At 41.7% G+C, this 57,671-nt stretch carries 46 protein-coding genes (1 of these 46 running past the window's edge); 29 read left to right on the top strand and 17 right to left on the bottom strand.

Going from position 1 to position 57,671, the window contains the following annotated elements; translation table 11 throughout:
* A protein-coding gene (locus tag G3T18_RS08425; protein WP_224410102.1) for an alpha-mannosidase crosses the window boundary here: on the top strand, positions 1–2,238 show its 3' portion. The gene continues 960 nt to the left of window position 1, outside the view; 2,238 of the gene's 3,198 nt are visible here — the last part of the coding sequence; its start codon lies off the left edge, out of view; its stop codon occupies positions 2,236–2,238.
* A gap of 32 nt (positions 2,239–2,270) precedes the next feature.
* Here G3T18_RS08425 and psbN read toward each other — a convergent pair whose 3' ends face one another.
* Positions 2,271–2,402, bottom strand: coding sequence for a photosystem II reaction center protein PsbN (psbN, locus tag G3T18_RS08420; RefSeq protein ID WP_224410101.1), 132 nt, complete (start codon positions 2,400–2,402; stop codon positions 2,271–2,273).
* A gap of 84 nt (positions 2,403–2,486) precedes the next feature.
* On the opposite strand from psbN, the gene psbH reads away from it, so the two are divergent.
* Together psbH and G3T18_RS08410 are read left to right on the top strand one after the other, a co-directional pair.
* The gene (gene psbH / locus G3T18_RS08415; RefSeq protein WP_224410100.1) at positions 2,487–2,690 is read left to right on the top strand and encodes a photosystem II reaction center phosphoprotein PsbH; all 204 of its coding nucleotides are present in this window, start codon (positions 2,487–2,489) and stop codon (positions 2,688–2,690) included.
* Between the two features lie 138 nt (positions 2,691–2,828).
* Positions 2,829–3,116, top strand: coding sequence for a TatA/E family twin arginine-targeting protein translocase (locus G3T18_RS08410; protein ID WP_224410099.1), 288 nt, complete (start codon positions 2,829–2,831; stop codon positions 3,114–3,116).
* A 23-nt stretch (positions 3,117–3,139) separates the two neighbouring features.
* Here the strand turns inward: G3T18_RS08410 and G3T18_RS08405 are convergent, their stop codons facing one another.
* The gene (locus G3T18_RS08405) at positions 3,140–3,832 is read right to left on the bottom strand and encodes a response regulator transcription factor (RefSeq protein ID WP_224410098.1); all 693 of its coding nucleotides are present in this window, start codon (positions 3,830–3,832) and stop codon (positions 3,140–3,142) included.
* Positions 3,833–4,273: 441 nt separating this feature from the next.
* Here G3T18_RS08405 and G3T18_RS08400 point away from each other — a divergent pair, with 441 nt between their 5' ends.
* On the top strand, positions 4,274–4,903 hold the full coding sequence (locus G3T18_RS08400; protein ID WP_224410097.1) for a CPP1-like family protein: 630 nt from the start codon (positions 4,274–4,276) through the stop codon (positions 4,901–4,903).
* On the opposite strand, the gene G3T18_RS08395 is transcribed toward G3T18_RS08400, so the two are convergent.
* On the bottom strand, positions 4,900–5,616 hold the full coding sequence (locus G3T18_RS08395; RefSeq protein WP_224410096.1) for an HAD family hydrolase: 717 nt from the start codon (positions 5,614–5,616) through the stop codon (positions 4,900–4,902). The two genes, G3T18_RS08400 and G3T18_RS08395, sit on opposite strands and share 4 nt — an antisense overlap.
* A gap of 354 nt (positions 5,617–5,970) precedes the next feature.
* Here G3T18_RS08395 and G3T18_RS08390 point away from each other — a divergent pair, with 354 nt between their 5' ends.
* On the top strand, positions 5,971–13,563 hold the full coding sequence (locus G3T18_RS08390) for a tetratricopeptide repeat protein (protein ID WP_224410095.1): 7,593 nt from the start codon (positions 5,971–5,973) through the stop codon (positions 13,561–13,563).
* A gap of 191 nt (positions 13,564–13,754) precedes the next feature.
* Positions 13,755–15,248 (top strand): glycosyltransferase, encoded by a 1,494-nt coding sequence (locus G3T18_RS08385; protein ID WP_224410094.1) that lies wholly within the window; start codon positions 13,755–13,757, stop codon positions 15,246–15,248.
* Positions 15,249–15,263: 15 nt separating this feature from the next.
* Here the strand turns inward: G3T18_RS08385 and G3T18_RS08380 are convergent, their stop codons facing one another.
* Positions 15,264–15,881, bottom strand: coding sequence for a class I SAM-dependent methyltransferase (locus G3T18_RS08380; RefSeq protein ID WP_224410093.1), 618 nt, complete (start codon positions 15,879–15,881; stop codon positions 15,264–15,266).
* 185 nt (positions 15,882–16,066) lie between these two features.
* Positions 16,067–16,561 carry a crossover junction endodeoxyribonuclease RuvC gene (gene ruvC, locus G3T18_RS08375; protein ID WP_224410092.1) on the bottom strand — a complete coding sequence of 165 codons (495 nt, stop codon included), beginning with the start codon at positions 16,559–16,561 and terminating at the stop codon, positions 16,067–16,069.
* A 234-nt stretch (positions 16,562–16,795) separates the two neighbouring features.
* Here ruvC and G3T18_RS08370 point away from each other — a divergent pair, with 234 nt between their 5' ends.
* The 8 genes from G3T18_RS08370 (at position 16,796) to G3T18_RS08335 (ending at position 26,284) form a co-directional block, all read left to right on the top strand.
* Entirely contained in the window at positions 16,796–18,187 is a 1,392-nt protein-coding gene (locus tag G3T18_RS08370) for a gluconeogenesis factor YvcK family protein (RefSeq protein WP_224410091.1), read from the top strand.
* A gap of 114 nt (positions 18,188–18,301) precedes the next feature.
* Complete coding sequence (tsaE, locus tag G3T18_RS08365) at positions 18,302–18,772, top strand: tRNA (adenosine(37)-N6)-threonylcarbamoyltransferase complex ATPase subunit type 1 TsaE (protein WP_224410090.1); 471 nt, start codon at positions 18,302–18,304, stop codon at positions 18,770–18,772.
* 457 nt (positions 18,773–19,229) lie between these two features.
* Positions 19,230–21,458 carry a formate C-acetyltransferase gene (gene pflB / locus G3T18_RS08360; RefSeq protein WP_224410089.1) on the top strand — a complete coding sequence of 743 codons (2,229 nt, stop codon included), beginning with the start codon at positions 19,230–19,232 and terminating at the stop codon, positions 21,456–21,458.
* Positions 21,459–21,521: 63 nt separating this feature from the next.
* The gene (gene pflA / locus G3T18_RS08355; protein WP_397333923.1) at positions 21,522–22,298 is read left to right on the top strand and encodes a pyruvate formate-lyase-activating protein; all 777 of its coding nucleotides are present in this window, start codon (positions 21,522–21,524) and stop codon (positions 22,296–22,298) included.
* 124 nt (positions 22,299–22,422) lie between these two features.
* Positions 22,423–25,101, top strand: a complete 2,679-nt coding sequence (gene adhE, locus G3T18_RS08350) for a bifunctional acetaldehyde-CoA/alcohol dehydrogenase (protein ID WP_224410088.1) — start codon at positions 22,423–22,425, stop codon at positions 25,099–25,101.
* A 128-nt stretch (positions 25,102–25,229) separates the two neighbouring features.
* The gene (locus G3T18_RS08345; RefSeq protein ID WP_224410087.1) at positions 25,230–25,646 is read left to right on the top strand and encodes an element excision factor XisH family protein; all 417 of its coding nucleotides are present in this window, start codon (positions 25,230–25,232) and stop codon (positions 25,644–25,646) included.
* Positions 25,634–25,975 carry a XisI protein gene (locus G3T18_RS08340; protein ID WP_224410086.1) on the top strand — a complete coding sequence of 114 codons (342 nt, stop codon included), beginning with the start codon at positions 25,634–25,636 and terminating at the stop codon, positions 25,973–25,975. Before G3T18_RS08345 ends, G3T18_RS08340 begins: the two co-directional genes overlap by 13 nt.
* A gap of 48 nt (positions 25,976–26,023) precedes the next feature.
* The gene (locus G3T18_RS08335) at positions 26,024–26,284 is read left to right on the top strand and encodes a ribbon-helix-helix domain-containing protein (protein ID WP_224410085.1); all 261 of its coding nucleotides are present in this window, start codon (positions 26,024–26,026) and stop codon (positions 26,282–26,284) included.
* A gap of 125 nt (positions 26,285–26,409) precedes the next feature.
* Here the strand turns inward: G3T18_RS08335 and G3T18_RS08330 are convergent, their stop codons facing one another.
* Together G3T18_RS08330 and G3T18_RS08325 are read right to left on the bottom strand one after the other, a co-directional pair.
* The gene (locus tag G3T18_RS08330) at positions 26,410–27,024 is read right to left on the bottom strand and encodes a CP12 domain-containing protein (RefSeq protein ID WP_224410084.1); all 615 of its coding nucleotides are present in this window, start codon (positions 27,022–27,024) and stop codon (positions 26,410–26,412) included.
* A gap of 179 nt (positions 27,025–27,203) precedes the next feature.
* Positions 27,204–29,948 carry a bifunctional acetate--CoA ligase family protein/GNAT family N-acetyltransferase gene (locus G3T18_RS08325; protein WP_224410109.1) on the bottom strand — a complete coding sequence of 915 codons (2,745 nt, stop codon included), beginning with the start codon at positions 29,946–29,948 and terminating at the stop codon, positions 27,204–27,206.
* A gap of 297 nt (positions 29,949–30,245) precedes the next feature.
* Between G3T18_RS08325 and G3T18_RS08320 the strand changes: the two genes are divergently transcribed.
* Positions 30,246–30,620, top strand: coding sequence for an ankyrin repeat domain-containing protein (locus G3T18_RS08320; RefSeq protein WP_224410083.1), 375 nt, complete (start codon positions 30,246–30,248; stop codon positions 30,618–30,620).
* 244 nt (positions 30,621–30,864) lie between these two features.
* On the opposite strand, the gene G3T18_RS08315 is transcribed toward G3T18_RS08320, so the two are convergent.
* Positions 30,865–31,794, bottom strand: coding sequence for an FTR1 family iron permease (locus G3T18_RS08315; RefSeq protein ID WP_224410082.1), 930 nt, complete (start codon positions 31,792–31,794; stop codon positions 30,865–30,867).
* Positions 31,795–31,820: 26 nt separating this feature from the next.
* Positions 31,821–32,261, bottom strand: a complete 441-nt coding sequence (locus G3T18_RS08310) for a ferritin-like domain-containing protein (RefSeq protein WP_224410081.1) — start codon at positions 32,259–32,261, stop codon at positions 31,821–31,823.
* Between the two features lie 197 nt (positions 32,262–32,458).
* Between G3T18_RS08310 and G3T18_RS08305 the strand changes: the two genes are divergently transcribed.
* From G3T18_RS08305 to G3T18_RS08280, 6 genes are all read left to right on the top strand, one after another.
* The gene (locus G3T18_RS08305; RefSeq protein ID WP_224410080.1) at positions 32,459–33,298 is read left to right on the top strand and encodes a DUF4382 domain-containing protein; all 840 of its coding nucleotides are present in this window, start codon (positions 32,459–32,461) and stop codon (positions 33,296–33,298) included.
* Between the two features lie 80 nt (positions 33,299–33,378).
* Positions 33,379–33,855 (top strand): carboxypeptidase-like regulatory domain-containing protein, encoded by a 477-nt coding sequence (locus G3T18_RS08300; protein WP_224410079.1) that lies wholly within the window; start codon positions 33,379–33,381, stop codon positions 33,853–33,855.
* A 120-nt stretch (positions 33,856–33,975) separates the two neighbouring features.
* Positions 33,976–34,617, top strand: a complete 642-nt coding sequence (gene cbiM, locus G3T18_RS08295) for a cobalt transporter CbiM (RefSeq protein ID WP_224410078.1) — start codon at positions 33,976–33,978, stop codon at positions 34,615–34,617.
* 182 nt (positions 34,618–34,799) lie between these two features.
* Entirely contained in the window at positions 34,800–35,570 is a 771-nt protein-coding gene (cbiQ, locus tag G3T18_RS08290) for a cobalt ECF transporter T component CbiQ (RefSeq protein ID WP_224410077.1), read from the top strand.
* Between the two features lie 13 nt (positions 35,571–35,583).
* A complete protein-coding gene (locus G3T18_RS08285; protein WP_224410076.1) occupies positions 35,584–36,360 on the top strand; it encodes an energy-coupling factor ABC transporter ATP-binding protein in 777 nt (258 codons plus the stop codon).
* 55 nt (positions 36,361–36,415) lie between these two features.
* The gene (locus tag G3T18_RS08280) at positions 36,416–36,796 is read left to right on the top strand and encodes a hypothetical protein (RefSeq protein ID WP_224410075.1); all 381 of its coding nucleotides are present in this window, start codon (positions 36,416–36,418) and stop codon (positions 36,794–36,796) included.
* Between the two features lie 16 nt (positions 36,797–36,812).
* Here the strand turns inward: G3T18_RS08280 and G3T18_RS08275 are convergent, their stop codons facing one another.
* A complete protein-coding gene (locus tag G3T18_RS08275; RefSeq protein WP_224410074.1) occupies positions 36,813–37,580 on the bottom strand; it encodes an RNA polymerase sigma factor SigF in 768 nt (255 codons plus the stop codon).
* A gap of 390 nt (positions 37,581–37,970) precedes the next feature.
* On the opposite strand from G3T18_RS08275, the gene G3T18_RS08270 reads away from it, so the two are divergent.
* The 3 genes from G3T18_RS08270 (at position 37,971) to G3T18_RS08260 (ending at position 40,018) form a co-directional block, all read left to right on the top strand.
* Positions 37,971–38,612 carry a Bax inhibitor-1/YccA family protein gene (locus tag G3T18_RS08270; RefSeq protein ID WP_224410073.1) on the top strand — a complete coding sequence of 214 codons (642 nt, stop codon included), beginning with the start codon at positions 37,971–37,973 and terminating at the stop codon, positions 38,610–38,612.
* Between the two features lie 333 nt (positions 38,613–38,945).
* Positions 38,946–39,095: a Bax inhibitor-1 family protein gene (locus tag G3T18_RS08265; protein WP_224410111.1), complete on the top strand. Its 150-nt coding sequence runs from the start codon at positions 38,946–38,948 to the stop codon at positions 39,093–39,095.
* 227 nt (positions 39,096–39,322) lie between these two features.
* Positions 39,323–40,018 carry a hypothetical protein gene (locus G3T18_RS08260; protein WP_224410072.1) on the top strand — a complete coding sequence of 232 codons (696 nt, stop codon included), beginning with the start codon at positions 39,323–39,325 and terminating at the stop codon, positions 40,016–40,018.
* Between the two features lies 1 nt (position 40,019).
* Here G3T18_RS08260 and G3T18_RS08255 read toward each other — a convergent pair whose 3' ends face one another.
* From G3T18_RS08255 to G3T18_RS08225, 7 genes are all read right to left on the bottom strand, one after another.
* Positions 40,020–41,099, bottom strand: coding sequence for a DUF3616 domain-containing protein (locus tag G3T18_RS08255; protein ID WP_224410071.1), 1,080 nt, complete (start codon positions 41,097–41,099; stop codon positions 40,020–40,022).
* 136 nt (positions 41,100–41,235) lie between these two features.
* Positions 41,236–42,987, bottom strand: a complete 1,752-nt coding sequence (locus G3T18_RS08250) for an EAL domain-containing response regulator (protein ID WP_224410070.1) — start codon at positions 42,985–42,987, stop codon at positions 41,236–41,238.
* A gap of 34 nt (positions 42,988–43,021) precedes the next feature.
* Positions 43,022–45,079, bottom strand: coding sequence for an ATP-binding protein (locus tag G3T18_RS08245; RefSeq protein WP_224410069.1), 2,058 nt, complete (start codon positions 45,077–45,079; stop codon positions 43,022–43,024).
* A 99-nt stretch (positions 45,080–45,178) separates the two neighbouring features.
* Positions 45,179–46,789 carry an NAD(P)H-quinone oxidoreductase subunit 4 gene (locus G3T18_RS08240; RefSeq protein ID WP_224410068.1) on the bottom strand — a complete coding sequence of 537 codons (1,611 nt, stop codon included), beginning with the start codon at positions 46,787–46,789 and terminating at the stop codon, positions 45,179–45,181.
* 228 nt (positions 46,790–47,017) lie between these two features.
* The gene (locus G3T18_RS08235; RefSeq protein WP_224410067.1) at positions 47,018–49,099 is read right to left on the bottom strand and encodes an NAD(P)H-quinone oxidoreductase subunit 5; all 2,082 of its coding nucleotides are present in this window, start codon (positions 49,097–49,099) and stop codon (positions 47,018–47,020) included.
* A gap of 350 nt (positions 49,100–49,449) precedes the next feature.
* Positions 49,450–49,791, bottom strand: a complete 342-nt coding sequence (locus G3T18_RS08230; RefSeq protein ID WP_224410066.1) for a thioredoxin family protein — start codon at positions 49,789–49,791, stop codon at positions 49,450–49,452.
* 339 nt (positions 49,792–50,130) lie between these two features.
* Entirely contained in the window at positions 50,131–50,847 is a 717-nt protein-coding gene (locus tag G3T18_RS08225; protein ID WP_224410065.1) for an NnrU family protein, read from the bottom strand.
* Between the two features lie 407 nt (positions 50,848–51,254).
* On the opposite strand from G3T18_RS08225, the gene G3T18_RS08220 reads away from it, so the two are divergent.
* From G3T18_RS08220 to G3T18_RS08200, 5 genes are all read left to right on the top strand, one after another.
* Positions 51,255–52,280, top strand: coding sequence for a LysR family transcriptional regulator (locus tag G3T18_RS08220; protein ID WP_224410064.1), 1,026 nt, complete (start codon positions 51,255–51,257; stop codon positions 52,278–52,280).
* Positions 52,281–52,356: 76 nt separating this feature from the next.
* The gene (locus G3T18_RS08215; RefSeq protein ID WP_224410063.1) at positions 52,357–53,868 is read left to right on the top strand and encodes a serine/threonine-protein kinase; all 1,512 of its coding nucleotides are present in this window, start codon (positions 52,357–52,359) and stop codon (positions 53,866–53,868) included.
* 72 nt (positions 53,869–53,940) lie between these two features.
* Positions 53,941–55,350: an ABC transporter substrate-binding protein gene (locus G3T18_RS08210; RefSeq protein WP_224410062.1), complete on the top strand. Its 1,410-nt coding sequence runs from the start codon at positions 53,941–53,943 to the stop codon at positions 55,348–55,350.
* A 29-nt stretch (positions 55,351–55,379) separates the two neighbouring features.
* Complete coding sequence (locus G3T18_RS08205; RefSeq protein ID WP_224410061.1) at positions 55,380–56,438, top strand: PstS family phosphate ABC transporter substrate-binding protein; 1,059 nt, start codon at positions 55,380–55,382, stop codon at positions 56,436–56,438.
* A gap of 118 nt (positions 56,439–56,556) precedes the next feature.
* A complete protein-coding gene (locus G3T18_RS08200; protein WP_224410060.1) occupies positions 56,557–57,498 on the top strand; it encodes a substrate-binding domain-containing protein in 942 nt (313 codons plus the stop codon).
* The last annotated feature ends 173 nt before the right edge of the window (positions 57,499–57,671 follow it).

The raw sequence follows: 57,671 nt of genomic DNA, 5'->3' as shown, positions 1-57,671 counted from the left end.
ATTCGTCAATTGCTTTATGGACAACTTTATTTTCAAGAAAAGTTTGGCGAATTTACTCAAGTTGCATGGCTACCAGATAGTTTTGGTTTTACTTGGCAGCTACCACAAATTTTAAAGCAAAGTGGAATCGAATATTTTGTGACGGGAAAATTACATTGGAATGATTCGACTAAGTTTCCTCATGGTATTTTTTGGTGGATGTCTCCGGATGAGACAAAAATTTTAACTTTGATGTCTCCTCCTAATGTAACTGGGGTGATGGATACTAACCCCCAGCCTATGACTGATTATGCTATTACTTGGGAACAACAAACGAGTTTGAAGACTGCTTTTTGGCTTCCTGGTGTTGGCGATCGCGGCGGCGGTCCTTCTCGCGATATGCTAGAAGTACAGCAGCGTTTCTCTACTTCTCCTTTTTTACCTCGCTTAGAATTTACTACTGCGAGTGAATATTTGCAGGAGTTACTTGCGATGACAAAAAAAGAGACGCAAAATTTCACGTCTCTTTCAACCACCAACCACCAACTTCCCATTTGGAACGATGAATTATATCTTGAGTTCCATCGGGGTTGTTATACTACCCATGCCGACCAAAAATTATTCAATCGTCGTTGTGAAGATTTATTGTCTCAAGCAGAGTTATTTTCTTCTCTTGCTACCCTAATCGATCGAGAGGGGGTTTATAGGTCGTCATCTTTCCCCATGATAAATAATAACACCAAAACGGCGGTTTGGCAAGAGGTAAAAGAGAAAATTTCCTCAGCTTGGAAACGGGTATTATTCAATCAATTTCACGATATTTTACCGGGAACATCGATTCCGAAGGTTTTTGTGGACGCTAACCAAGGATGGCGGGAAGTAGAAAAAATAGCTACAGAAATCTTAACAGATTCCTTAGACTATATTGCCTCCCAAATTAAGTTACCATCACCACCTCAACCAGAAGCACGACCAATAATTATTTTTAACTCTCTAAACTGGCAGCGAGATCCAGTGGTTTCTCTTAGTTTACCTCTGGGTGAGTGGGCTATTTACGATTTAGCTGGAGAAAAGTTACCTTCTCAGTTGACTACTAACAATCAACTTTTATTTGTTGCGAAAGATATTCCCTCAATTGGTTATCGTGTTTTTTGGTTGTGTCAAGATGAGGGACTGGGGACTGGTGAGGGGGAATTAGGGACTGGGGAAGAATATATCTTGGAAAATGACTATTTGCGAGTAGTCGTTAATCCAGAAACAGGCGATTTAAGTAGTGTTTACGACAAAATTAACTGTCAAGAAGTCCTTCGTGGTGCGGGAAATAAATTACAAGGGTTCCGCGATCGCGGACAATATTGGGATGCGTGGAATATTGACCCGAATTACGAACAGTATCCTTTACCCCCAACCACGCTAAAATCGATTCAATGGCGCGATCGCGGTAAGATCCGACAGCGTTTGCAAGTAATTCGCACTTTAGCATCCTCGGAATTTTGTCAAGATTATCTCTTAGAAGTTAACTCGCCAATACTCAAAATCTCTACAACCGTTAACTGGCGAGAAACTCACGTTTTAGTCAAAGCCGCTTTCCCTCTCAACCTCGAAAGCGACTATGCTAGCTACGAAATACCCTGCGCGACAATTAAACGCCCGACAAAACCGCAAACTCCCGCCGAAAAAGCGAAATGGGAGGTTCCTGCACTCCACTGGGCAGATTTAAGCGACGATAATTATGGCGTTAGTTTACTCAATGACTGTAAATATGGCTATGACAGTAAACCCCATCAATTACGCTTAACCTTGCTGCGAAGTTCAACTTGGCCCGATCCCCACAGCGATCGCGGTATCCATCATTTTACCTATGCTCTCTACCCTCATCAAGGTTCTTGGCTCTCAGCAGAGACAGTCCGTAAAGGCTACGAATTGAATTTACCAGTAAAAGTCTGGTTGGGGGAGCGAGTAAATTCTGGAGAAAATGCTCAAACTAGCTTACCTCCGGCTGGTAAACTATTAGACTTCTCCGCCGAAAACTTAATTTTAATGGCGTTAAAACCCGCAGAAAACGACTCCGAAGCCTTAATTTTGCGCTGCTACGAATGCCACGGAGAAACTGCCCACTTATCTTTAAATGGAGAATTAGAATTGGCGATCGCCTCTCAAGTCGATTTCTTAGAGCGACCTTTAACTTTTATTAACAAGAACAAATTTCCAATTCTCCCTTGGCAAATTGCTACTTTTATGGTAAAGAGAGAAGATTAATTGTTGCGCGCGAGCGCAACAAAAAAGCAAGCTTAATCCTCGTGATCTTCAAAGGGATCGCTCAACTCCGTAGAAGGTGGCCCAAAAGCGGTATAAATAGAAAAGGCTGTCACGCCAACGACCACGACAGCAATGCCTATGCTAAGAACTGTTGCTGGTTCCATAGAATAAATCAAATTATGAGTGCTATTCTATTATAATATTACGAAAAGTTGCAAAAAATAACTTAGATTCATCATTGGTGACTTATGGCACAGCGCACACGGTTGGGAGAGATTCTTAAACCCCTAAACTCCGAATATGGTAAAGTCGTTCCTGGTTGGGGAACTACACCCTTAATGGGAGTTTTTATGTTATTGTTCTTCGTTTTTCTGTTGATCATTCTCCAAATCTATAACTCTTCCTTGCTGCTCAACAGCTTTGATGCAGACTGGAGAAGCCTAGGTTTATAGACTCCCGCATTTAATAACAATCAAAAGAAATTTCCAACTTCCCGGCGCGTCCGGGTTTTTTTGCAATTCTATACTAAAAAAAGTACCCTTGGGAAAAATCGCTTTTTTTAGTAGGAAAAAACTAACTTAGGAAATGTTATGAACTTTTTTGGTATTGGTTTGCCGGAAATGGCAGTAATTTTCGTCATCGCACTATTAATCTTTGGACCAAAGAAACTACCAGAAATCGGACGTAGTTTAGGTAAAGCAATTCGTGGATTTCAAGATGCTTCCCGTGAATTTCAGGACGAATTTCAACGGGAAGCCCAACAACTAGAAGAATCAGTAAAAATGAAAGCGCAACTAGAACAAGCAAAAGAACCTCAAACAGTAGCAACTACCGACGAATCGGAAAATGCTACCCCCAGTACCTCCGAGCAAAGTTAACGATCTTAGGGTTGGTTTTTCTCCTAAGAAGTAGGATTAAATTTATAGCCAACCCGCCTAACTGTTTCAATCCAAGTTGGATTAGAAGGATCTGGTTCAATTTTCTTGCGAATTTGACCAATATGAACATCAACTACTCGTTGATCGCCAACATAATCATATTCCCAGACTTCTTGAATCAGTTCCGAACGAGTCCAAACTTTCCCTGGACTACTAGCTAAAAATAGTAGTAAATCAAATTCCAGAGCAGTTAAAGAAACTAAATTATCGTTAATTTTTACTTCTCGACTTTCTTGGTCAATAGCTAGCTTGCCATAAACCAAAATTGGGCGTTCTGAAGGTGTTACAGTACGCTGACGTCTTAAAATCGCCCCGACGCGATATTCTAGTTCTTGCAGGTCAAAAGGCTTAGTCAGATAATCATCAGCTCCTTTAGAAAAGCCTTGGATTTTATCAGCAGAGTCAGTCCGAGAAGTCAGCATCAGGACAAACACATCAGTACGACTTTGCATTCGTTCGCACAAAGTGTAGCCATTGACATCGGGTAAATTAACATCCAAAACTACTAAATCTGGATGAAATTGATCGAATACTGCTAAAGCAGTTTTCCCGTCAACAGCAGATTCAATTTGATAGTTTTTCTGCGCGAGAAAGCGCACGATCAGATTACGGATTGCTGGGTCATCATCTACGACTAAAATTTTGGCAGGGGCCATAGCAATATTTCTGAGTAGAACTAGATATTACGATCTGGGCGCAGGGTTGCGAAATACACGATCTTGTATTGTGCATTTTAGACAATTATGGACGTAGATTCGGTCAAAATCTTGCCCAGGAGACTTCTTGAGAATTAGATGGCTCTGAAGTCTTAACATAAATTTTGATAATTATCAAGGGACAAGTAATAACTGTTAAACTAATAACTGACTTGATGCCAGAATTATATTTTAAGGATAGGCGATCGCTGTGGAAGTCTTTGGCTACAGAAACGCTAAACTAACAACAAAGGGAGGTATTGATTAAACTAAGGAATGTAACTTAATGTTAAAGGCTGTGAAACCACCAAGCGCACTTAATGACACCAAGTGCAACAGCACTGTTACCAGTTTAAAGTTTCTCAACACCACCAGAAATGGCAACAGCGAAGGAGGTAATCGATGAGCGACGAACAAAATCCTTATCAAAAGCTTGGGGTATCTGAAGATGCTTCCTTTGAGGCGATCCAAGAGGCGAAAAATCGCTTAACTCAACAGCACAGTAACGATACTAAGCTCAAAGAAAGCATCGAGACAGCCTACGATGCGATTATTATGGATCGGCTCAAACAGCGTCAGCAAGGGAAAATTAAGGTTCCAGAGCGAATTCGTTTCCCAGAAAAGGTTGCCCCAGCACCACCAAAATTTACGCCACCGACTCTGAATAATTCTCCTGGGTGGCTGCAACAGTTGTGGGATACGCCCTCACAGTCCGAGATTCTTTGGTCAGCAGCAGTATTTGCGATTTTGGGCGGTTTGACGCTATTCTCTGACTCTAGTAATCAGTCAATGCTATCGTTGACGATCGCTTTGGGTTTTGGGGCTTGTATTTATTTTCTTAACCGCAAGGAGCAAAAGTTTGGTCGTTCGGTATTGCTGAGTTTGGTTGGTTTACTGGTTGGTGTCGGTTTGGGAACTTTGCTGGCTAGTTTCCTGACGCAGCAATTACTCGGTATTGGTTTATCGGCTGAGGTGTTAACGACGCTGCTGAGTTTGTTGTTCTTTTGGCTAATTTCGAGCTTTTTGCGTTAAGGGGAAGGGTCGTAATTTAGCTGCTTAAATAGCGATCTCTCGATTACTTTGTCTACGGCTTCACTGAGGTTGTTGACGATCGAGTTGGGCTGATATTTCTCTAGTTGAGCGCGAGAACGAATACCGCATAACACGCCAATCACTTTGATTCCGTGGGTTTGCGCGGCGATCGCGTCGGCTTCTGTATCTCCTACCATCCACACTTCTTCGGCTGGGGGTAATTCCCCTAAAGCTTTTGCCATCAACAGCGTTTTGTCACTGACATCGGTGGTTTTGGGATAATCGGCGGCTAAGGCGTAGCAGCGATCGCGCCTAAAAAATCTTCTGAGATTATAGCGATCGAAGGCGATTTCGATTTCTCCTAACCGACGCATGGTTAAGACAACTAGGTCGATTCCTAAAGATTGTACTTTTTCTAAGGCAGCTACCGCTCCTGGAGATAATTTATCGTGGATGAGAAAAGGTATATTATGGATGATTTCCCGTCGCATCCGAGCGAATTTTTGCCCTTGCTCTGGATCTAATCCCGACATTTGGGCGATTTGTACTTCTGGCGTACGCGATCGCTTTAATTGCCAAAATTCCTCTTTCGATAGTTTTCTGACTGCTTGTTCGCTTCTTTTTGTCTTCTCTAAGCATAATTGATACACGCAATAATAACGATCCGATACGTCCATAATTGGACCGTCGAAGTCTGTAATTAGTCTTAGCATTCTTCTCTCTCAAGCAAGTTTGAGTGTTAATTTTAATCACAAATATCTAGTAAAATGACATTTTGTGGTAACCACTATTATGATAGCCAAACTGTGTTTAAAAAAGGTAAACTTTACCAGTGAGCAGTTACCAGTGAACAGTTACCAGTGAGCAGTTATCAGTGAGCAGTTATCAGTGAGCAGTTACCAGTGAGCAGTTATCAGTTTGTTCTCTAATTCTTCCTAGTCTTCCAATTTCCCAGTCCCCAATCCCCAGTCCCCAATCCCCAGTCCCCAGTCCCCAGTCCCCAATCCCCAGTCCCCAATCCCCAGTCCCCAATCCCCAATCTCCAGTCCCCAATCCCTATAAGTGATATGCTGTCGATTTCTGAAGCTTTATCTCTCGCTTTTCAACAATACCAAGCAGGTTCGAGAGAACAAGCCAAGCAACTATGTGCGAAAATTTTGGAAAAATCGCCGAATCATGCTGATACCTTACATTTACTCGGAATTTTAAAGTATCAAGCAGGAAATGTTGCTGAAGCGCTGGATTTGTATCAACGGGTATTGAAATTGATGCCCGATAATCCCGACGCGCATAGTAACTTAGGTATGGTACTGCGCCAGCAGGGAAAGGTGGCAGATGCGATCGCCCATTATCGACAAGCAATTCGCCTCCGACCAAAATCCGCAGCATTTCACAATAATTTGAGCGTAGCCTTGAATCAAGTCGGAAATATCTCCGAAGCCCTCGAACATTGGCAAGAGGCGATCCGGCTCAATCCTGACTACACTGAGGCGCTAGTTGCGGCGGGGAACGTATTAATTAAACAGGGAAATTTCTCTACTGGAATTAATTATTGGCGACAAGCAGTTAAACTCAAACCTAACTCGATGAAACTGCATAATGATTTGGGGATGGCTTTAAAAGAGCAAGGTTTATTAACCGAAGCGAGGTATCATCTAGAAGAAGCTGTCGCCCTCAAACCCGACTCGGCAGAAGTTATTACTAATCTCGGTAGCGTTTATAAAGAAGAAAATTTACTTGCAGAAGCTAAACAACAATATCAAAAAGCTCTCAGTCTCAAAGCAAATTTTGCCGAAGCACATTTTAATTTAGGTTTAGTTTACTTGTTACAAGGCGACTTGAAACAAGGTTTTACCGAATATAGTTGGCGTTGGCAAATTCCGGGACAAAATATTAATCCCATTCCGAAACCACTTTGGGATGGTTCATCTTTAGCAGGAAAAACAATTTTACTGCATACCGAGCAAGGTTTTGGCGATGCAATTCAGTTTATTCGCTATGCGTCGATAATTGCTAGTCAAGGTGGTAAAGTTGTTGTTGGTTGTCCGACGGCTTTGGTAAGGTTATTCCAAACAGTTCCCGGTATCGAAAAAGTAGCAACTCAAACTACAGAATTACCGAGTTTTGATTGTCATGCGCCGTTGATGAAATTACCGCAAATTTTGGGAACTACTTTAGAAACGATACCTAATCAAGTTCCTTATTTATTTGTAACTGGAAAAGAGCAAGAAAGTAAGCAAACTTCCTCGAATCTTCCCTACAAAATTGGTATTGTTTGGGCGGCTGGTGTAAGAGGTGCTGATTCCCAAAAACGCTCTTGTGCTTTGCCCAATTTGGTGCAGGGCTTGTTAAATGTGCCAGGAGTTGAGCTTTATAGCCTCCAGAAAGAGCCAAACGAGGCAGATTTGCAATTTTTGCAGTCATCAGGGATTATCGACCTCAGAGCGCAATTAAACGATTTTGCTGATACTGCCGAGGCGATTTCGCAACTGGATTTGGTAATTTCCGTAGACACCGCAGTAGCACATTTAGCGGGTGCGATGGGTAAACCTGTCTGGATTTTACTTCCTTTTGCACCTGATTGGCGTTGGATGTTGGCTCGGGATGATACTCCCTGGTATCCTAGTATGCGACTATTTCGACAGCCAGCACCGGGTGAGTGGGAGGCTGTTTTTCAGCAAGTAACAGAAGCTTTATCAGTTAACAGTCATCAGTTACCGATTCCCAATCCCCAATCCCCAATCCCTAATCCCCAATCACCAATTCCCAATCCCCAATCCCCAATCCCTAATCCCCAATCCCCTTCTGAGACGGAAATTGTACTAGAAATTAAGGGTGGTGATGCAGTTACGACGAATACACCTAGAGTAGCGAAACCAATTAGTAAAGAAAATATTGCTAAGAGTTTACAACAAGCATTAAAACATTATCAAGCGGGTCGTTTTGCCGCAGCCGAACAAATTTGTCGGAAAATAGTGCAAAGTGAGCCACAACAAGCGGATGCTCTCCACTTGTTAGGTATTTTGGCATACGAACAGGGTAATAAGCCAGAAGCGATCGCCAAATATCGTCAGGCGATCGAGATTAAACCAGATAATCCTGACGTATATAATAATCTCGCGATCGCACTGAAAAATCAAGGGGATCTGGATGCGGCGATCGTCTACTATCAACAAGCTATTAGTTTACGCCCTAATTCGGCGGATTTGTATAAAAATCTCGGTTTGGCTTATAAAGAAAAAGGATTGTCAGAGCAAGCTGCGGCTGCTTACCAACAAGCTATTACAATTCAACCCGAGCAAGCTGACCTTTATAATAAATTGGGCATGGTTTATCGGGAGTTGGGTTTAGCTGAAGAAGCAATTGTACAGTATCAACAAGCTTTGAAACTTAAACCTGACTGGGAGGTACTTTACAATAATCTCGGTAACGCGCATCGAGAGAAAGGCGATTTAGCTAGTGCCAAAGTAGCATATCATCAGGCGATCGCCATTAGGTCGAATTACGCACAAGCACAGTTTGGTTTAGCTGGTGCATTATTGATGGAAGGTGATTTTCAGCGCGGTTTTCAAGGCTACGAATGGCGCTGGAAATTAAAGGATAATTCACCAAGGAAATTTCCGCAACCAATTTGGGATGGTTCGTCCCTCGCAGGACGTACAATATTATTACACGCCGAACAAGGTTTGGGCGATACTATTCAGTTTATTCGCTATGTTTCCCGATTGAAAGCTCAAGGTGCGCGGGTAGTTGTGGAAACTCAAAATGCGTTGGTTGAATTGTTTCAAGTCTTAGATGATATTGACGAAGTTGTTGGAAGAGGAAAACCTTTACCTGATTTTGATGTCCATTCGCCTTTATTGAGTTTATCGAGAGTTTTTGGCGATACAATTGATACTATTCCTACTCAAGTTCCTTATCTATTTCCCCCTGCTGATAATCAGCTTCACTTACCTAATTGCTTTTCGGAGAAAAATACAGTTAATGATGTTAATTTGCGCGAGCAAATTCTAGTTGATGATATTAATTTGTCCGGGCAAGATTCAGTTAATGATCTTAATTTAAATGAAGAAATTTCGGTTGATAATATTTACTTTGGTGAGCAAAATTCGGTTGATAATATTAATTTGCGCGAAGAAAATCTAGTTAAAAACATTGACTTACGCGGGCAAAATTCAGTTAATGACATTGATTTAACTGAAGAAACTTCGGTTGATAATATTAACTTTAGCGGGCAAGATCCCCGCACTACAACCCCAATAAAATATTTTAAAGTTGGCTTAGTTTGGGCGGGAAATCCCGAAAATCCTACAGATTATAAACGCTCTAGTAGTTTAGAATATTTTCGGAAACTTTTAGATGTAAATCGCGTTGCTTTTTACAGTTTACAAAAAGAACCAGGCTCGGCACAATTAAAAGAAATTACAGAAGAGAGAATTAGCGATCTTAGTGACGAATTAAATAATTTTGCTGATACCGCGACAGCTATTTCTCAACTAGATTTAGTCATAACTGTTGATACCGCAGTAGCACATTTAGCAGGTGCGCTGGGTAAACCTGTTTGGGTGTTACTGTGTTATGCTGCTGACTGGCGCTGGATGTTAGCAAGAGAAGATTCTCCTTGGTATCCTACCATGCGTTTGTTTCGCCAAAGTCAACCGAATGATTGGCAAGGTGTAATCGATCGCGTGAAACAAGAGTTACAATTGTTAGCAGCAAATCAAGTTGATTCTGCGGATAAGTTGGTAAAACAAGCAATTAAAGCTTATCGACAAGAAAGATTTGTCGAAGCAAAACAAATATGTAGTTTCATTTTACAATCCGCACCGACAAAGGCGAATAAGTTACACATTTTAGCGGTGCTTGCTTATCAACAGCGAGATTTTTACATCGCTACGCAACTCCTAGAAAAAGTAATTGCTTTACAGCCAGAAAATGCGGAAATTTATACACATTTGGCTGTATTCTATCAAGAGCAAGGAAAATTAGCCGAAGCTATAACTAAATTTCAGCAAGCTTTGACACTACAACCCGAAGTTGCTGACACTCATAATAAGTTAGGTGTGGCTCTTAAACAATTAGGAAAAATCCCGGAAGCTGTAACTGCTTATCGCCGCGCTTTGGAATTAAATCCTCATGATGCTACAATCCACAATAATCTTGCCAATTCGCTGAGGATTCTGGGAAAATGGTCGGAAGCAGAGCAACATTGTGAAACTGCGATCGCGCTCGATCCTAATTGTATTGATGCTCGTTTCTGTTTGGCTAATCTAAAATTGATTCAAGGTGACTTGCTTGCGGGTTTCGCTGGCTATGAGTATCGTAAGCGAATTCCACGTTACAATTTCCGCACTTTCTCTCAACCTGTATTAACTAAAGAGACTTTAGAGACAACTTCTCTTCAAGGGCAGACTATTTTAGTTTATGCTGAACAAGGCTTTGGCGATACAATTCAATTTGTCAGATATGTCCTGCTTCTTGTTGCAAAAGGTGCTAAAGTTGTCCTCGAATGTCACCCTCCTTTGCAAAAATTATTTGCTGATTCCTTTAGCACTATAGAGGTAATTAGTCAAGGGGAAAGCTTGTCAGATTTCGACGTGCAAGCATCGATGATGAGTTTACCTCATATTTTCGGGACGACATTGACAACGATACCTAACGAAGTTCCTTATTTGCAGGCGAAATTAGGTAAAAATAAGCTAATTTCCGCTAATAATCAGTTTAAAGTCGGAATTGCCTGGGCGGGAAATCCGGAAAATTGGAGCGATCGCTGGCGCTCGAGTTCGCTTAAGCACTTTTTGGGTTTATTGTCAATACCCGGAATAGAAATTTATAGTCTGCAAAAAGGAAAAGCCGCAGCCGAATTAACTCAATATGATGTCAAAATCCAGGATTTAAGTGGAGAAATCAACAATTTCGCCGACACAGCCGCAATTATCTCCCAATTAGACTTAGTAATTACCGTTGATACCGCAGTCGCTCATTTGGCAGGTGCATTAGGTAAACCAGTTTGGACAATATTATCTCATGCACCCGATTGGCGTTGGTTGTTAGATCGCCAAGATTCTCCTTGGTATCCTACCATGCGTTTGTTCCGACAACCAGAAGCAGGCGACTGGGAAAGTGTCTTTACCCAAATTCAGCAAGAATTACAGCAATTATCAGTTAACAGTGAGCAGTTACCAGTTAACAGTGAGCAGTTACCAATTAACAGTGAGCAGTTACCAGTTAACAGTTACCAGTCATCAGTTACCGATTCCCAATCCCCACTCACCAGTCACCAATTACCCAGATCGGCAAAATTTTATAACAAAAGGGGAGCCAACCTCAAGGAGCAGGGTAAACTAGCAGCAGCCAAAGAGAACTTTGAACAGGCGATCGCGATCGAACCCAATTTCGCGGTAGCATATCATAACCTGGGCAATACCCTCAAAGAAGAAAATCAGCTAGAAGCAGCCCTCAAACAATACGAAAAAGCCATATCTCTCAAACCCAACTACGCCGATGCTCATCTAGACTACGCCTTAACTAAACTAATGTTAGGCGATTTTGCCACAGGTTTTGCAGAATATGAATGGCGTTGGTTAATCGTCGAAAACCAAAAACGAGACTTCACTCAACCCCAGTGGGATGGCTCATCTTTAGCAGGTAAAACAATTTTACTCTACGGCGAACAAGGATTCGGCGATACTATCCAATTTAGTCGTTATATTCCTTTTGTTAAAGAGCGTGGGGCGCGAAGGATTGTCGTTGAATGTTACGATCCTTTAGTGCGGTTAATCGCTACCGTCGGTGGAGTTTCTCACGTCGTCGCAAAAGGTGCAGAATTACCCGATTTTGACGTACAAATTTCTTTAATGAGTTTGCCACATATTTTTGGCACTACCTTAGAAACAGTACCAAACAAAGTACCTTATTTATCTCCCTTGCCAGAAAAAGCTAGAGAGGGAGAGAATAAGACTAATCCTAACTTAAAAGTAGGTATAGTTTGGGCGGGAAACCCTCATAACCGCATTGACAGCAAACGCTCTTGCCAACTACAAGATTTTGAGTCATTGTTAGAGATAGCAGACGTAGAATTTTATAGCCTGCAAAAATGGCAAACCGAAGCAGATCTTGAAAAACTGAGTCAGTTACCCATAGAAGATTTAAGTAACAGTTTAGAAGATTTTGCCGATACCGCAAATGCGATCGCTCCTTTAGACTTAGTAATTACCGTCGATACCGCAGTCGCACATCTCGCAGGTGCATTAGGTAAACCTGTCTGGGTATTACTTCCCTTTGCACCCGACTGGCGTTGGATGTTAAATCGCCAAGATTCTCCTTGGTATCCTACCATGCAACTGTTCCGTCAGCCAAAAGCAGGTGACTGGGAAAGTGTATTTACCCAAGTCAAGCAAGAATTACAACAATTATCAGTTACCAGTAAACAGTCACCAGTTACCAGTCACCAGTCACCAGTCACCAAACCTCAACCCCCAAGTAAACCAAAAGCATTAGGTATAGGCTGGCAACTCAATCCCATGTTAGGCTGGGGCGTATACGGATTGAATCTTACCCTACAACTAATCAAAAATCCTAATTGGGAACCTTTCTTATTAATGCCACCTGCGGCGAATGCTTTAGCTAACCCTCTTCATAGTTTACTACTACGTCCGTTGCTAAATCAGCCGCAGCAATTGCAAAAATTAATCAAAAGTAATCCTGGAAAGAAAATAGCTTGTGACTTTCCCATTTTATCCGCATTGGGTAACGACTTCGCGGCACCACCATCAGCCTTAGTCGGGAAAAAACAAATAGGGGTGATTTTTTTCGAGAATACCAGAATCGAGGCAGAGGCGATCGCCAGAGCAAAATCCTACGATCTTATTGTCGTCGGAAGTAACTGGAACGAGCAAGTCTTGCGAAGTAAAGGTATAACCAACGTTACCACAGTCCAACAAGGAATCGAACCCACCATCTTCCATCCTGCACCAAAAGCGAACTTATTACGCGATCGCTTCGTAATCTTTTCCGGCGGCAAGTTAGAATACCGTAAAGGACAAGATCTCGTAATCGCTGCCTTCAAAAAATTCCACAACCATCACCCAGAAGCACTACTAATGGTAGCATGGCACAACTTCTGGCCCCAGTTTATCAGAGGAATCGAACGCGCAGGTCACGTCAGAGGAATTCCCCAAGTAGATAATAACAAACGCTTGCAAATTATAGACTGGCTCGCCCACAATAACATACCCAAAGATGCAGTCATCGACATTGGACCTACAGCTAATAATCTCATGGGACAAATCGTAAGAGAAGCCGATGTCGCACTTTTTCCCAACCGTTGCGAAGGAGGAACAAATCTGGTAGCAATGGAATGTATGGCTTGCGGTATCCCCACAATATTATCAGCAAACACCGGACACCTCGACCTAATTCAAACAAACAATTGCTATCCCTTACACCAACAAAGTAAAGTAGAGCCAATTCCCCAATTTCCCGGTACAGAAGGATGGGGAGAATCAGACATTGACGAAATAGTCGCCATACTAGAAACAGTCTATCAAAACCGGGAACAAGCCCAACAAAAAGGAACCCAAGCCGCCCAATTCATGCAAAACTGGACATGGGAAAAACAAATCCAGCGCTTACTAACCGTCTTCGACAACACCCTCTAAAAAACCCAAACCATTAACTTTTCACCTCTTCTTAGCGACTTAGCGACTTAGCGCGAAAAAACTATCATGATTAACACCTTATCCAAACAACATTTACTCACCCTTTGCGACAACACCCTATCAAAACCCCAAAACCAATAACTTTGTCACCTCTTCCTTAGCATCTTAGCGACTTTGCGCAAAAAACCACCATGATTAACCAACTTTCGATTATCGTACCAGCATATAACTGCGCCGAAGTAGTCACCAAAACCCTCGACAGCATCATCACCAGCGTCAACTTTTTCCAGCAAAACTACCCTCAATCAGCACAAATCAAATCAGAAATTATCGTCGTCAATGATGCTTCCACAGACAACACTTTAGACATCCTCAACCAGCTAGTCAGCAACAATTATCCACTAAAAATTATTACCCATAATACTAACAAAGGCGCGGGCGCAGCCAGAAATACAGGTGTAAATAACTCTCAAGGCGAAATTTTATTTTTTTGTGACGGAGATGACTTATTTTTACCCCATCATGTTTATATTTGTTTCATGCTGTTGAATCATCAACCGCAACCAGATAAAAACGTATATTTAAAGCTAAAAATTAACGAAAATAATTACACTATTCCTTTACCACAAAAACCAATAGATGCCATTAAAACTGGCGTCAGAATCAAAGACAAAATTCATCCCGGCTGGCGTACACCCATCGAAAATAGTTTAACAATTAACACCTGCGTGCGTCGCAAATGTCACGAATTTATCGGCGGTTTTCCCGAAGATGAAGTTTACAAAAAAATTCGCGGCGGCGAAGATTGCTCTTATTATAAATATTTATTCAAATTCTTTAAAATCGGGACGATTAACTTAGAAACAGTTGAATATGTTCGCTATCCTGGTAATAGCTTTGATAAACAACTAGAAAAATACCAATTTGCCCCAGGAGAGTATCAAGAAAATCTTTCACCGGAAGAGGTTAGCTGGTTTACCGAAGTTGGCAAATTAGAACAAAAAAAGCTAGCACAACTGGTGGAAAAAAGCAAGGGATTAGTTACAATTCAACAAAAATGGCAACAAAATTACCAAGCCGATTGTCAGTCAAAAGGCTATCAGTTTACCCAAGATTGGTTTAGTTTAAATATTCCTTTGTGGGAACAAGTATTTAAGCAATTTGCTCATCAACCAAATTTAAATTTCTTAGAAATAGGTAGTTGGGAAGGGAGGTCTACTTGTTGGCTACTCGATAATATTTTAACCCACGAATCAGCTAAAATTACTTGTATCGATACTTTTGAGGGAAGCGTCGAACATAAAAGTTGGTACGAGCAAGGTTATATTGAATCTTTAGAAGGTAGATTTGACCATAATATTGCTCAAACTAAAGTAGCGGAGAAAGTCAAAAAAATAGTCGGTTATTCCCAAGAAATTCTACGAACTTTGCCGACTAACACTTATAATTTTATCTACATTGATGGTTCACATTTAGCACCAGATGTGCTAGAAGATGCCGCCTTAAGTTGGCGTTTATTGAAAAAAGGAGGTATAATTATTTTTGATGATTATAATGTTACCTTTTCCCCAAATCCCACCGAAAGTGCGAAGTTAGGTATTGATGCGTTTACGGCTGCTTTTCGCGATAAAATTAAGTTAATTCATAAAGGTCATCAAGTAGTAGTCCAAAAAATTGCTAGTTAAGTTTCTCCAAGTAAATTATTTTTGTTGGATCATTGCCCAATAGGTATCAGGACCAGCAGGAACGGTAAAATCAATATCAATAGTATCGGCAATTTTAAAGCCCGCCCGTTTGATTAATTCTAGCCACATTTGTTTGCCTAAAACGCTGTAATGATTGCGATTACTTTGGTGTTGACAACTGGTTTCTGGGGCGGGTACTTCAACATAAAGATAGCCTTGGGGCTTGGTAACTCGATAGATTTCGTTGAGGGTAAAATAAGGAAAAATGCTATGTTCCAAGCAATGTCTACACCAAATTAAATCAAAAGTCTCGTTCTCAAAATCTAAAAAAGATTGATCCATTTCATATACTTCATAACCTTTTTGCTGACAAACAGCAACATCTTCACTATTGAGAGTAATACCAATAGGATGATACCCTTGAGCGGCAAAAATTTCTAAAGCCACACCTTGTCCGCAACCAATATCAAGAATTTTGGCTTGTGGGGGTAGAGAAAATTTCTTGAAGAAGTAATCGATAACTTTTTTGGTAATATTTGTATGGAGTGAAGTTGGCGGTTCGGGATAAGTATCAGATTTAATTTTTTCGAGAAAGTTTTCTAGTTTTTTGATATCAGAGTATCTTAATTTCATGTAGTAAATTTTAGACGAGGTCTTTTTTATTTTACCGAAGTCGGGCTAAAGAATCCTCAAAGGGCAGCCTGCATAACGATCTGTAGCAAATATTTGGGCATTTCGTGTTAGCAAACCGATTAAAGCTTCCTGAGTTGGAATCAAAGAGGCTGAAGAATCACCAAGAAGGTGTCAACTGAGGTTGTTTAAGAATGGAACCAAGCGGTAAGGGCGACAGCGAGAGCATCAGCCGCGTCATCGGGTTTGGGAATAGCATCTAACTCTAGTTCTCTAGCTACTGCTTCTTGAACTTCATACTTATCAGCATTGCCATATCCGGTCAAAGCTTGTTTAATTTGGGCAGGTGTAAATTCCACATAGGGGAGATTTGCTTGAGCCAAAACTAACATAACAACTCCTCGTGCTTGAGCGACGGCGATCGTCGAACTCATCCGATAAAAAAATAGTTTTTCAATGGCTACAAGATCGGGGCGCATTTCTTGGATGAGGAAATGTAGATCGTCATAAATAGTCCGCAGTCGCTCTTCTATAGCAGTTTTCGCTGGAGTTTCAATTACTCCAACATCAAGTAACTGCGCTGGGTGAGATTGGCTTTTGTGGATTTGCGAATTGGGGCAAATAATTGCTCCAAATCCTAAAATTGCTAATCCGGGATCGAGTCCTAAAATGCACTTTTCCATCTAATTTTGATGCGAGGTTGACATCTAATCTGAGGATGCTACCTTAATTGGGCTAGGGTTAGTTTGCTTGCTCGTTGACCTTAAGTCAAGGAAGCAAAGAGAAAAAAGGTGTTCTTGTTGAGGCTCGATGCTCTTCTTAAGTTGAATTAACAGCTTGCGTTCAATCTAGTCAAAGCTTGAGCTGGCGCTCGGTTAAAGTCCCCTCTAACTTACGAATGATGTCTCTCATCTGTTATGTCAATTGGTATCTTTAAACAAGCCTTACGCAATTTCAAAAGTGAAAAACAGTCTTTCGGTTCTACCCGGAGGCGATCGCATCTCAACCGTTGGTGTCAATGGTTAGCTCCGGGTTTGTTTGTCAAACGTTGGTTGCTAATTAGCGTTACTGGTGTTTTGTTTACCAGTTTGGGTATTGCTATTTGGGCGAAGCTGACACCAATTTTTTACTTGATTCAGATTACAGCGAGAGTTTTGGAGACGATCGCCAAAATTCTCCCTAGTTATGTTTCCGGACCTCTGGCGATCGCGATCGGTTTGTTTCTCATTTTTTTGGGACAAACTCGCACTGTGGGTTCGATTACTCAAGTTCTCAAACCCGGAGATTCGGAGGAACTTATCGATGTGCTGATGGCGCATCGCCGCCTCAACCGAGGTGCGAAAATTGTGGCTATTGGTGGAGGGACTGGGCTTTCTTCTTTGTTACGAGGGCTAAAAGAATATAGTGCTAATATTACGGCGATCGTGACTGTGGCTGATGATGGTGGCTCTTCGGGACGACTCAGACGCGAAATTGGGGTTCTTCCTCCTGGAGATCTGCGTAATTGTGTCGCTGCTTTGGCTGATGAGGAAAAGTTACTGACGGAATTGTTTCAATATCGCTTCAAAGCCGGAGATGGCTTGACGGGTCATAGTTTTGGTAACTTGTTTTTAACGGCGATGAGCGAAATTACTGGCGATATCGAACAGGCGATCGCGGCTTCTTCTAAGGTTTTGGCGGTACGAGGACGTGTGCTTCCGGCTACTTTGAGTGATGTCTGTCTCTGGGCAGATTTGGCTGATGGACGCAGAATTGAGGGAGAATCGAAAATTAGCGAAGCTAAAGGGAAAATTATCCGCATTGGCTGTCTTCCAGAGAATCCTCCTGCTTTACCTGCGGCAATTAAGGCGATCGCGGAAGCTGATTATATTATTCTCGGACCGGGTAGTCTTTATACTAGTGTGATCCCCAATTTATTAGTTCCCCAGATTCGTTCTGCGATCGCGAAAAGTAAAGCGCCGCGTATCTACGTTTGCAATATTATGACTCAACCAGGAGAAACTGACGGTTTTAGCGTCTCGGATCACATTCGCGCTATTGACGACATTTGCGGTCAAAAACTTTTTGATGCTGTAGTTGTGAATCGTCGCGTACCTTGCGCTCAAGCTTTGATTCGTTATGCTCAAGAAAATTCCCATCCCGTATTTTTTGACCGCGAAGATGTGGCTAAATTGGGTCGCCGGATTGTTCTCACGAATGTTATGGATGAAGATACTCAAACAGGTTACGTCCGCCACGATCCTCATCGTCTTGCTAGGATTTTATTACGTTGGTATAGTCGCACCCACGGTGTTAATTTTACTGACTAGGGATTGGGAGGTGGGGATTGGGAACACCGGAAGAGGGGGAGGAAGTCGATAGTAAACTGTTTACTGATAACTGATAACTGTTCACTGATAACTGAACCCAATCCCCAATTAACCATGACTCAGCAACAAATCTATCTTCTCGATGCTCAAGCGACTTTTAACTTAGGTAAACGGTTAGGAGAAACTCTCCCCCCAGGAAGCGTTATTTTACTCGAAGGGGACTTGGGGGCGGGAAAAACGACCTTGGTTCAAGGTATCGGTGCGGGATTAGGTATTACGCAAGTAATTGTTAGCCCTACTTTTACTTTGGTTAATGAATACCTCGATGGGAGATTACCTCTTTATCATCTCGATCTCTATCGTCTCTCAGCAAACGAAATTGAGGGTATTTACCCGGAAACCTATTGGGAAGGGAGCGAAGTTTCTCCAGGTATTACGGCGATCGAGTGGGGGCAACGTTTACCCTACAAACCTTCTGCTTACCTCGAGCTGCAACTTTCTCTTTCCCCGCAATCAGGACGAATCGCTACTTTGCAGTTAGTGGGAATTGGCGATCGCGCTTTTCTCCCTTTGATTTCACCTTAATTTCTTTTCTTACCACATCGATCATTTTCTGTCAATGATTTTGTTAAGGATTGACGATAATTAGTAACTGCTTGTTGGACTAATAGTTTAAGTTTGTTTTAACTTGAATTTAAACAACAATTAGGTTGTTTTTGCTTAAATAAATGGAAATTTTCATTCTAATTATAACTCTGATAAATTATTCTCGATTAAGGTTCGATAAAACCAAGATAGACGGCAAAGTTAAATTTTCCGTAAATTCCCGAAAATAATCTCACTGAAAGCTTAGGAGGAAAGATTTTAAGTAAGTTACAGCCATCAGTAATTTCCGAAAAATCTTTAAAAAACCTAAAGGAAAATCTTGAAGAAAATTTTTAAAGAAAAGCCTAAGAATTATCGCTATTTTCTAAAGATTTAGTTAGCCTAGTAAACAGGAAAGATTTCCTAGTCGATCGCAACAAAAAGTAGGGGTAACAATATGTTAGAACAATGGCAAGACTTTACCCACGGCAAGTGGACGCAGGAAATAAACGTTCGGGAGTTTATACAAAAGAATTACACCCCCTACACAGGTGATGAGTCCTTTTTAGCAGATGTGACAGAGCGTACCAAAACCCTCTGGGATAAAGTAAAATTCCTGATGAAGCAGGAACGGGAAAAAGGGGTACTCGACGCAGAGACAGAAGTTCCCACCAGCATTACAGCCCACGATCCCGGTTACATTGCCCAAGATTTAGAGCAAATAGTCGGCTTACAGACAGAGAAACCGCTAAAACGAGCAATTATGCCCTTTGGTGGGATCAGAGTCGTGAAACAATCCTTAGAAGCTTACGGTTACGAACTCGATCCGACTACCGAAGAAATATTTACCAAATACCGCAAAACGCACAATGACGGTGTATTTTCGGCTTACACGAGCCAAATGCGGGAAGCACGACGTTCTGGTATTATTACAGGACTACCCGATGCTTACGGTCGCGGACGGATTATCGGTGACTATCGAAGAGTAGCATTGTATGGCATAGAACGATTAATTGCAGACAAGCGATCGCAACTCGAATCTCTGGAAGTAGACGTAATTGACGAACCCATAATTCGCCTACGCGAGGAAATTTTCGAGCAAATCAAAGCCTTAAAAGAATTGCAAGAAATGGCGGCTGGTTACGGCTGCGACATCTCGAAACCTGCGGCTAACGCCAAAGAAGCAGTACAGTGGACATATTTTGGCTATCTCGGTGCTGTGAAAGAACAAAATGGCGCAGCGATGTCCTTGGGACGAGTTTCCACTTTCCTCGATATTTATATCAATCGCGACTTAAATAACGATACTCTCAGCGAAGCCGAAGCCCAAGAATTAATCGACCATTTCGTCATGAAACTGCGGATGGTACGCTTTTTACGGACACCAGAATACAATCAATTATTCTCCGGCGATCCTACTTGGGTAACAGAATGTATTGGTGGAATCGGATTAGATGGTCGTCCCTTAGTAACTAAATCTAGTTTCCGCTTCTTACACACTTTATCCAACCTCGGTCCGGCACCAGAACCCAACTTAACTGTACTCTGGTCAGAAAAACTTCCCGAAAACTTCAAACACTACTGCGCTAAAGTTTCTCAAGACACCAGTTCGATTCAATACGAAAACGATGAGTTAATGCGGGCTTCCTATGGCGATGACTATGGTATAGCTTGCTGTGTCTCCGCAATGCGCCTAGGTAAGCAAATGCAATTCTTTGGTGCGCGGGCGAACTTAGCCAAAGCTTTATTGTACGCAATTAATGGCGGTAAAGACGAAAAAACCGCTCAACAAGTAGCACCTCAGTTTGCACCTATTACCGGAGAGTATCTTGACTATGAGGAAGTAGTAGCCAAATTCGACCAAATTATGGATTGGTTAGCGAAGCTATACGTCAATACCCTCAACGTCATCCACTATATGCACGATAAATATTGTTACGAACGCTTGCAAATGGCATTGCACGATCGCGACGTTTATCGGACAATGGCTTGCGGTATTGCTGGTTTGTCAGTAGTAGCAGATGCTCTCTCAGCGATTAAATATGGCAAAGTCAAAGTAGTTCGCAACGAAGCAGGTTTAGCCGTAGATTACGAAATAGAAGGCGATTATCCCAAATTTGGCAACAACGACGATCGCGCTGACGAAATCGCCGCTAACCTAGTCGCCGACTTCATGAACAAACTCCGCAAACAAAAAACCTATCGGGATGCGACTCCCACCCAGTCAATTTTGACAATTACCTCCAACGTCGTCTACGGTAAGAAAACCGGAAATACACCCGACGGACGCAAAGCAGGAGAACCCTTCGCCCCCGGTGCAAACCCAATGCACGGACGAGACACCAAAGGCGCGATCGCTGCTTTAGAATCCGTCGCCAAACTTCCTTACGAATCCGCCCAAGACGGTATTTCCTACACCTTCTCCATCGTTCCCGAAGCATTAGGTAAAACCGAAACCGACAAGAACAAAAACCTCGCCGGAATGTTAGACGGTTACTTCTGCGATCGCGGACATCATATCAACATTAACGTCTTAAACCGGGAAACACTCCTAGATGCAATGGATCGTCCAGAAAAATATCCCCAACTAACCATCCGCGTCTCTGGTTACGCCGTTAACTTTATCAAACTAACCCGCGAACAACAACTAGATGTAATCAATCGTACCTTCCACGATCGCTTCTAAATCTTCTGTTCGCTACAATTCCCTCTCTCTCCGAGAGGGATCGATCGAGGAGTTAACAAAATTATGGTAATTATGAGCAGGAGTGAGAAGGAATCTTCCAATCCCCAATCCCCAATAACCGGACGCATTCATTCCATCGAAACCTGCGGAACCGTTGATGGACCCGGTATTCGCTTCGTAATCTTTACCCAAGGATGTCCCCTACGTTGTCTCTATTGTCACAATCCTGACTGTCGCCACATCGAAGATGGTCAAGAAACTACAGTCGAAGAACTAATCGCCGAAATTGAAAAATATCGCTCCTATATGCGATTTTCTGGCGGTGGCGTTACCATAACAGGTGGAGAACCTTTAATGCAACCAAAATTCGTGGGCGAAATCTTCCGTCGCTGTCAAGAATTAGGTATTCACACCGCCCTCGATACTTCCGGTTACGTTAACGTCCAGATTGTTCAATCAATTCTCGATTACGTGGATTTGGTACTTTTAGACATCAAATCCTACGATCCTAAAATTTATCGAAAAGTTACCAGTGTTTCCCTAGAACCTACCTTAGAATTTGCTAAGTACCTGAAGGAAATTAACAAACCAACTTGGATTCGCTTTGTCTTAGTACCCAATCTTACCGAGCCGCAACACAATGTCGAAGGATTAGCTAAATTTGTCTCCAGTTTGCAGAATGTCGAAAAAGTAGAAGTGCTACCTTTTCACAAAATGGGTGAATATAAATGGGAACAACTTGGATACGAATACCAATTAAAAGATACTCTTCCACCATCACCAAAATTAGTTCAGGAAGTAATGGATACTTTTACAAAATACGGTTTGGAAGTTCAGTAAATTCTCAGAGCAAGATAGTGCTGGAAAACCCCTAATTAACTCAAAAATTTTGTCTAGTTAGTTAGCCTGGAAAATAAGCACTAAACGATAACGACAAAGCCAAACAGCCACTAAGAGAAATTCAATGACAGTAACTAATCTACAAGAACTAGAAACCCTGATTCAGCGCGTCAAAGCAGCTCAAGCCCAATACGCTACCTATACGCAACAACAGGTAGATGAAATCTTTAAAAAAGCTGCCCTTGCTGCTAATGCTGCCCGAATTCCTTTAGCAAAAATGGCAGTAGAAGAAACCGGAATGGGTGTAGTTGAGGATAAAGTGATTAAAAATCATTTTGCCTCAGAAATGATTTACAACAAATACAAGCAGGAAAAAACCTGCGGTGTAATCGAAGCTGATAAACATTACGGAATTCAAAAGTTAGCTGAACCTGTAGGGATTTTAGCCGGAATTGTGCCGACAACTAACCCAACTTCTACAGCAATTTTTAAAGCCTTAATTGCTTTAAAAACGCGCAACGCAATTATTTTCTCTCCCCATCCCCGGGCGAAGAAATGCACCGTAGCTGCGGCGAAAATTGTTTTAGAAGCGGCAGTAGCGGCAGGTGCGCCCGAAGATATTATTGGCTGGATTGACGAACCGACGCTGCCAATTTCTCAAGCTTTTATGCAGCATCCAGATATTAATTTAATTCTGGCAACAGGCGGACCGGGAATGGTGAAAGCGGCTTATTCTTCGGGTAAACCTTCCTTAGGAGTTGGCGCCGGAAATACGCCGGCGGTAATTGATGAAACTGCTGATATTCGAGTTGCAGTAAGTTCAATTCTGCTGAGTAAAACCTTTGACAACGGCATGATTTGTGCGTCAGAACAAGCAGTAGTTGTTGTTGATGAAGTTTATGAAGCAGTGAAGCAAGAATTTAGCGATCGCGGCGCTTATTTCTTGAATTCAGAAGAAGCAGATCGAGTTCGTGGAGTTCTGCTGAAAGAAGGTCGTTTGAATGCGGCAATTGTCGGACAACCTGTTACCAAAATTGCTGAATTAGCAGGAATTGAGGTTGCGGAAGGAACGAAAGTTTTAATTGGTGAAGCGGAAGAAGTTAGCGTTAATGAACCTTTTGCTTATGAGAAACTTTCGCCGGTTTTAGGAATGTATCGCTTACCCGATTTTCACGCAGCAGTAGCCACAGCGCGAGAATTAATTGCTTTTGGAGGACGGGGACATACTTCGGTTTTATATACAGCCCCAGCCAATGAAGACCGTATCCTTTATTTTGAATCACAATTGCCTACAGGTCGCGTGTTGATTAATACGCCTTCTTCCCAAGGTGCGATCGGCGATTTGTATAACTTTAAGTTAGACCCATCTTTAACTCTGGGTTGTGGTACTTGGGGTGGTAATTCAGTGAGTGAAAATGTGAGCGTTCATCACTTACTGAATATTAAAACTGTGTCGGAACGTCGGGAAAATATGCTTTGGTTCCGCGTGCCACCGAAAATCTACTTTAAGTACGGTTGTTTGCCTGTGGCTTTAAGAGATTTGGTGGGTAAGAAACGGGCATTTCTGATTACCGATAAACCCCTGTTTGATATGGGGATGTTGAAACAAGTAACTGAGATTTTGGATGAAATTGGGATCGAACATCTAGTATTTTATGATGTGAAACCAGATCCCGATTTAACCACAATTAATAAAGGAGTAGCGGCAATCAATAACTTCCAACCAGATGTAATGATTGCTTTTGGTGGTGGTTCGCCGATGGATGCAGCGAAAATTATGTGGTTGATGTATGAAAATCCAGAGGTAGAATTTGAAGGTATAGCGACTCGGTTTATGGATATCCGCAAGCGGGTTTACGAGTTACCGCCTTTAGGAAATAAAGCCATAATGGTAGCGATTCCCACAACTTCCGGAACAGGTTCCGAGGTAACTCCCTTTGCGGTTGTTACCGACGATCGCACCGGGATCAAATATCCTTTAGCTGATTATGCCTTAACACCGCATATAGCGATCGTCGATCCCGAATTGGTGTTAAATATGCCGAAGAAGTTAACTGCTTATGGTGGAATTGACGCGCTGACTCACGCTTTAGAAGCATATGTTTCCGTGTTAGCAACTGAGTTTACTGAAGGATTAGCGCTAGAGGCGATCGCGTTACTGATGGAATATTTGCCTCGATCCTACCAAAAAGGTGCTGATGACCCCGTAGCGCGTGAAAAAGTCCACTATGCGGCAACGATCGCTGGAATGGCGTTTGCTAATGCTTTCCTCGGTATTTGTCACTCAATGGCGCATAAATTGGGTTCTACGTTCCATCTTCCTCACGGTTTAGCCAATGCGCTGATGATTTCCCATGTCATCCGCTACAATGCCACAGATGCGCCCTTCAAACAAGCAATTTTCCCACAATACGAATATCCTCACGCGAAGGAACGTTACGCGAAAATTGCCGATCATTTGCATCTCGGTGGCGATACCATTGATGAGAAGATTGAGAAACTCGTCGAAGCAGTGGAAAATCTCAAGCAACAAGTAGAGATTCCTCTGACGATTAAAGAAGCTTTACACGGCGAAGATCGCGAATTCTACGAACAATTAGAAGAACTCTCCGAACAAGCTTTTGACGACCAATGTACGGGCGCAAATCCCCGCTATCCTTTGATTCGAGACTTGAAAGAGTTGTTTGTCCTCGCTTACCAAGGTTGTCGTTTGGATTCTGTCGCTTACCACACTGAAGTAGATATGTCAAGGGGTGTGGTGGAAAGTGAAACCAAAGATGAGCCAGAAGTTGCCAGAGTTTAAGCAAAATTAAGACTTTTGTAGTTTAGCTAGTTTATTTTAGGTGAGCGAATAGCTCACCTTTTTTCTGACCAAGATATACTAAAGGAAAAGCAATTTTAGTAACATAAAGTATTGAGAAATCGTCAGCCATGCCTGCAAGAGATATTTTTCATCATAGCTGTAAAAACGCTTTAATTCATGATGGCTGGGCTATTACTCACGATCCCTATCTTCTGCGATGGGGATCGAAAGATTTATACGTTGATTTAGGTGCAAAAAAAATTTTAGCGGCTGAAAAAATTGATAGTAAAATAGCAGTTGAGGTGAAAAGTTTTGTTAGTCCTTCTGAAGTAGAAGACTTAAGAAATGCGGTTGGTCAATTTGTTTTAGACGAAGCTTTATTAGCTCGAACAGATCCCGAAAGAAAACTTTATCTTGCTATCCGCGAAACTATTTTTACTCAACTATTTGAAGATTCTCTGGGGAAAGTTCTCTTGGAAGATAAAAAAATTAAACTGATTGTTTTTAATTCTGATTTGGAGGCGATTGTGAGATGGATAAGTTAAACTCTTACCGCGAAATTATTATTAAAATGTTGGCAGAATTCACTAAGCTTGAATATGCTAATGCGGAGATTCAAAACCAAACTGTATTCGATCTAGAAAACGACCATTATCTAGTAATGTCTATTGGTTGGTACAAAAATCAGCCCAAGCGAATTCATGGTTGCTTGATTCATTTAGACATTATTGATGGTAAAGTTTGGGTACAACGAGACGGAACAGATTATGGAATTGCTAATGACTTAGTAGCAGCAGGTATTCCGAAAGAGGAAATAGTTTTAGGATTTCACGAACCAAAAATTCGCCAGTACACCGATTTTGCAGTTGTCTAAAATAATTTGCTGATAAAATAAGAAAAAGCACTGGATTGAAGAGAGAAGATGGAAGTATTTTTAACACCTAAACAAGAACAGTTAATTAACCAACTAATTGCTAGTGGTTTAGCTAACTCAAAAAGCGACGCGATCGCTAAGGGATTAAGATTGTTAGAAGACCGTTATTTTGTTTCCCAAATGCGTTTAGCCGAACTGCAAAAAGAAATCGATATTGGGATTGAACAATTAGAAAGAAGAAAAAAAGTCGATAGTGAAACAGCAATTAATAAACTTAAACAAGATATTATTAATCGATCGCAACAGTAATGACAACTTATATGATATTTTGCTTTTTGACACCGAAGAATCAAATAACTAAGCAAATATTTTTAGCTAAAAATCCGCTTAAAAACTACAAAAGCCAAAGAGACTTTTGTAGTTAAAAAAATCAATTAAGTATCGTACATTCGAGATTCAAAAGCATCAGGATTTTCTTCACAGTATTCCTCAAAGTAAGTTTTCTCAGGTTTTTGCGCCCGTTGATGAGCAGCTTCCGCTTGTAACTCTTCAACAATATCCCAAGCAGCAGCACATTCAGGAGAAGTAGCACCTTTTTCCTGACAAATAGCGCGGGCTTCGATGACAGCTTTTTCAATTTCTTGGGCGATAACAACTTCTTGTGGTTCCTCAACAAAATTACCACGATGGAGAATATCAGTAACAGAAATAATCCCCAAAAGTTCGCCTTTAATTACTGGGGCGCAGTGAATACCAGTGTTAGCAAATAGCCTCGCCACGTATTCTACACCAAGGTCAGGATTAACGACAACGCAAGGCTTGCTCATAATTTCATAAACGCGGACTTTTTTCGGGTCGCGTCCATAAGCAGCTACTTTATAGATAATATCAGTTTCGCTGATAATACCATAAGCATCTTGTTCGTTACGACGTTCGACCAGTAAAGTGCGAATGGTATTTTCTCTCATTAATTCCACTGCTTCAGCTACAGTCGCACTACCTTTAATCGTGACGACATCTTCAGTCATAATATCGGATGCTTTCATCATGATGGGTATCTCCAATTGAGTTAGATATTGATAGCGACAAGGGTAGGATAGCTTAGGTTTTCCCCAGAGTTAAACATTCAGAATCCCCCCTAACCAGTAAGAGGGGGGAATAATTTCTAACAGTTGTCTAGCTACTGGGAATTTCACCATATCCGGAAAAAACAGATCGCCAGGGGAAATTATCGCAGTTTATAGGTAGCTTTGACTATCGATTCGGCAGGAATAGGTTTGAGGTGGAAGCCTAATTTCTCGCAAATGTGCTGCATCGCGCGATTTTGGGAGAGAATTTCGGCACTAACGTATTCTAGTTGTTCTTCCCGTGCAATTTCGAGAAGACGACGCAATAACTCAGTACCGATTCCTTGACGTTGGAAGCGATCGCTAATTAACATGGCAAATTCGGCTTCATTTTTGCCATGTAGTTTGGAAAGACGGGCGATCCCCAGGATTTCTTTTTCCCCACTATCGGGATTTGTCCATTCAGTGACTAAAGCCATTTGGCGATCGTAGTCGATAAAGCAGATCCGAGAAAGGCGATCGTGGGAAGTACGATGAGAAAGTTTCATCAAATGAAAGTAACGTAAATAAACGCTTTCTTCTGAGAGACTTTCGTGATATTTAACGACTAAAGGTTCATCTTCGGGACGAATGGGACGAATCGTTGCAGGTATGCCATTTTGAGTAAGCCACTTGCTGACATAATGAATCGGATAGGGACGAATTGCTGGTTTAGGTAACTCTTGAGTTTGGATCTCGTGTAAAACTACTCGCGCATCCAAAGCGATTAACCTGTCACTGGAAGCCAGAAGTGGATTAATATCAATCTCTTTAATCCAAGGTTGTTCGACCACAAGCTGACTAAAGCGTACCATGATTTGCTCTAGTGCTTCTAAGTCTACACTTGCTCGTCCGCGTACACCTTGAAGCGCAGTATAAATTTTGGTTTGTTCCATCATCCGCCGCGCCAAGGTAGTATTGAGAGGCGGTAAAGCCAGAGAACGGTCTTTAAAGACTTCGACTAAAGAACCACCTGTACCAAAGAGTAACACCGGACCGAATTGAGGATCGAGACTGCTACCGATAATTAGTTCGTATCCTTCCAAGTTAAGCATCGGTTGTACAGTGACGCCGAGGAAATGTTCGCTACCGACTTTTTCCGCAACAGAATTTTCAATTGCTTGATAAGCTTTGCTAACGGTTTCTGCGTCTTGTAGTAAAAGTCGCACACCACCAACATCGGTTTTGTGAGTGATAGTTTCCGAGTACAATTTCAAGACTACAGGATAGCCAATTTTATCTGCGAGTTGGACGGCTTCTTCTGGTGAGGTAGCGATGCGCGTGTCTACTGTGGGGATCTTGTATGCTGACAAAAGCTGCTTCGATTCAAATTCTGTCAGGAGAGTACGGTTACTTTGACGAACGCGATCGATAATTTCTTTAACTTTGGCACGGTTGGGCGCATTTTCTCCATCTTCTCTCGGTAAAACTGGGGTTTCGTATAAACCGCGTAAGTTATAAGCATAGCGCCACATCGAGTTAAAGACATCCGCCGCCGTATCGGGAAAAGGTAAGGTAAAAATTCGCGCATCGTTGAGTATTTCTTCCCCGGTAAGAATTCCTGTACCACCCATCCAACTAGCTAAAATTGGTTTTGTGGGTAACGAGTCGTTTTCTAACATTTGCACAAACTGCTTGGCGGTTTGAGTCGGATCGGTCATTGCTTGAGGAGTTAGGATAGCAAGTAGTCCATCGCTGGTAGAATCTTGGAGAGCAGTTGCGATCGCCTTAGTGAATCTTTCGGGATCGGCATCGCCTAAAATATCGATCGGGTTACTGTGACTCCAATGAGGCGGTAGAAATTCATTTAACTTGGCTTTGGTTTCTTCAGATAAAGTCGCTAACTCGCCACCACCAGAAATTAACGCATCGGTAGCTAAAACTCCCGGACCCCCTGCATTGGTAAGAATAGTTAAACGCTTACCTTTAGGGCGAGGTTGTTTAGCTAAAACTTCCGCTAAGTTAAACAAATCTTCAATGGTATTGACTCGCAACACCCCGCAGCGTCGGAAAGCCGCATCTAAAACATCGTCACTTCCCGCCATTGCGCCCGTGTGAGAAGCGGCTGCTGCTGCCGCCGCATCAGTACGCCCTGATTTAATGACTATAATCGGTTTACTGAGGGCGACTTCTCTAGCGGCAGAAATAAACGATCGCGCATTCCCAATCGATTCCATGTAGATTACAATACTGTGGGTGTTGGGGTCATCGCCGAGGTAATAAATTAAGTCACCCCAGTCTACATCCAGCATTGAACCGATGGAAATAAACGCACTGAAACCCACATTCTCGCGAAAACTCCAATCGAGAATCGAGGTACACAGCGCCCCACTTTGACTGATAAAACCCACATTACCCGATCGCGCCATTGCATTGGCAAACGTAGCATTTAAACCACCGACTGGGTTCATTACTCCCAAGCAGTTGGGACCGATAATGCGTAAATTCCCTTGACGTGCTTTGCTGAGGATTTGTCGTTCTAATTCTACCCCGACCGCACCAACTTCCTTAAACCCAGCCGAAATGATAATTGCGCCTTTTACCCCAGCCGCCACGCATTCAGCGACAATTTCGGGGACAGTTGACGCGGGAGTGGCAATTATCGCTAAATCCACTGGTTCTGGTACTGCGGCAATGCTAGGATAAGCTTTAATTCCTAAGACACTGCTGCGTTTGGGATTAATCGGGAAAACTGTCCCCCCGAAAGGATTGCTAATTAAGTTCCAAAGTAAAGTACGCCCGACGCTACCGAGTTTTTCGCTTGCACCAATCACAGCGACATTCTTCGGTAAGAAAATCGCGTCAAGAGGTTGTTCTTCGTAGCCTAGGACATTATGAGCAGGATCGAGAGTTTGTATAGTTTGCATCATCACTGTTTACCGATTCCACGCTTACAAGCTAGCAAAACTTGGATAGGAGGTAGGCGATCGCTTGTGATGTTTTAATCTCTATGGGGGACGCGATCGCATTTGTTTAGGTATACTTACGTTTTCACGCCCAGCGAGTTCTTTTTCTACCTTTAGGCAGATGGAAGTTTCCTGGTCGTTTTGCTAGTTGGTTTTTCATCCCAAAGGTTTTACGATAGACTAGCACCTCGATCCGGAGCGATCGATTTTCAAGATAATTTTATTTATTATTTCTTTTAAAGGAGAACGTAAATAGCCATGCGGAAACCTCATCTTGAAGACGATTTGTTTGACGCAATTGAAGAAAAAGATCTAGAAAAGATCCATGCTTTAATTAAAGCTGGTTGTGATGTCAATGGAAATCATGGCAGTTCTTTTGAAGAGGGAATTACCTTTCTTATGTTTGCCACAGCTACGGGAAACTTGGAAACTGTCAAGTTATTGGTAAAACTAGGTGCAGATGTTAATGCAGAATCTATCTATGGCGACTCAGCTTTATTAACTGCTGCATTAAATGGTTTTCCAGACATTATCGAATATCTCGAACCATTAACAAATCCAGAAATCAAAGTAGCTGTAAAAAGATATGTCGAGACAGGCAAAGGTTATCCTCCAAAATCGAAAAAACGATAGTGCGATATAGCAGTGAGCAGTTATCAGTTATCAGCGAGCGAAGCCTATGCTAGCAAGGTTTTCCAAAAATGAGGATGTGCTAACTAACTCGTTCTCTACGATAGATAATAATTTTCATTATGAGTTGAACAAGAATAGTTTTTTCGATTGATTCTTTAGTCAGCCAAAGCCAGTAAAAATATTAAATTTTTGACTTATTGTCCTGTAAGATTCAGGTGCGTTACGAAAACGCACCTGAAAAAATTTAAGTTGCCGAAGGTTCTTTTTTCGTAGTAGTTGAAACGCCGCTCAGAGATTGGAAATAAAGAGTTCCCACGATCGCCATAAACACTACATAAGCTATTCCTTGCACTAAATACAGTGTCTCTCGATACCCAAATAAGGATTTGAGGATAATTCCGGGAAATTCTTTGTCTGGTAAAATGTCGGATGCGTCCCAAATTTGCGGTCCTAAAATGCAAGATGCACTCTCGGAAGCACATAATCCCGCATACTGAGGATTAAGTTGAGCAAGTATGCTAACACCAGTGTTAATATCTTTGAGCATTCCCACGACTAAACCACCAACGATCGCTAACAAGAAAATGCCCATTACTTGAAAGAACAAGCGCAAGTTAATTTTAACTCCTAACTGAAACAGCAAGACACCGATAATTACTGCTCCGACTAAACCCGCAACTGCACCCAAGCTGGGAAGCACCCATTCTTCCTGAAATTTAGCGACAATGAATAATACTGTCTCGAAACCTTCGCGCAAAACGGCGATGAAAATGAGGGTAAAAACGCCCCAACCCGCAGCCTTACTTGATTTTATAGCGGCGGTAATTGATTCTTCCACTTCCGACTTGACAGATTTCGCCTGTTGTGTCATCCAGATTAACATCCAACTGAGCATGGCGATCGCTACTAAACAAAATCCTGCTTCTAAAAATTCCTGGATGACTGGGGCATAATTAGCTTCTGAGGTGGCTAATCTTTGGATTGTCCCCCACAATACCAATCCTACTAGCACTGAGGCAGCAATTCCCGCGCCTACGCCTGCATAAGCCCAAGTATACAACTTAGTTTGCTCGGCTTTCTTCAAGCAAGCTAAAACAATTCCTACAACTAACGTAGCTTCCACTCCTTCTCGAAGGGTGACGACAAACGTCGGCAATATAGCACTAAAATCCATTTTTGTCAAGAATTATTTGCAAAAAACTAAGACGAAGCAAAATCGCGCAACATCTTCTTAATTTCGATGTTATGCAATTCTTCCTGACCGATCATCCCCCGAGCAAATTCTTCCAAGTAAATACTGGCATCATGGACAACATCAAGTAACTCTTTATACAAATCCAGCGCTTTGCGTTCGTGGTTGAGACTTTCGGTTAAAATCGCTTCTAACTCATGTTTGAAAGTTTCTTCAATCGGAGCAATAGTTTGGGTAGGATGTCCTTCTAACCCAGTCAGAATCTCGCCTACCTGTTGCGCGTGGGTTAAAGATTCCGTCGCTTGTTCTTGAAAAAACTGGACGATGGGAATACGATTTGGTCCCGTCACCATCAACGAGTAGTGAGTGTAGCGCACGACACCTGCTAACTCGAACTGCATAATCTCGTTCAATAGTTCAATCGTTTTTTCGCGATCTAGCTCTCTCATCTTAATTTTTTTTCCGTCAACATAAGTATCTCTACTTATCTCAGCACTTTTGAGAGTAAATTACAACCAGCCTGAAAAAGTGAAATAAACCTTAAATAACTCCTAATTTTAGACAAAAATGCCCTCTGGGGGTATTGAAAAAACTAGCAAAAATGAGAAAGATAAAGTTTTGTAAGATTCGAGGAACATTAAGAGCAATGAAAAATTTATTGCTAGTGGCGAGTTTAACTTTTTTAGCCCCGATCGCACTTGTGAGTTGTAGCGGTAACGAAACTGCGGAAGTAGAAACTCCTACTGAAAGTGAGACTATAGCAAGTTCTGGGGAAAAAGGCAACCTCGTCCTCGTCGCAAACGGTGAAGATTTTGTGCGTCAAGGATTTGTAACTAAAGACGGATGGCAAATCAACTTTGATAATGTCTATGTTACTCTTGCTGACGTTCAAGCTTATCAAACTGAGCCGCCTTTCGATCCCGATACTGCTGAAGAAATTAAAGCCTCCGAAAGTGTAGTTCTCATCAGCGAACCAATTACTATTGATTTAGCTGAAGGTGATGCAGATGCTCAACCAATTACAGTAGCAGAAAAAGAAGCCCCGGCAGGCAATTATAATGCTTTATCGTGGCAAGTTGTACCAGGAGAGACAGATGTCACCGCAGGCAAAACAATTGTTCTCGATGGTACAGCAACGAAAGACGGCGAAACAGTAGACTTTGTAATTGGGTTTAACCAACCTTTAACTTACCAATGTGGCGAATTTGTCGGTGACGATCGCAAAGGTATTCTTAAAGGTACAGAAACTGCGGATGTCGAGACAACTTTTCACTTTGACCATATTTTCGGCGATGCAGACGCTCCCGCAGACGATCCTCTCAACCAAGAAGCAGTCGGTTTTCAGCCAATGGCAGCTTTAGCGACAAATGGCACACTAGAAGTAGACCAAGAAACCTTACAATCGGAACTAAGCAGCGAAGACTATCAAAAGTTAGAAAACGCGATCGCTAGTTTAGGTCATGTAGGTGAAGGTCACTGCAAATAATCTTAAACTTGTTGGTTATTAATTGTTAACTTTTCAGCCAAAATAACCAATAAAAACCACACCACTAGAGACAAATAACTATGCAAAATTATCAGCTAAAATATCTAATTCCTCTTGTGTGTTTTTCTTTCCTCAGTTGGTCAACCAAAGCCCTAGCCCACGGTGCTAGTATCGAATATCGTCAAACCGAAGCATTACAAATCAAAGCCATTTATGATGGCGGCGAACCAATGGCAAATGCTCAAGTAACAGTTTACGCCCCTGACGATCCCGCTACACCTTGGCTAACTGGAACTACTAACGACAAAGGCGAATTTACTTTTGCACCAGACCAAGAAAAAGTAGGCAATTGGGAAGTAAAAGTTCGTCAATCTGGTCATGGCGATATTACTACTATTCCCGTAGGCGAGTCAACTCAAATTCAGGAAACTGAGGAGCAATTTTCTACCGCAAATGCTAACTATACACCTCTCCAAAAAGCAGTAATGGCAGTTGTTGGTGTTTGGGGATTTGTCGGGACAGCGCTATTTTTTGCCAGAAAAAAAGCTGGAAATTAAACTTGAGTAAGTTTAATTTTAACGACTGATAACACTAATTAAACTGGAAAAAGATTATTTAATTACTATTATCCTCTCGTGCCAATTAGGAATCGATATTTCCATAGATCTTAGATAAGAATGCACATCCCTGACGGTTTTCTTCCTCCCAGTGTTTCGATTATTGGTTACGCCGTTACTGGCGGCGCAACCTGGTATTCTTTACGACAAATTAACAAAGACAAAAGTCCTCAAGAAAAGATTCCTAAAGCTTCTTTGCTAACTGCTGCTTTTTTTGTTGCTTCTTTAATTCATATTCCCCTAGGTTTTTCGAGCATTCACTTAGTTTTAAACGGACTTGTGGGCGTGCTTTTGGGTTATTATGCTTTTCCAGCGATTACAATTGGCTTATTTTTTCAAGCAGTAATGTTTCAACATGGGGGTTTATCTACTTTAGGGGTGAATGCTGCAATGATGGGCATTCCTGCGTTACTAGCTTATCATCTTTTTCGATTAGGTAAAAGCCAGGAATCTCGTTTTAATTTTCGTACTAAACTTTTTGCTTTTTTCGCTGGTGCAGGGGCTTTGGCGACTTCGGCTGCTATTTTTACAGTTGTGACTATTACGACAATTACACCCGATCTTAATGCAGAAACGGAACAAAAAGCTATTTTCGTTGCTCTAGGAGGTTATGCAATTCAAGCAGTTATTGAAGGCGTTTTTACAGTAATGTTAGTTTCGTTTTTGGAGCGAGTTAAACCAGAACTTTTGTCAAATAACTAAAGTTAGGCTTGTGCAATTTGACAATTTTGTTTTTGCCTTTTTCAAAAATAAGTAACTGCGGCTCGGAAAAATAGATTTTACAAATCAAATTTATTCCCAAAGATAGACATAAATAAATCAAAATAAGCTTTATATTTTGGGTAGGATCTAATCTATTTGCTAAAAATTTAATTGACTATTTCATGAAATTGGCTCTTGACAAATACGCCCATTTAGGATCTCCAATTCATCGCTGGGAACAGCGTTCCAAACTGGTAGCATTGCTAAGTTTAATTTTTGCTTTTGCTTTTGTCCAAGAGTTAATTTTCTTACCAGGAATGGTTTTGGTAACGGCGACACTGTTTATTTTATCAAGACTACCATTGGGGTTTTTATTGAGTAGGTTACGCTATCCAGGTTGGTTTATTGCAGCAGTAGTAATATTTTTGCCTTTTGTGACCGGAGATACAGTAATTTTTCAAATTGGTGAATTAGCAATCAAACAAGAAGGTTGCTTGCAGGTTTTGTTGATTGTAACTCGGTTTATTTGTATTTTAACAGTAAGTTTAGTTTTGTTTGGGACAGCGACATTTTTAACAAGTATAAAAGCGCTGCGATCGCTAGGATTACCGAGTGCGATCGTTGATATGACATTGCTATCTTACCGTTATTTAGAAGAATTTGGCAATACTTTGACAACGATGCAACAAGCGATGCGTTTGCGGGGTTTTCGTAGCGAGATATTTTCTCGACGGAATTTGCGGATTTTAGCAGGTTTAACAGGTAGTCTTTTAGTACGCAGTTACGAACAATCCCAGCGAGTTTATCAAGCAATGATTCTACGCGGTTATGGTAACTTAGATCGAGAGCGTCTCAACCATAATTTGGCGGAAATAGATCGCACGAGTACGATCGCTTTTTGCTTAACTTTGTTAGTAGCTGTGGGCTTGATTGTCGGAGAAATTTTATGGTAAAAAGTGAGGAATAATGGAGAAACTGACGCAACCAGTTAATCTTGAACGAGAAACGGAAGTAGCAATTTCGATTAAGAAGTTATCCTTTGCTTATCCCCAACAACCAGAAATTCTCCAGGAATTGAGTTTAGAGATTTTACCAGGAGAAAAAGTAGGCTTGATTGGGGGAAATGGTGCGGGAAAAACTACGTTATTTTTATTAGTTTGCGGTATTTTATCTCCTTATACTGGCGAAATTATTTTAGTTGAAAAACCTGTAGTTACAGGGGAATTTCGTCCAGAAATCGGTTTAGTATTTCAAAATCCTAGCGATCAATTATTTTGTCCCAGTGTACGAGATGATGTTGCATTTGGTCCCGAAAATATGGGACTTTCCCCCGCAGAAGTAGAAAAGCGAGTTGAGGAAGCATTATCGACAACCGGAGTATTAAAATTAAGCGATCGCGTACCGCATCAACTTTCCGGTGGGGAAAAATGTATGGTAGCGATCGCCACAGTTTTAGCCATGCGTCCGCAGATAATCTTGTATGATGAGCCTTCCGCTAACCTAGATTTGGGTGCGAGACGGAGATTAATCGAGTTTTTGCAACAATCTTCCCAAACGATTGTCATCTCCTCCCACGACTTAGAACTAATTTTAGAAGTTTGCGATCGCGTCGTTCTCCTCGATCGAGGTAAAATTATTGCTGATGGTCAACCAAAAGAGATTATGGGCGATCGTGACTTAATGGAAACCCACGGTTTAGAAAAACCCCACTCTCTGCTACCACATCCTTTTTTTGGGGATTAGGGATTGGGGATTGGGGGAAAATAAATACATAAATGTAGATATCTAAAAAACAACCATGCAAAGCTTTTCTGAGTTATTAGAAGAAGTAAAAAAAAGACCTCCTTTATATTTAAATAGGTATTCAATATTTTCTTTCCAGTCTTTTTATAATGGCTATCTAATAGCAAAACATATGTATAACTTACCGGAAACCAAAGCAGAACAAGAATTTGATACTTTTTTAAATTGGATTAGGGAGGAATGTTTTCCTCTCAAAATCAATCGCTCATGGGCAGAAATTCTCTTTATTTATTCATCAGACGAAAGAGATGCTCTTGATAGATTGTTTAATTTGTTTGAAGAGTATATTGAACAAAAACGAGCTTCCTTTGGGGTAGCCAAGGGAAGCGGAGAAATCTTAGGAGATATTGTTGAACCAACTTTCGATATAACTTGAATTTTGCTGATAAATATCAAGCAACTTGAGGTTCCATCAAAGAAGATAACTGATCGATACCACGATGGAGATAACGAGTTACCGTCATCGGACTAATACCAATTCGTTTCGCAGCTTCCTTGCGAGGTAAATCGCGTAGAAACACAAACTCGATCGCCGCCTGAGTTTTTTCTTCAAGTTGAGAAATTGCACCATGTAATTGTTGGCGATCTTCTTGCCAATTTTGCATTAAGTGATAGCGAGGATCGACCAAAGTATCTTCTAAAGTCGCTGTAGAATCAGGTAAAGAACCAACCGTAGCATCTAAACTTAAGAGCAAGCGATTTTGTAAAGCTAGCTTGCATTCGCGCCATTCTTGGAGAGAAACGCCTAAACCATTAGCAATTTCCGTATCTTTGGGCATTCTACCAAGAGCGATCGTCAACTCCTTACGCAAATTTTTCCCTTTAGTATGAAGTTCTTGCCAGCGACGAGGAATTCTCATTATACTGCCCTTATCACGTAAATAATGTAACATTTCGCCGCGAATATAAGGCATCGCAAAAGAACTAAAAGCACAACCAGAACGAGTGTTGAAACGTTCGATTGCCCGAATCAAACCAATAAAACCCACTTGCTCTAAATCTTCATAAGGTTCAGCACATTGATGGTTAACTTGGTGGGCAACTTTACGCACTAAACCTGTATTCAATTCTACTAATTGATTGCGAAGTTTAACACTAGGATTGCGAGAATAAGCAATCAAAAGTTCCATTGTGCGAGCAGACAAAGACTTAGTAGTCATGAGCCTCAAAGTAATTAAGTAGGGCAAATCGGTTTATCGGAGAAAATGAATCTCAAAACAAATCAAGTAAAAAACCTAACTTTATTGTCTTTACCGAAAAAACAAATTACTATCGTTGTTTCACGGAAATACCCCGACTGCACTAGCGCAGTGTCCGCAGAATTACGCAAAGGGGACTGGGTTCAGTGAACAGTTAGCAGTGACCAGTTATCAGTTTATCCTCCCCCTTCCCTTGTCTCCCTTGTCCTCCCTGTCCTCCTTGTCTCCCAGTCCCCAGTCCCCAGTCCCCAGTCCCCTTTATCGGTTTTCCGGACTAGCGCCGAGCTTGCATCAGCGCAACAATAGTGATATTGGAAAATTATTTCGGTATACAATCCCTGAAAAAAATTTATGAGCAACACAAGTAATTTCCGGGAAGCAATGAATAAAGCCAAGGGTCAATCTCTGATTGGTCCTAACGTCATTGCTAACGCCCTTCCCTTTCTCGGTGGTGGGCTGATTTTAACCGCCCTGGGAACTTATGGCGGTTTGGGAGTGATGAACTCCTACCCAAGTCTATTTATGCCGACATTTATCGGCGCGTTGATTGCTGAGTTAGTGCTGTTTTTCATCGCCCGTGGCATTGCTGAAGAAGGAAATAACAGCACTGCATTGCCTTTGTTGGCACTGTATAGCTTACTTTCTGGCTACACTCTTAGCGGCATTGTCTTTGTCGCCTTAGCAACTCCTGGTGTTGGTATTGAGGGAATTGGCATTGCTGCCCTTGGCTGCGGTGTAACTTTTATCGCCGCCAGACAAATTGGCTCAAATCTCTCGGAAGAGGATGGTATCGCGCTGGCGCAAACCGTCCGTCTGGGAGTTATCGCTTTGCTGATTGTTTTGGTTGGTCAGCTAGCTTTGACCTTCTTTGGTGTTTATACACCGAGTTGGCTAGAAATTGCGATTTCTGGGGTGGGTGTTTTTCTCTTTGCAGGTGTGGCTGTGGTAGATTTTTACATACTGCCACGTACTTACCAAAAAAAATGGGTTTAAAGCCTCGCTGTTCTACGGCGACTTTGATTGAAAAGAAACTAGAAAGTTAGTACAATAGTTGATCGCGAGTAAAACGAAAATCTACGTGATTCTTCGCTCTAGTAGGTCGAAATCCCGGTAAGTAAGAAACAACGGTTAGATTGGCTCTAACGGCAGTATGACTAAACCACTGCAAGCTTTCTTCAGAGCGAGGAGCGTACTAAACTAGCTGAGTGATGGATGTTTGAAAGCATAAAACTCAAAAAAGTAAGCGCAATATATGCGGCTATATGTCAACATATTGAGCGTCTAGAGGCAACTTGACTGTGCCGGCAAGAGGAAAGAGAACTACTTGTGAATCCCCTCCCTTTAGCAACGCGGAGGGAGGGGAGTAGTCAAGAAGATGAGCAGTATTTGCCTGCTGCCCTGTCGATGTATTTGACTTATATCAATCTGTTCATCTTTATTTTGCGTCTGTTGATTGCTCTCAACGGTCGCGATTAAGAAGATTGATAAAAATTTAGTTTGAGGGTGCGTTAGCCAACTTACAATTTACTTCGAGGCAGCGCATCTTTTTTTGTGGTTGGGGATTCGCTACAGTGGTGCAAAATAGTGGAAAATGTCAGTTAGGTAACTGGGAAATTCAAGGCAGGTATCAGGTAAAAAGCTAGTAAAACACAGTCATCGAGGGTGAGTTTTCTGCCAGTGGTAATGTCATTAAGCGAAAGATTATGGAGAAACACCAAACTCAGCCTGACCCTTTTTTGAGTCAGTTTCTTGCTTATGTTCCTTTGGAAATGAGGGACAGTTTCACTGATGAGCAACTTGAGGCGATTAAGATTGCTTTTGAAACTCCTTTGAAGAGTTCTCATCTAGTGGATTTGCGCTTTTCTGTACCGATTCCGTTTTTGCGCTTTTATTTGGTATTTTTAGCGGGGAGAGAAACTCGCTCTCGATCGCGTCTTCGGGCTGAAGGAAAAGCGAGGCGGTTGGGATCTCATGATGCTTTCGTGCTGAGATTTTTTGCGCGAATCGACGATCGCACGGCTGCTACTTTCTCTGAGGAACAATTGGAGATCGTTGAAGCGGTATTTGCTAACCGCATTTGGCGAAAGCATTCGGTCGATGTTCGCCTTTCTTTACCCTTTTGGGGTGGTGGTATTTACTTAGTGTGGTTGATGGGACGAGAACAGCGATCGCTGGATCGGCTGCGTCGAGAACGTCTCCAATATCGTCTGGTAAAATTTGTCAGGGCGATCGCGATCGCCGTTTCGCTATTGTTGTTGGCGATCGCTGTTTCTGTGGGTGGATTTATTCTTTTTCAAGGTGAGACTCAAACCACTATCGATCCTCGCACTGAAATGGGTAAGAAAGACGGTGTTGCTCGCAAAATCGATAAATTTTTGCGTAAGTTTGGCATTTATTAACTTACTTCTTTAAGCGGAAAACATCTGCATAAATTTCTTTTTCTCCTGCTTTTCTGTTTTCGTTAGGAGAATCGTAAACTACAAATAAACAATCTTCCTTTCCTAAACAAGCATACAAGGCTAATCCTTCGGCGTGGTCTGAACCAATTGTAAACGGTAAGTCAAATAATACTTCTATATCTCCTGATTCTTGCCAAGAAATTGTCTCTCCAGAACGCTCAAAGAGATTTTTTACCCGAAAGACTGTCATTTCACCTTCTAAATCCATTGTTGGTCCGGCTAAAACAATCATATCTTCGCCATGTAAACATAATTCTCTCACGCCTAAACCATTCAATTCTAGAAAATGTTTTTGGTATTTTTGTCCCGATTCACCAATTTCTTTCAAAGTTAAAATTCCCGGTTCCGATTCTTCTACTTCAAGTTCTAAAATTATCGCCCAGCCGCGCAAAACCGGACCGCGCAAACCCAGAAAAACTTTATTTCCCCGTACCGCTAATCCTTCAATATCTAAGCCATTATCTTTGCTCGGTAATCCTGTGGAAATAATTAAACCTAAGTGGGGATCTTCTTTCAGCGCTTCAATCAAAATATTACTACTTTCTCTTTTTTCTAAACAAGCTGCGGTCAGTTTTTCTTCAGCGTCGTCAGCTAAGGCGCAAGACTTGACTAATTCACCATTGATAACTGGAATTCGAGCCAATAAGTAACGATTTAAATCCGTTTTAATTTGTGTTAATCGTTTTAGGTCTTTTTCTGCTTTCTTTCCTTTAGCTTTTTTGCGTTTGGTACTTTGAGAACCAGTCAACCACAGATAACCATCAGCATAATCCATTCCTTCGATATCGATTTCATCTTTATTATTAAATAGTTCGATAAAATCTGCCATGGCAAATCGCTTGTGCTGGGCAAAAATATTTGTTTCAATAGGAGAAAGACGTTCAACTCCAATCATTTCATCAGAGCCGATCCATAAACTACCATCCGGTGTAAAAGCAGCCGCAGATATATCTCCGACGACATCATCTGCTCTTTCCTCAAACCGAAGGAGAACTCGAGTCAGTAAAAAGTAGTCAGACATAATTTTTTCTTTCCTAGAAAATAGATATTAGTTAAGTTTACCAGCTTATTTCTTAAGAAAAAACTAACTTTAGCTTCTAGCTTAAAATCCCAATTTGTTTTATAATTATATTGCTAATTTTAACCAATGTCAAATTTTAATCAAAGTAAAAATTGTTACTTTTTTCAGTAATGAAAAGTTGAAAAAATCGCTCTGCTGATAAAGGGTGACTCAAAAAATATCCTTGAATTTCATCGCAATCATGTTCGCGCAAAAAATCCAACTCAGCTTGAGTTTCGACACCTTCAGCAATCACTTTAAAATTAAGCTTGTGAGCCATTTGAACGATCGCGATCGCAATTGCCGCATTTTTAGCTTCATCAGAAAGATTATGCACAAAACAGCGATCTATTTTCAAAATATCAAAAGGAAACTGTTGTAAATAACTTAAAGAAGCATAACCAGTACCAAAATCATCGATAGCCAACTGGACTCCCAAGGATTTAATCGCTTCCATTTTTTGTTTAGCAAGCAAAGGATTTTGCACGAGAATACTTTCAGTTAATTCTAACTCTAGATATCGCGGATTTAGCCCTGTTTCAAGCAAAATATCTTCCAAGTGATTTGGCAAATCTATTTGTCCAAATTGACGTGCTGATAAATTAACTGCTATTTGGCAAGGTTCTGCTCTAAGTAAATTCCAACTAGCGACTTGACGACAAGCAGTACGCCAAACCCATTCTCCGATGGGAAAAATCTCCCCAGATTCTTCAGCAATCGGGATAAATTTACTAGGAGAAATCAAACCCCGTTTCGGGTGTAACCAGCGCACTAATGCCTCAGCGCCAACAATTTCACCTGTTTTCAAACTCAGCCTCGGCTGATAATAAACAATCAATTCTTCTCTTGCTAAAGCGTAGCGAAGATCCGTTTCTAACACTAAACGATCGCTACTTTGAATATTAAAAGCAGGGGTATAAAATTGAAATTGATTGCCTCCTTGAGAAGCAGCATAATCCATCGCCAAATTAGCTTGTCCCAACAAACTTTCTAGCTCGATACTATTTTGCGGATAAAAAGAAATACCAATACTAGCAGTAACAAAAACCTCTTGATTATTAATTGTACAAGATTTACTGAAACGGTCGAGAATTTGGCGAGCGAACTCACTGGCATAAAACTCCTTGCTCTCGTAGCGATCGCTAGTCAGCAGAATCGCAAACCTATTGGTACTTAAATAAGCAACTAAATCGTCAGAATTAACACAATCAAGCAAACGTTGTGCGGCAATTTTTTGTAACGAATCGCCGGAACTATGACCTAATGTTTCATTAATGCGACTAAATCGGTCTACAGCCAAACACATCACTATTAACAAATGATTATTGCGCGAAGTAGTAGAGATATTACCGACAATCCGGGTAAAATTTTCTCGCAAAGAAAGTCGATTTGGTAAATCAGTTAGACGATCGTGATCGAGAACATATTTAAGTTTTTCTTCTAATTGCGAAATTTGGTGATGATGATGTGCTTGAATTAGCGCCTTTTTTTTTAGACGACTATTAATTGCTCCTAGTAATTCTGCTCTTGTAAAAGGTTTAGTCAGATAATCATCTGCTCCCAGTTCCATTCCCTGACGAAAATCACTTTTCGCAGCTTTTGCTGTGAGAAAAATAAAAGGTATAGTTGCTGTTTCTGGGTTTTGACGTAGCCACTCTAACACAGCATAACCATCCATTTCCGGCATCATCACATCGCAAAGAATTAGATCGGGAATTTGCTCTTGGGCTAATCGGGAACCAACGAGCCCATTTTCTGCCGTAATTACGTCAAATCCTTCCGCATCGAGCAGTTCGAGCAAGTTTTCTCTTACTAGTTCCTCATCTTCGATAATCAAAACTTTAGTCATTTGTCAATTTTTTGCTGTTTTTTGATTTTTCCGACTAATGACCGATTGGCAAAATAACTGTAAATTCTGTGCCTTGACCTACTTGACTTTTTATTTTAATTGTACCTTGACAAAAATCAACGCATTTTTTAACAATTGATAATCCTAACCCCGTACCTGGGAGATCGTCAACATTGCTACCTCGATGAAAAGGTTCAAATAAATGTAATCGATCTTCGCTCGGAATGCCAATTCCCAGATCTTGAACTTGGAATATTACTTCCTGCTGTTTCTGGAGAACGGAAAACTTAACCGTACTACCGTTAAAAGAGTATTTAATTGCATTGGAAAGAAGATTAGTCAAGATTTGGCGCAATAATTTTTCATCCAGAAAAATTAGAGTTTTTTCTCCTTGATAAGTAAAAGCAATTTCTTGCTTGTTGAAAGCATTTAATTGTAAATCTTCTACTAATTCGCGGCAGAAGGAGACTAAATCTATGGCGACTGGGTTAAATTCTAGTTTCCCGGCTTCGGCTTTGCCAATAATTAAAATATCATCTAACAATTCTCTCATTTGTTTGACTGAGTTTTGAATCCGATGCAAATGAAGCAATTGCTTTTCCTCAGTCCATTTATAACGATAGTGTTCCAGGAGTTCGGCAGAAGAAAGAATGGTACTCAAAGGAGTGCGAAATTCGTGAGAAGTCATCGTGACGAAACGAGATCTTAGTGCAGCGAGTTCTTGTTGCTTGACTAAGGAATTCCGCAGTTCTGCTTCTGATTGCTTACGCTGAGTAATATCGCGATACATCCACAAATTACCAACATAATTTTCCTCTACAGCAATCGGCACGTAATCTCGTTCGAGGATCTTAGCGTTAGCTAGTTGAAGTTCTTCAGCCGTGACGATTTTCCGCGCTGATAATATTGCTTGATAGCGTTGCTTAAATTGTCTTGGTTGAGCAAAACAATGTTGATATTTCTCAGCAAAATCGGTAAAATCTGCGCCAATTAAAGCCGCAGGTAAAATAGGGATTGCGAAAAGATTGCAGAAAGTTTGATTAATGAGAACAACTCGTTCAAACTCGTCAAGGACAACTACACCAGCTTGTAAGTTTTCAATCAAAGCAGAAAGACGGCAAGTAGCAGTAAGTAATTGTTCTTCAGTGCGTTTACGTTCGGTGATATCAATGCCGACTGTCACCGCAGCGTTACCGTTTTGGTACTTTTGAGCTACAACTAAATAATTGTGAAACTCGCCCTTAACTTTGCTAGTAACTTCGCAAGTAATTTTCGAGGTAGAACTAGCTAAAAATTGATCCATAATGTGAGTCAGTTCCGGACTAGATTCAATCAAACCCACTTTTTTGCCTAAAAAATCTTCGGGAGTAAGGTTATAGGTAGAAGCAAAATGCTGATTAACTTTCAGATAGCGACCATCAGAACCAACCCAAGAGACAAATCCCGGTACAGCATTAAAAAATGCTTGGAGTTGTTCTTGAGTGTGGGTTAACTCTTCTGTAGCTTTGAGACGAGCAGAAATCGCGCCAAAAAGCTTATTGTAGATATTTGGTGAGTGGCGATCGCTAGTTGTAATTGCCTCTGGTAAAGATTTTCGAGGTTTTTGCCTTTCTTGACTCTCAGTTGAGGGCGGGTTTAGTGGGGGGGAGAATCCTGGTCGGCGATCGCTATTACAAGCGAGGATTGCTTGATTGATACTTTGGTGAGTAATAATACCCTCAATTTCTTGGCGATCGTCTACTACTGGCAAACAGTTAAGCTGATAGCGATTTAAGAGAGATAAAGCCGTCAAAATATCTGGAGAATCAGACAGTTTCAGGGTAATGAGAGAAGAGTTCATGACCTCAGCTACTTTTGTTGACAAGCTTTTTCCGGAAACGAGTAAAGCCAAAAGTTCCCTTTCGCTCAATAATCCCAATACTTGCTTTTGTTCAACCACTACTAGAGTTGTCACTAGATAGGGTGAAGTATTTAAGTTATTCCTCAGTGCAATCGCCTCAGCCACAGAGGTTTCGACACTAACACAGAGAAAGTTTCTTTCCATTGCTCTCTCTAAGCCAGGCGCACGCAAAAGCTGATTGATATTTGGCATGGTCATCGCCCTAGCGGCAAGTTCTTTGTTTATTTTCTCTAATAATCAAAGGACAGCGTAAGAATGCGCTGCCCTTTGATTATTACCTAAGTAGAGAATTTAGTTTTGGGCGATCGCTGGTGCTTTCAAGGCTACCTGGGGCATTTGTTTTGCCGCGACTGGTATTTCTTCCACTAGCGAAGGCACAGAATTTCTCAGTTTGGCAGTTAGCTGTATTGTGGTCGCATCGTAAATTTCAGTAAGTATCTTGGGATACAAGCCAATTCCGACGATCGGCACTAATAAACAAGCGATGATAAATACTTCTCTGGGTTCGGCATCCACGAGAACTTCGTGAGACACCAATTCTTTGTTTTCCTTACCGTAGAAAATTTCCCGCAGATTGGATAACAAATAAATCGGAGTTAAAATTACGCCTACTGCTGCCAGGAAGATGACAATTACTTTAAATGTCGCATTGTAAGCATCGCTAGTCGCAAAGCCCACAAAGACCATTAATTCTGCCACAAATCCACTCATTCCCGGTAAAGCTAACGAGGCGAGGGAACAAGTAGTCCACATGGCGAAAATCTTCTTCATCTTCTGTCCCACACCGCCCATCTCATCTAACATCAGCGTGTGAGTGCGATCGTAAGTTGCGCCGACGAGGAAGAATAAACTCGCCCCAATCAAACCGTGGGATACCATTTGCAAGACTGCACCGCTAATCCCTAAATCGGTAAATGAAGCAATACCGATTAAGACAAAGCCCATGTGAGAAATCGAAGAATAAGCAATTTTTCGTTTCAAATTACGCTGGGCAAAAGAGGTGAAGGCAGCGTAGACAATATTCACTACCCCCAAAATTACTAATACTGGGGCAAAATAAGCATGAGCATCGGGTAACATTCCGGCATTCATGCGTAACAAGGCGTAACCGCCCATTTTTAGGAGAATACCAGCTAGTAACATATGCACTGGCGCAGTAGCTTCACCGTGGGCATCGGGTAGCCAAGTATGTAAGGGGAAAATGGGCAATTTCACTGCATAAGCGATTAGAAAAGCCGCATACAGCCACAATTCAAAATTAATTGCATAATCCTTGAGGGCTAGCGATCGCATATCAAAGGTAACACTATCCCCGTAAAATGCCATCGTTAGCGCCGCAACGAGGATAAACAACGAACCACCGGCGGTATACAAAATAAACTTCGTCGCTGCATACAGCCGTCTTTTCCCGCCCCAAATCGCTAACAGCAGATAAACCGGAATTAACTCTAACTCCCAAACCAGGAAAAATAACAACATATCCTGAACGGCAAAAACGGCAATTTGACCGCCATACATTGCCAAGATTAGGAAATAAAACAGCCTTGGTTTGAGAGTTACGGGCCAAGCTGCTAAAATTGCCAGCGTCGTAATAAAACCAGTCAGGATAATCAACGGCATCGATAAGCCGTCAGCACCTACAGACCAATTTAAATCGAGTTGAGGAACCCAAGAATAACTTTCTACCAGTTGTAAATCTGGGTTGCTTAAATCGTAATTGGTGTAGAAAGCATAAACAATCAAAACAAAATCAATCAGCCCGACAATGAGGGCGTACCATCTTACTCTCACCGCAGTTTTTGGTTGTTCCGCTTTATCTTCCTCAATCGGAAAAAACGGAATTGCCAGTGAAGCCACGATGGGAAAAAGAATAATTGTTGTTAGCCAGGGAAATTCTGTCATTTTTCTCCGCTATTCGTCATTAAGGATTGGGGACTGGTGATTAGGAATTGGGGACCCTTGGATTGGTGATTGGTGATTGGGGACCCTTGGATTGGTGATTGGGGATTGGGGACCCTTGGATTGGGGACCCTTGGATTGGGTTTAGTTATCGGGGAACAGTTATCAGTTTATCTTCCCCCTCTCCCTTGTCCTCCCCCTCTCTCTTGTCTCCCAAGCCCCAATCCAGTCCTAGATTGCACTAAACAAGATTACCAAACCCAAAACCGCGCCAAAAATAATTAAGGCATAAAATTGGGCGCGACCAGTTTCTAAGTATTTCAATCCTTCGCCACTAATTAACGTGGCTAAACCAGTTAAATTAACTGCGCCATCGACGACACGGTAATCAATTTCGAGGATTTGTCGCGCTAAACGACGGGAACCGATAACAAACACCGAGTTATAAATGTCGTCAAAGTACCACTTGTTGAGCGAAAGCTGGTAAAGTGGTTCAATTTTTTTAGCGATCGCGCCTGGGTCGATTTTGTGCTGCCAATACATTAGCGATGCTAAGGTAATTCCAATTAAGGAAATTCCTACTGATGCACCTGCCATAATCCCAAACTCTGTCCACTCAAAATGACTGGCTGCGGCTAATGCTTCCGAAGCAGTTTCTCCTGGGGGATAAATAAATTCTTCAAACAAGTTTTCCCACGGTTTACCTAATAAACCAATCGCCAGTGAAGGTACTGCCAAGATGACTAAGGGTAAAGTCATTGTTAAAGGCGATTCGTGGGGTTTCTCGCTATGATGATGTCCGTTATGAGTCTCGCGATCGTCTGCTTCGAGTTCTTGGGGGTTCATTGCACCTGGTCCAAAGGCAGGTTGTAGAGAAGCTGTCTGGGCTTCTGCTGCGGCTGCTTTTAGCTTGGTGCGAATGGATTTATCGTTACCTCGGAAATCACCTGTAAAGGTCATGAAATACATCCGGAACATATAGAAAGCCGTGATTCCGGCAGTAATCCAGCCAATAAGCCACAATAGAGGGTTGACTGCAAAAGTATTACCGAGGATTTCATCTTTTGACCAAAAGCCTGCAAAGGGAGGAATACCCGAAATTGCTAAGGTACCGACTAAAAATGTTAAGGAGGTAATCGGCATAAATTTCTGTAAGCCTCCCATTAAACGCATATCCTGGGCTAAATCCGGGTCGTGACCGACTACTTCTTCCATTCCATGAATTACCGAACCCGAACATAGGAACAGCATTGCTTTGAAATAAGCGTGAGTCATCAGGTGGAAAAGTCCGGCGGTGTATGCTCCGACTCCCATTGCCATGACCATATAACCGAGTTGGGAAATGGTCGAATATGCTAAACCTTTTTTAATGTCATTTTGGGTAATCGCGATCGTTGCTCCCAAAAAGGCAGTAAAAGCACCTGTCCAAGCGATCGTGCTCATCGCTACGGGAATATGTTCAAATACCGGATACATCCGGGCGATTAAAAATACTCCGGCTGCGACCATTGTTGCCGCATGAATCAAGGCGGAAATTGGTGTCGGACCTTCCATTGCGTCGGGAAGCCAAACCTGTAAGGGAAATTGAGCAGATTTGGCTACTGGTCCCATAAAGACGAGAATTGCGAATAAACAAGCTAAACCCGCACTCAATAAGCCAGAGTTAACTAACTCTTCGAGGCGAGTCCCGATGACATCGAATTCAAAACTATTGGTTGCCCAGTATAAACCCAGCATCCCTAAGAGCAAGCCAAAGTCGCCGACGCGGTTAGTGACGAAGGCTTTTTGACAAGCATCGGCTGCGGCTGGGCGATCGTACCAAAAACCGATCAGGAGGTAGGAACACATTCCTACCAGTTCCCAAAAGATGTAAATTTGTACCAGGTTATAACTTACTACTAAGCCCAGCATTGATGAGCTAAATAAGCTGAGGTAAGCGTAGAAGCGCACGTAACCTGGATCGTGCGCCATGTAGCCATCGGTATAAATCATTACCAAAAAGGCTACGGTGCTGACAATGACCAGCATCAGGGAACTGAGGTGGTCGATGGTATAGCCCATCTTGAGGTGAAAATCTCCTGCTGCTGCCCATTCTAGGGTGCGCGTATAAACTTCGTGTCCGTGAATTTGACTCCACAGCAGCGCAAAGGAAAGCCCCATTGCTATTCCTAAAATAGAAATAATGAATGCGGCGTTCAATTTACGCAAACTGTTAGTTGCTTTGTTTAAGGAAATTAGTCCTAACCCAACTAGCATTGCTGCTGCTAGCGGTAGGACGGGAATTAGCCATGCGTACTGATACAGCGGTTCCATCTAAATGCCTACTTTATATTTCTTCACTTTTTGGCTAGTACCGTTAACAATTGTGACACATACGGTGAGATCGGGAAGTGTTTGTACCTATTTTTGCTGGGATCGTTTCCCTGGTGAAGTTTTTTGAAGTTGTCTAATGTCTGAATGTTAGTTCCCATGAAAACTAAGCTTGATACTGAAAAAATCCCTCTTAAGAAAAGAAATTAGCCTGCAAAAATCTGAAAAACCCACTGGCTGATTTTTGCTAGTGGGTTTTTTAGTGGTTGTACTAAAAATTTTTTAAGTGAGGTTAATAGCGATCGCTCTATTGTTCGCTTTCTTTTTCACCAGTTGCTTTGACACCTTCCTCTTCAAGCAGAACTTGGTAGCAAACTAACCATTAGTTTATCTAAGTTCCGTTTGAGTTCCTCCCGTCCCTGAAAGCCTTCAATACGATCTACTACTGCTCCGCGATCGAACATTAGCAATGTTGGTAAACTGGTGAGACGATATTGAGAAGCTAGTTTTAAGTTTTCGTCGGGATTGATCCCCACTACTTTAACTTGTCCTTCCCATTCCAACTGAAATTGATGCAATAAAGGGTTAATTCTTTTACATAAACCACACCAAGGTGTCCAAAAGTGAACCAGCACTGGCTGGTTCGATTCTAAAACCTCTTTGGAAAAGTTCCGCTCGCTTACAGAAACCAGCATAATTCCGTTTTGTTATCTAACTTTTGTTATATGCACTTTGGATCATGCTACATCTATTTGGGATCGAGTGATAATGGGGATCTCAATAATTTTGTTCTTGACAAAATAACAAAAGTATGTGTTTTATTGGGGACTAGGTTCAGTTATCAGTGAACAGTTATCAGTGAACAGTTAACAGTGAACAGTTAACAGTGAACAGTTATCAGAGAACAGTTATCAGTGAACAGTTATCAGTTAATAGTTTATCTCCCAAGTCTTCCTTGTCCTCCCCCTCTTTCCCCTCTTCCCAATCCCCAGTCACCAATCCCCAGTCACCAATCCCCAATCACCAATCCCCAATCACCAAGGAACTTTAGCGGTGACAGTCATCAACCAGGGATGACCCCACCAAAGGAGCAAAACAAAAGCTAGGACTCCCAGATAAGCAGGACGGAGAAACTCTTGCCATTTAAGAGTTTGACGACCATCAAGAATGGCTTGGAAAGGAATCACAGAAGTGCGAGCTTTGGCAGTTAGAAAAGCTTCTCCGTAGCGTGCTTCTAAACGGCGATCGCCGTGCCAAATGGCAAACAAATGATGGGCAACTAATCCTACTGAAGTCAATAAAGTGAAACTTGTGCCAAGCCATAGGCTATGAGCAATACACCAAATTATTTGTCCGACCATTTGGGGATGTCTGGTAATGCGCATAATCCCGGTTTCGTAGAGGTGAACTTCTGGTTTCTGAATTGCCGCAATTTCTAGGAGGTTAAAAGTAGCTGGGTAAAGAAAAATAAAGGAAATCGCACTTAAAACCCAAACTGTGGTAAATACCCCTCGAATGTGTCGTAGTTGCCAAAGTTGGAGACCATCGTAACGGTGATTAAAGAAATAAATAATTAAAATTGTGGCGAGGGGAATACTAACACTAGCAAAGAGCAGGCGGTAGAGTCTGGCGCCAATTTTGGCTTCTCCCCAAGGGCGTAGTGCAGCCAAACCGCTATGGGCGATCGCAAACCCTAACAGCAAACCCAACATTATCCAGTGACTAAGTGTCAACCAGTCTTTGAAGATCATAAGTTTAGGAAACAATCCAGTTTTGGCAGTTAATTTCAGTACGAACACTGCTCAATGGTAACATTGACAAATCCTCATCCTCAAAGGATTTTGATGATTGAGTAGGTAGTCGCTCCCCTGTTGTGTTACTGTCTATTTTGAGCGGAGACTTTCTTTTTTACTCCCTCATCCCATAATATTTGTAAGTTCAGATCGTTAAGGGAGATATTTGTCGGTATTATAGATAACATCTCAAGAAAAAATGCTTTGTCTTACATCAATTAGTAACTGTAAGCAAAAATTAGTTTCGTAAATTGTGGTTCCAATAGCAATGAGATTGAGATTAAGACACCGGGCAGCTCAAAGTCCGGGCAGACTGTCGGAACCGACCATAACCCCGGATAATTAAACTTTCTCTCCTTAGCCTTATGTCTGATATCCCTTTTACTCTCGATCAACTCCGGATACTCAAAGCGATCGCTGCTGAGGGGAGTTTTAAACGTGCTGCTGATAGCCTTTATGTATCCCAACCAGCAGTTAGCCTGCAAGTACAAAACTTGGAAAGACAACTTAATGTACCTTTATTCGATCGAGGAGGACGCAGGGCGCAGCTAACTGAAGCAGGTCACTTACTCCTCAATTATGGGGAAAAAGTTATCACTCTTTGTCAGGAAACCTGCCGAGCTTTGGAGGATTTGCAAAATCTTCAAGGCGGTACGCTGATCGTCGGCGCATCCCAAACTACCGGAACTTATTTTTTGCCTCGGATGATCGGTTTGTTTCGCCAATTGTATCCTGATGTGTCGGTACAACTACAAGTTCATTCGACAAGGCGCACTTCTTGGAGTGTGGCAAATGGACAAGTGGATTTGGCGATTATTGGTGGGGAAGTACCCCCAGAATTGCAAGATGTTTTAGATGTTATTCCTTATGCTGAAGATGAGTTGGCGCTAATTTTGCCTGTGACTCATCAGTTTGCTCAGGTTGACAAAATTCAAAAAGAAGACCTTTATAAATTGCAGTTTATTGCTCTGGATTCTCAATCGACAATCCGCAAAGTAATTGATGGGGTGTTGAGTCGCTGGGATATCGATCCGAAGCGGTTGAAAATTGAGATGGAGTTAAACTCGATTGAGGCGATTAAAAATGCTGTCCAATCAGGACTGGGAGCAGCTTTTGTCTCGATTTCGGCGATCGAAAAAGAGTTGCAGATGGGAATTTTGCACCGCGCTCAATTTGACGATCTGGTAATTAAACGTATTTTGCACGTGATTATTAATCCTAGTCGTTACCGCTCTAAAGCCGCAGAAGCTTTTAGCCAGGAAATTTTGCCGAAGTTTGCTACTCAGGGATGGTATACCGGGATCGAGTTGAATGCGTCGCGATCGCCTTCTAAAGTTAAAGCTACTACTCCCAATCAAGAACAAGCTAATCAAGAGCAAGAGTTGACTTAGCTGGGAGTAAGTCACCTGTTATAGTGCAAACAGAAAATTATGGCAGACTGGTGAGTGAGCCTTGTTTGCAACAATTATGGAAATTATTTGCACCCGTCCTGGCTGTTCGAAACCTCTAAATAACTTTAGCGATCTTGACGATGAGTCGAAGCTGAAAACAGCACAGCAGAAATATTGCACTAGTTGTGGAATGCCTTTAATTTTGGCAGGGCGCTATCTTCCTTCTCGTTTGTTGGGTAGAGGTGGCTTTGGTGCAGCATTTCTAGCACGCGATCGCTATACTCCGACGATGCGCTTTTGTGTGGTGAAGCAGTTTCAGCCAGCAGGAAATTTAAGTTCTCGTCAGTTGGAAATTGCCCAAAATTTGTTTTCTCGCGAAGCTGAGGTTTTAGAAAGGTTGGGAAGCGAACATCCTCAAATTCCCGATCTGTACGCTTTTTTCCCTTTGATTGTGGGTAATGGTGCAGCTAACTCGGAAAACCAATTTTTCTATTTGGTACAGCAATTTATCGATGGACAAGATTTAGAAAAAGAATTACAAGCAAAAGGACAGTTGAGCGAAGCTGAAGTTCGTGAGGTGTTAGAGTCGATTCTTAATGTACTTCAGTTTGTCCACGAACATAATTCGATCCATCGAGATATTAAACCGTCTAATATTATGCGCGATCGCTCCGGGCGTTTGTATCTCCTCGATTTTGGGGCTGTGAAGCAAGTTACCGCAGGTGCAGGTACTCCCCCACCTTCACGCTCTACGGGCATTTTTTCGATGGGTTTTGCTCCGCCAGAACAAATGATTGGCTCTCGCGTCTATCCTTCGACGGATTTGTATGCACTGGCGGCTACTTGCGTAAATTTACTGACGGGGAAGGATTTTGAAGAACTTTACCATGACGATCGCTGGAATTGGCGATCGCAGGCTCCGGGCGTTAGTGACTCTCTTGCTGAGATTTTCGATCGGATGTTACAACATAATCCCAGCGATCGCTACTCCTCCGCCCAAGAAGTTATTGATGCTCTCCAAAATCACTCGATAACTCCCACTCCACTACCACCACAACCTTCACCTAATCCTGCCCAATCAACAGCCGTAGTTAATCCCTCTCCCCAAGCAGCTACCGTTCAATCAGGCAACTTACCACAAACTCCTCAATCTGTCAACCCCTCACAAGCATCTTCCCCAGTACCTCCGTCTCAGCAACAAGGAAGAATTCAGCAGCAACCTAGTGGCACACCTGCACGACGACGATTTTCTTTACTAGACATCCTTCTTAGCGCCGCTTTTACAGGATTTGAAGCGGGGTTATTATTTTTTGCTTTAGGAAGTTTATTACCTTCTCCAGGAATTAGTATCGGATTATTAGGTGCAATTGTCGGCGGATTAATTTTTGTGCAATATCGCCGCATAATTGAAGGAAAAGATTTACCAATTATTGCCATTATTACTTTAGCATTGATGTTAATTCCCGGCCTGCGAGGCGGTTTTGGGATTCAATTTGTGCTGATAGCAGGAATTTTTACCGCAGCAGCAACAGTTGCAGTTACAGCCCTTTTCCGTTTAATTTATAAATTACTATCGGCAATGATTTAACTGGTAACTGATAACTAGTAAATGCAGGGACTTGCTAACTAATAAATTTAGGTGGTTATTAAATAACTAAAAATGAATCAGCAAAATGAAACAAAACTTTTGTTAATCTCCCTATTGATTACTTTGGGTTTAGTTGCGGGGGGGATTTGGTGGTTTACTAATGGTAGATTTATTAACTCAACTTCAGAGAATAATGCAAGAGAAACAATAAATCTATCTGAATCGAAAAAAAGTTTGTCAGCAAGAATTAGTGAGGGCGAAAAAGTTTTAATTCCTGGGGATGGTACTCAGGAAAAAGTGAATGCGACAGCAGCGATCGCTAAAGATAACTATCCTGAAGCAATTAAGAATTTACAAGCATCTCTCAAAGAAAAACCCAACGATCCAGAAGCCCTAATTTATCTGAATAATGCTCGGATTGGGAAAAATAAATCATACACAATTGTTGCTTCAATGCCTATCGGTGAAGAAATTGATGCCGCCCAAGAAATGCTGCGGGGAGTAGCCCAAGCGCAACAAGAAATCAATCAAGTAGGAGGAATTAATGGTATTCCTCTAAAAATTTTAATTGCTAACGATGATAATAATCCTGAAATTGCCAAACAATTAGCTGAAGAATTTATCGATCGCTCTGATATTTTAGGAGTTATCGGTCATTTTGGCAGCGCAGTTAGTTTAGCCGCAGCCGAAATTTATCAAGCAAATAAATTGGTAATGATTTCGCCGACATCCACATCAGTAGAACTTTCTACTCTAGGCAATTATATCTTTCGGACAGTTCCTAGCGATCGCTTTGCAGGTAGCGCCCTTTCTCGCTATACAGTCAACGAATTAAACTTACAAAAAGCAGCCGTCTTTTTCAACTCAGAGAGTAGTTACAGTAAATCTCTCAAAAATGAATATACAACCGCCTTATTTGGTGACGGTGGAGAGGTAGTTGCTGAATATAACTTTGCCGATAATAACTTTAATTCTGCCAATGCGGTGAACGACGCGATCGCCAAAAACGCAGAAGTTTTAATGTTAGCACCGAATTCTGCTACTCTCGACCAAGCTTTACAAGTAGTCCAAGTTAACGATAAACGCTTACCATTATTAGCTGGAGATAGTGCTTACAAAGTTAAAACCTTACAAATTGGTCGCTCTGACGCCGTTGGGATGATTTTAGCAGTACCTTGGCATATTCTTGCCGATCCCGATGCTGAATTTCCCCAAACGGCGGGAAAATTATGGGGAGGAGAAGTTAACTGGCGTACCGCTTTAGCTTATGATGCTAGCCAAGCCTTAATCGCTGGTTTACAACCTAATCCCAGTCGTAGTGGCTTACAACAAACCCTTTCTTCTGGTAACTTTGAAGCCAACGGTGCATCAGGCAAAATTCGCTTTTTGAGTTCTGGCGATCGCAACCAAGCTGTACAATTAGTAACTATTCAACCAGGATCGCGCACTTCTTTTGGCTATGAATTCGTGCCAATACCTTAAAGTAGAAGCAGGAGATATTTGCAGCTTCTATGTCACAAAAAAACGAAACCTTAACCTTAATTTTAACTTTAGCGATTACAGTAGCTTTATTAGGTGGTGGTTTTTGGCTGTTTAATCGAGGTGGATTTAATCTGAGTCAGGATAATTCTCAAGATAATAACCAAACCGCCAATAACTCTCAGATTGAAGCAGCAACAACAGCAAGTGTAGATACCTTTGCCGAAGTAGAAAATGTACCTTCCGGCTTATTTAGCTATGGTGGTAGTACAACCTGGGCAACAATTCGTAAAGAAGTAGATCCAGCAATCCAAACTGTTTGGCCTAAGTTTGACTTACGCTATACCGATCCTACCAGTGGTGCGCCCGGTTCTGGTACGGGGATTAAAATGTTATTAAATAATCAACTAGCATTTTCTCAATCTTCGCGATCGCTAAAAGAGGAAGAATATGAAAAAGCGCAAACACGCAGTTTTAGCTTGAAAGAAATTCCCGTAGCCATCGATGGAATTGCGATCGCTACTCATCCCGATTTAACAATTCCCGGAATCACTATTTCTCAGCTTCAAGATATTTATACAGGCAAAATTACTAATTGGAATCAAATTGGTGGTAACAGTATTCCGATTATTGCTTATTCTCGACCTGTAGAAGCAGGAGGCACGAGCGAATTTTTTGTCGAAAATGTCTTAAATGGCGCAGAATTTGCTGCTAATATTGAACTTGTTTCTACAACCACAGAAGCTTTAAGAAAAGTTGCGGAAAATCCGGGCGGAATTTATTTTGCTTCCGCACCCGAAGTCGTTCCTCAATGTACTATCAAAACCCTCCCAATTGGACGTAGAAGCGACGAATTTGTGGCTCCCTACCAAAAACCATTCGTACCTCTTGATGAATGCCCTAACAGACGAAATCAGTTAAATTCAGCAGCTTTTCAAAATGGAGAATATCCCATTACTAGAAGACTATTTGTCATTGTTAAACAAGATGGTAGCGTTGACGAACAAGCTGGCATTACCTATGCTAACTTATTACTAAGCAATCAAGGTCAACAGCTAATCGAGGAAGCCGGATTCGTCAGAATTCGCTAAATAAACATTAGTTAAAATTCTCACTTTTAACTTACATTAATCAAAAATATCGCCGAAAATTTTCAGATAAATAAATCTGCATTTATCTGCGTTTATCAGTGGTTACAAATAAATCACCATGTCCCAAAAAAACGAAACCATACCCTTAATTTTAGCTTTAATTATCACCTTAGCCTTACTTGGCGGCGGCTATTGGTGGTTTACTAAATCTGGAGGAATACAAGGATTAATTGGCGGAAACAATAACGAAAATCTCGATCCAGCAAACAATCAACCAGTAACTACGAATAGTTCTCCCGACGCACCCACAAACGAATTTACTCCACCGAATAACGTACCAGCAGGAACCACAATTCGCATCGAAGGTTCAACAAGTATGGTACAAATTAATCAGGCACTAAAAAATAGTTTCGAGCAACAATTTCCTAATACGAGAATTGTTACCTTAGCAGGTGGAACAGAAAAAGGTATCGAAGCTGTACAGTCAAGAAGTGCCGATTTAGCAGCTATTTCACGTCCTTTAACACCTCAAGAAAAAAATACAGGTTTAACAGCAGTTCCCGTAGCCCAAGACGCGATCGCGATCGTTGTGGGAATTGCTAATCCTCTCCGAGGTGGTTTAACTCAAGAACAAGTTGTTAAAATTTTTCAAGGACAAATTACCGATTGGTCAGCAGTAGGTAGAACTGCTTCCGGAACCATTCAAGTAATTAATCGTCCTCCAGTTAGTGGCACTCGCCAAGCTTTTCAAGAATTAGTGCTAAATGGTGGTAACTTTGGTAATGGTGCTAACTTTACCACTTTAGACCGAGATGCGACGACACCTTTATTTCAAGCATTAGGCGAAAACGGAATCGGTTATGCAACTTACGCCCAAGCTGCGAATCAAAGTACAGTACAAGTAGTACCAGTTGATGGTATAACACCCCAAGCTGTTAACTATCCTTATCAACGCAACCTAGCCTATGTTTACCAGCAACCCGCATCTCCCCAAGTACAAGCATTTTTAGGTTTTGCAAATTCCCAGCCAGGACAACAAGCGATCGCTTCTGCGAATTAAGGGAATTGGGGATTAGCAGTGACCAGTTATCACCCGAACAATAAACAGTTTATTTGCTAATTGGTTCTTGTCTCCAATCTCTCTCTACTGATAACTGATAACTATTCACTGCTTAGTGTCTAACCCCATCTGCTTTGACCGAAAATCTTGGGTTTCAAGCCCCGTCCTTTAGG

This window comes from Oscillatoria salina IIICB1 (assembly GCF_020144665.1).
GTDB lineage: Bacteria > Cyanobacteriota > Cyanobacteriia > Cyanobacteriales > SIO1D9 > IIICB1.
Note: the sequence above shows the minus strand (reverse complement) of the source record. Positions and strands in the feature narration are given on the sequence as shown.

Excerpts from the sequence above, each read along its gene's own strand:
- psbN (WP_224410101.1), bottom strand. The coding sequence starts at position 2,402 with ATGGAACCAGCAACAGTTCTTAGCATAGGCATTGCTGTCGTGGTCGTT.
- psbH (WP_224410100.1), top strand. The coding sequence starts at position 2,487 with ATGGCACAGCGCACACGGTTGGGAGAGATTCTTAAACCCCTAAACTCC.
- G3T18_RS08410 (WP_224410099.1), top strand. The coding sequence starts at position 2,829 with ATGAACTTTTTTGGTATTGGTTTGCCGGAAATGGCAGTAATTTTCGTC.
- G3T18_RS08405 (WP_224410098.1), bottom strand. The coding sequence starts at position 3,832 with ATGGCCCCTGCCAAAATTTTAGTCGTAGATGATGACCCAGCAATCCGT.
- G3T18_RS08400 (WP_224410097.1), top strand. The coding sequence starts at position 4,274 with ATGAGCGACGAACAAAATCCTTATCAAAAGCTTGGGGTATCTGAAGAT.
- G3T18_RS08395 (WP_224410096.1), bottom strand. The coding sequence starts at position 5,616 with ATGCTAAGACTAATTACAGACTTCGACGGTCCAATTATGGACGTATCG.
- G3T18_RS08390 (WP_224410095.1), top strand. The coding sequence starts at position 5,971 with ATGCTGTCGATTTCTGAAGCTTTATCTCTCGCTTTTCAACAATACCAA.
- G3T18_RS08385 (WP_224410094.1), top strand. The coding sequence starts at position 13,755 with ATGATTAACCAACTTTCGATTATCGTACCAGCATATAACTGCGCCGAA.
- G3T18_RS08380 (WP_224410093.1), bottom strand. The coding sequence starts at position 15,881 with ATGAAATTAAGATACTCTGATATCAAAAAACTAGAAAACTTTCTCGAA.
- ruvC (WP_224410092.1), bottom strand. The coding sequence starts at position 16,561 with ATGGAAAAGTGCATTTTAGGACTCGATCCCGGATTAGCAATTTTAGGA.
- G3T18_RS08370 (WP_224410091.1), top strand. The coding sequence starts at position 16,796 with ATGTCAATTGGTATCTTTAAACAAGCCTTACGCAATTTCAAAAGTGAA.
- tsaE (WP_224410090.1), top strand. The coding sequence starts at position 18,302 with ATGACTCAGCAACAAATCTATCTTCTCGATGCTCAAGCGACTTTTAAC.
- pflB (WP_224410089.1), top strand. The coding sequence starts at position 19,230 with ATGTTAGAACAATGGCAAGACTTTACCCACGGCAAGTGGACGCAGGAA.
- pflA (WP_397333923.1), top strand. The coding sequence starts at position 21,522 with ATGGTAATTATGAGCAGGAGTGAGAAGGAATCTTCCAATCCCCAATCC.
- adhE (WP_224410088.1), top strand. The coding sequence starts at position 22,423 with ATGACAGTAACTAATCTACAAGAACTAGAAACCCTGATTCAGCGCGTC.
- G3T18_RS08345 (WP_224410087.1), top strand. The coding sequence starts at position 25,230 with ATGCCTGCAAGAGATATTTTTCATCATAGCTGTAAAAACGCTTTAATT.
- G3T18_RS08340 (WP_224410086.1), top strand. The coding sequence starts at position 25,634 with ATGGATAAGTTAAACTCTTACCGCGAAATTATTATTAAAATGTTGGCA.
- G3T18_RS08335 (WP_224410085.1), top strand. The coding sequence starts at position 26,024 with ATGGAAGTATTTTTAACACCTAAACAAGAACAGTTAATTAACCAACTA.
- G3T18_RS08330 (WP_224410084.1), bottom strand. The coding sequence starts at position 27,024 with ATGATGAAAGCATCCGATATTATGACTGAAGATGTCGTCACGATTAAA.
- G3T18_RS08325 (WP_224410109.1), bottom strand. The coding sequence starts at position 29,948 with ATGCAAACTATACAAACTCTCGATCCTGCTCATAATGTCCTAGGCTAC.
- G3T18_RS08320 (WP_224410083.1), top strand. The coding sequence starts at position 30,246 with ATGCGGAAACCTCATCTTGAAGACGATTTGTTTGACGCAATTGAAGAA.
- G3T18_RS08315 (WP_224410082.1), bottom strand. The coding sequence starts at position 31,794 with ATGGATTTTAGTGCTATATTGCCGACGTTTGTCGTCACCCTTCGAGAA.
- G3T18_RS08310 (WP_224410081.1), bottom strand. The coding sequence starts at position 32,261 with ATGAGAGAGCTAGATCGCGAAAAAACGATTGAACTATTGAACGAGATT.
- G3T18_RS08305 (WP_224410080.1), top strand. The coding sequence starts at position 32,459 with ATGAAAAATTTATTGCTAGTGGCGAGTTTAACTTTTTTAGCCCCGATC.
- G3T18_RS08300 (WP_224410079.1), top strand. The coding sequence starts at position 33,379 with ATGCAAAATTATCAGCTAAAATATCTAATTCCTCTTGTGTGTTTTTCT.
- cbiM (WP_224410078.1), top strand. The coding sequence starts at position 33,976 with ATGCACATCCCTGACGGTTTTCTTCCTCCCAGTGTTTCGATTATTGGT.
- cbiQ (WP_224410077.1), top strand. The coding sequence starts at position 34,800 with ATGAAATTGGCTCTTGACAAATACGCCCATTTAGGATCTCCAATTCAT.
- G3T18_RS08285 (WP_224410076.1), top strand. The coding sequence starts at position 35,584 with ATGGAGAAACTGACGCAACCAGTTAATCTTGAACGAGAAACGGAAGTA.
- G3T18_RS08280 (WP_224410075.1), top strand. The coding sequence starts at position 36,416 with ATGCAAAGCTTTTCTGAGTTATTAGAAGAAGTAAAAAAAAGACCTCCT.
- G3T18_RS08275 (WP_224410074.1), bottom strand. The coding sequence starts at position 37,580 with ATGACTACTAAGTCTTTGTCTGCTCGCACAATGGAACTTTTGATTGCT.
- G3T18_RS08270 (WP_224410073.1), top strand. The coding sequence starts at position 37,971 with ATGAGCAACACAAGTAATTTCCGGGAAGCAATGAATAAAGCCAAGGGT.
- G3T18_RS08260 (WP_224410072.1), top strand. The coding sequence starts at position 39,323 with ATGGAGAAACACCAAACTCAGCCTGACCCTTTTTTGAGTCAGTTTCTT.
- G3T18_RS08255 (WP_224410071.1), bottom strand. The coding sequence starts at position 41,099 with ATGTCTGACTACTTTTTACTGACTCGAGTTCTCCTTCGGTTTGAGGAA.
- G3T18_RS08250 (WP_224410070.1), bottom strand. The coding sequence starts at position 42,987 with ATGACTAAAGTTTTGATTATCGAAGATGAGGAACTAGTAAGAGAAAAC.
- G3T18_RS08245 (WP_224410069.1), bottom strand. The coding sequence starts at position 45,079 with ATGCCAAATATCAATCAGCTTTTGCGTGCGCCTGGCTTAGAGAGAGCA.
- G3T18_RS08240 (WP_224410068.1), bottom strand. The coding sequence starts at position 46,789 with ATGACAGAATTTCCCTGGCTAACAACAATTATTCTTTTTCCCATCGTG.
- G3T18_RS08235 (WP_224410067.1), bottom strand. The coding sequence starts at position 49,099 with ATGGAACCGCTGTATCAGTACGCATGGCTAATTCCCGTCCTACCGCTA.
- G3T18_RS08230 (WP_224410066.1), bottom strand. The coding sequence starts at position 49,791 with ATGCTGGTTTCTGTAAGCGAGCGGAACTTTTCCAAAGAGGTTTTAGAA.
- G3T18_RS08225 (WP_224410065.1), bottom strand. The coding sequence starts at position 50,847 with ATGATCTTCAAAGACTGGTTGACACTTAGTCACTGGATAATGTTGGGT.
- G3T18_RS08220 (WP_224410064.1), top strand. The coding sequence starts at position 51,255 with ATGTCTGATATCCCTTTTACTCTCGATCAACTCCGGATACTCAAAGCG.
- G3T18_RS08215 (WP_224410063.1), top strand. The coding sequence starts at position 52,357 with ATGGAAATTATTTGCACCCGTCCTGGCTGTTCGAAACCTCTAAATAAC.
- G3T18_RS08210 (WP_224410062.1), top strand. The coding sequence starts at position 53,941 with ATGAATCAGCAAAATGAAACAAAACTTTTGTTAATCTCCCTATTGATT.
- G3T18_RS08205 (WP_224410061.1), top strand. The coding sequence starts at position 55,380 with ATGTCACAAAAAAACGAAACCTTAACCTTAATTTTAACTTTAGCGATT.
- G3T18_RS08200 (WP_224410060.1), top strand. The coding sequence starts at position 56,557 with ATGTCCCAAAAAAACGAAACCATACCCTTAATTTTAGCTTTAATTATC.